This is a genomic window from Lacimicrobium alkaliphilum (genome assembly GCF_002591895.1).
GTDB classification, from domain to species: Bacteria; Pseudomonadota; Gammaproteobacteria; order Enterobacterales; family Alteromonadaceae; genus Lacimicrobium; species Lacimicrobium alkaliphilum.
Genome location: NZ_NISX01000011.1, coordinates 57,672 through 115,342, shown reverse-complemented (window position 1 = coordinate 115,342; position 57,671 = coordinate 57,672). Strand labels below are relative to the sequence as shown.

Below are 57,671 nucleotides of genomic sequence, written 5' to 3'. Positions count from 1 at the left end.
TCGCCATTGCGTAAACAATAAATGATGCGATACGCCATAATGAAATCCATACCGCCATGACCTGCGCCTTTTGCACTGTCTCCGAGGCGTTTCCAGAGGGGATGATCAAATTTGTTATACCATTTATCCAGGTCTGAATCCCAGGAGTGAAAACTTGCCGGAGAAGGTTTGCGGCCCTGTTTACCTGACGCTTTCCAGTCGGCCAGGTCTTGTTGATAAGTTCTATCGTATATGGCCTGTATTTCAGCAGGTGCCTTTTCAACGGCGATACGATTCGGGAACCCTGCAAAAATGCCATTCGTTCCCTGAATGAGGTTGTGACGGGAATAGGGTCGTGGGGACGTTGTATCATGTTGAACAACAATGGTGCGCCCTTTTATGGTCTTGATCACGCTGGTATTCATATCACCCGCAATAAAATTCAGCTGATTGCGTTCATGGTCTGCCGGGAAATGCTCTTTTGCGTACCGGGCCCGGCCCAGTGCTGGCGAGCTGGTTGAGGTCACAAAGTCGAATCGGTCGCCTTTGTTAATGTTCATATACTGTGCGACGGGGCCAAGGCCGTGGGTGGGATATAAGTTGCCATTGTGCCTGGTATGCCAATAGGTGCGCCAGGAGCCGGTTTTTCGCTCAATTTCTTTCATCTGCCAACGCAACTCATGAATATAGGCCGCTTCACCGTGCAACAGCTCACCAAACAGTCCCTGGCGGACCATGTTGAGCACCATCAGTTCGTCGCGTCCATAGTTGACGTTTTCCATCATCATACAATGACGTTGGTTTCTCTCAGAAGCGTCAACCATTTTCCAGCATTCTTCGATGCTGGTGGCCATTGGCACTTCCACAAAGGCGTGCTTGCCGCTCTCCATTGCATCAACAGCCATCGGGCAATGCCACTTCCAGGGGGTTGAAATGATGACGATGTCAACGTCGTCGCGTTCCAGCATGCCTCTGTAAGCAAAATCGGAACCGCTAAAGGTTGCAGGCTTGGGTAAACCCAAAGAGGTCACGTAGTTGACCGAGTTTTGCAGCGATTTCTGGTCTGTGTCACACAATGCTGTGACCCGGACTCCATCCATCTTCAGGAAGTTCTTTAAATGATAATTGTAGCCACGCACTCCTAAGCCAATAAATCCGATACGCACCGTATCAAGCTTTTCGGGGGTTAAGCCCATGACCGTTTTGCCCTGTGCCAGAGGATTAGCGGACTGTTGGGACATTGTCGTAGAGCATCCGGCCGTAATGCCGACAGCTGCTGCGGCTACCGCTGATTTAAGAAATTTTCGTCTGTTTAGTTCGCTCATAGCCCTTCCTTCACTCCGACCCAAATAAGAGCGGATTTGCTTACAAAATGTTTCGTATTTATAAATCTTTTAAAGTTTGAAATCAACAGCAAGTCATGATTATTGCTTCTGTTCGTGGCGTTTTATCTGGCTTTTAACCCTTTTTCGTTGTTTGTTGGGCGATTTTTATATATAAAAAGACATTCTCATGGTGGCTTTCAAAGTGTTTCTTAATATATTTGAGAAAGAAAATGAAACCATGTATTGTGTGGGCGTATAACGAAAAGTTAAGGTTTTCGATATGAGTCGAGGCTGGGAGACTAAATGAGCTATTTATTTGATATGGCATCTGCGAACCGGCAGGGACAAAGGCGAGGCGTTTACTCAGTATGTTGCGCTCAGCCGATGGTAATAGAAGCGGCCATGCTGCAAGCGCAGGAAAATGGCTCCGTTGTGTTAATTGAGGCGACGGCTAACCAGGTGAATCAATACGGTGGTTACACCGGAATGAAGCCCTCGGATTTTGTGCGTTTTGTTGAAGGGTTAGCGCAAAAAGTGGGATTACCAATGAGCGAGGTACTTTTAGGGGGAGATCACCTCGGGCCTGTTTGTTGGACGGATGAGCCCTATGAGCAGGCGAAAAAACGTTCTGAGGAACTTATTGACGCTTATGTCAGAGCGGGTTTCAAAAAAATTCATCTGGATACAAGTATGCCTTGCGCTGATGATCCTCAAGTGCTCACTGACGATGTTGTTGCCGAACGCGCAGCCCATTTATGTGACATCGCGGAAAAAGCGGCGCAGGACAGCTTTGGTCAGTCTGATATTTGCTATGTGGTTGGTACTGAAGTGCCGCCGCCCGGAGGGGCTAAGGAAGAAATCAGTAGCATTGATGTCACGCCAACTCATCGCGTGCAAAAAACCTATGACAGTCATCAGCAGGCGTTTCAGAGCCGGGGCTTGCAGCAAGCCTGGGACAGAGTCATTGCTCTGGTCGTTCAGCCAGGGGTTGAGTTTGACCATCTGAAAGTCTTTGATTTTGATAAGTCCGCCGCGACAGCGTTATCAGACTTTGTGAAAACTGTTCCTAAGATTGTGTTTGAAGCTCATTCTACTGATTATCAGAAGGCATCAGCCTATGCAGAGCTGGTTAAGGCGCATTTCGCTATTTTGAAAGTCGGCCCTCAGCTGACCTTCGCTATGCGTGAAGCAATATTCAGTTTGAGTCACATAGAAGACCAGCTTAGCGATGAGGCGACGCGTTCCAATATACGGGATGTTCTGGAGACAGAGATGTGTGCCAATCCAAAATACTGGGAAAAATTCTATGACGATAAGCAGGGCGCTGCTGCACTGCTGAGAAAGTACAGCTTCAGTGATCGCATCCGCTATTATTGGAATACCAAACCCGTGCAGGATGCGTTAAAAACACTATTGTCTAATATAGACGCAGTTGAGATTCCGTTACCCTTAATCAGTCAGTACTTTCCGCAGCAGTATCAGGAAATAAGACAAGGCCGGGGGGCACCTCGTGCGCAAAGCTTAATCATTGAAAATGTTCGAACCGTGTTGCGTGATTATGCAAACGCGTGCGGTTAGTTGTAAACAAAACGAGGGAGCAGTAAGTGACCGTGCATTTGTCAAAGTATCATGTAACGTCGTCTGAAAAGAGCGCACTGTGGAATGGAAAAAGTGGTCACAGGCAGCAGAGCGCTTCGCGTAGGGAGAGTAATGAAATGACAGATTATTTATCCATTTCACAAGACATGTTGAAACAAAAAAAAGCTTTCTGGACGGCCAGGGAGATCCAACAGCAGCCGCAAGTATGGGCTGAAACAGTGGCGTCTGTCGATGCACAAAGACAAGCGCTGGCGGAATTTCTGAACCCGATTCTGGCGCTGGATGACTTGCGAATAATATTCTCCGGAGCAGGGACTTCGGCATATGTCGGAGACGCTGTGGTTCCGTACATCAGAAAGACTACTGGCCTAAGAGCCATATCGATAAGCACCACCGATATTGTTGCCACTCCACAAAGCACCCTCAACAGTGATGTGCCTACTCTGCTGGTGTCATTTGGTCGCTCAGGAAGCAGTCCCGAGAGTGTCGCTGCGGTTGAGATAACGGAAAAAGTGGTCAAGCGTTGCTTTCATTTAATAGTGACATGTAATCCACAGGGGCAGTTGGCGATCGCCTCAAAAGAGAAGTCTAACGCCTACACCTTGCTGATGCCGAAACAGGCCCTCGATCAGTCTTTTGCTATGACAAGTAGTTTTACGTCAATGCTGCTGGCGTCACTGGCTGTATTTTCACCGGTGAGTTCTGATGTTGTAGACAGTGTGATTCGCTGTGCCGACAACATTCTCAAAAAAGGCGTACCCGAGATACAGGCGCTGGCCAATAAACAGGCCGACAGAATAGTCTTTTTAGGTGCAGGGTCATTGACTGCCATTGCCAAGGAAGCCGCGCTTAAATGTCTGGAATTAACAGCAGGGAAAAAAACGAGCTACTTTGAGACCCCATTAGGGTTCCGCCATGGCCCGAAATCACTGGTGAACCCATTGACGTCGGTGTTGATTTTTCCGTCATTGAATACCTATACGCGTGCTTATGATGACGACCTGCTGGCGGAACTACAGGCCGATGGCATTGCGCAAACTGTTGTTTCCGTTGATTTACTGAAGTTTGGTATAGATGAATCCACCCCGGATGTTCTGGCTGGCTTACCCTATATTGTGTTTGCCCAGATTCTCTCTTTCTTTCAATCACTGAAGCTGGGGTTATCTCCCGATAACCCGTGCCCAACAGGTGAGGTTAACAGAGTTGTGCAGGGGGTGAAGATTCACTCCATCAGTGAGTGTGCTTAGGTAACCGATAGTCATGAAGCATATAGGTATTGATATCGGTGGAACCAAAATTGAGACCGCGATCTTTGATCGCGATTTCAATGCGATTCAGAGCTGGCGGATCCCGACACCGAAGCGCGATTATGCGTCGTTTCTGATGGCTGTCAGAGACCAGGTTGTACGAGCCGATGAGTTGATCGGAGAGCACAGCCACGTCGGTATCGGTATGCCCGGGTTAATCAATAGCCAGGGAAGGGTGCTTTCAGCCAATGTTCCCTGCGCAACGGGACAGTGTATTGCGGCCGATCTTAAACGAAAGCTCAACAGAAAGGTCGCATTAATGAATGACACGCGTTGTTTTGCGCTTTCGGAAGCGAACCGGGGAGCAGGCGATGGCTTTCACCGTGTATTCGGGGCGATTATTGGTACCGGCGCAGCGGGTGGTTTGTGTGTTGGCAAAGAGATTCAGCAAACGCAGCTGGGCATAGCAGGTGAGTACGGTCACTTGCCTCTGAGTGCTCAGCTGCAACAGAAATACGCACTCCCGGTGCTCACCTGTGGTTGCGGCTTAGTGGGATGCACAGAGTCGTATATTGCAGGACCAGGCATTGAATTTTTGTACCAGCATTTTACTGGCCAGCGACACTCGTCGAGCCATTGGGCCTCACAACTAGACGCCAATGACCCACAAGCACAGACTATTTTGCAATGTTATCTGGATATATTGGGAGAAACCTTCGCCAGCCTGTGTAAGCTGGTTGAGCCAGATATTATTGTACTCGGTGGGGGAGTGTCTCAGGTGGCGCAGATAGCTGAGCACTTATCGGCCAATATCGAAAAGTACTTATTCAAGGGGTTCAGTGCGCCGCCGGTTGTTAATGCGCGCTTCGGGGATGCCAGTGGCGTGCGCGGTGCGGCCATGTTGGGAGGCGACTAGATGCACAGACAACGGCCCTTTTATATTCGTGCGGGCAGTGTTTTAACTGAAACTGAAGTGTTACAGAACCACTGTGTACTCATTGATGACGGTTCTGTCGTCGATATTAGCAGCCAGCCCAGGCCAGGTATTGAGGTGGCAGATTATTCTGAGCTTAATCTGCTGCCGGGATTGATTGACTTGCATATTCATGGTCGGGAGGGATGCGACGTAATGGATGGCAGTTTATCTTCCATTCGCACCATTTCCCGCTCACTGGCAAAATACGGGGTTACCGGCTTTCTGGCAACCACCGTTACTGCCGACTGGGAAAAAACCTTGCGAGCCTATGAGATAATTGGTCAGGCATCTGAGCTATGTATGCCTGGCGCAGAAGTCCTTGGTGCATACAACGAGGGACTGTTCTTTGCCGAAGCTCACAAAGGGGCTCACAATGAAGCGTTTTTTCTCGATTTGACCCGTGAGCGCATCGATAAGATTTACGCAGCGTCTAAAGGTACTTTAAAAGTGATGGCGCTGGCACCAGAACTGGGAGATTCGATGGAGCAAATCCGCTATCTAGCCAGCCTGGGTGTTCAGGTCATGCTCGGACATACTAACGCCAACTTTGATTGCGCCAGCCGGGCGTTAGAAGAGGGCGCGGCGGGTGGCGTGCATATTTTCAATGGTATGAGTGGCATACATCACCGTGATCCGGGATGTGCGGGTGCGGTATTACTAAATCAGCGAGCCCTGGCTGAGGTCATTGCCGATGGCATTCATGTACACCCCTCGATTCTACAATTGATCTATCGTTTAAAGGGCGCTTCCGGGATAGCGCTTATTAGCGATTGTATCTCTGCTGGTGGCTTTCCCGATGGCGTTTATCAGCTCGGTGAATTGAGCGTAGAGGTTAAAAATGGTGTGGCCAGAACCCAATCCGGCTCGCTCGCCGGTAGCACCCTGACCCTTAACCAGGGGGTGCTGAATATGAACAGGTTGGGACAAGTGCCCTTATTGGATGCTGTTAATATGGCCAGTATTGTACCCGCAAGGCATATCGGAATAGATGATAAAACAGGCAGTGTCGCCTGCGGTAAAAAAGCCAATTTAACGCTGGTAAATGATCAGCTCGGAGTCAAAGCTACACTGGTGAATGGCCGGTTTGTTTATAACGCCGATGAGAGTGAAAAGGCAAGTCACTACTAGAGCGTGTTGACCTTTGCTGTATATTTTTGCAACGAGTTGTGCGGTATTTATACAATGAAGTGCGAATGTGGTGTAGTCGTTCTACATGAATGAGTGCTGAAGCAGTAGAAATGCCGCACAAACGTTGCCCAAAGGGTTCGTCCTAAACGCTTTTTACTCATTGTTGCTTATTTTTGACTTAATCCATTAGGCCTACAAATAAGTGCCGCGATTAAAAAGCGTTTAGTTAGAACAAAATTCATACAGCAAAGGTCAACATGCTCTAAAGGTATGCAAACATTTGATGCGATTGTCATCGGCAGTGGAATAACCGGAGGCTGGGCCGCTAAAGAGCTCACAGAAGCCGGCCTGAGTGTGGTTGTGCTGGAAAGAGGGCGCTATGTTGAGCATGGCGCTGACTATCACACCGCCTATAAACACGATTGGCAGTTGCCGAACCATGGTCTGGTTTCCAACGACGTCAAAAAAAGGTTATACAAGCAAGCCCGAACCGGGTATGCCACTAATCCGGATATTGCACACTGGTTTGTTGATGACAGGCAACACCCTTATCAGGAACAACAACGATTTGACTGGATTCGCGGTTATCATTTGGGTGGACGATCACTGACTTGGGGACGTCAGTGCTTAAGACTCAGTGACATAGATTTCAGCGCAAATCGTGTCGATGGCAACGGTAATGACTGGCCAGTTCGATATAAAGACATCGCTCCGTGGTACGACAAAGTGGAGGCGTTTATCGGTGTGTCTGGCGAGATGATGGGTCTTGAACAATTGCCCGATGGCATCTATTTGCCGCCCATGCCATTGAATCGGGTCGAGCGTCATATGCGTGAAGTCCTGAATCGTCAATTCAATGGCAGAGCACTAACAATTGGTCGTGTCGCCCACCTGATCGGCTCGGGGGATTTCGGCGCGCGTCAACCCTGCCTTTACCGGGGACGATGTATGAGAGGGTGCCCCACAGGAGGGTATTTCAGCAGCTTGTCCTCTACCCTGCCCGCGGCCCGGGCTACCGGCAGGCTAACCATCAGAAGCAATACCATTGCATCAGAAATTATCTATGACGAACAGAAGCAGCGAGCCATCGGGGTTCGAACCATAGATACCAACAACCATAAGAAAAGCGCGGTCTACGCCTCTGTCATTTTTTGCTGTGCGTCGGCTATTGCCAGCACGGCGTTGTTGTTGCAGTCGAAATCGCGACGTTTTCCCAACGGTCTTGGAAATGACAGTGGTGTTTTAGGCCATTATCTTATGGATCATCACTTCAAAGTTGGCGCCACTGCCACAACGACTAAATTCGGCGATAGTTATTATCAGGGGTTTCGTCCTGTGGGCTTTCACATCCCGAGGTTTGTAAACCTCAAACCGCGAGAGCCAGATAGCTCTTTAGACTTTATCAGGGGATACGGTTATCAGGGCTATGCAACGAGGGGCGACTGGCGAAGGGGATTTAAGGAGTTGTCTTTTGGCAAAGCATTTCGGGATGACATGCTCAAGCCCGGGCCCTGGCAGGTTGCGCTGATTGGTTTTGGTGAAACCTTACCGGGAAAAGGTAACCGCATTTACCTTGATGAAACGCGCAAAGATGAGTGGGGCCTGCCCACTGTTGTTTTTGATGCGCGGTTTCGCGAAAACGAACAGCGGATGCGTAGCCATATGCAATCTCAGGCCGTTGAGATGTTGTCGGCATGCGGATTTGATAATGTGCAGGCTTATGATGAGGGCAGCTATCCGGGCCAGGCCATTCACGAGATGGGGACGGCACGAATGGGATACGATCCGAAAACATCGATTGTGAATCAATACAATCAGGTTCACACAGTGAAAAATGTCTACATCACTGATGGTGCTTTTATGTGTTCCGGGGGGTATCAGAACCCTTCTCTGACATACATGGCCTTTACCGCCAGAGCTGCTGCGCACGCGGTTGGCCAATTTAAAACGGGCTTTTAGATGTTATGCAGCGCAGAGAATTTATAACAGGCGCCCTTGCTGCGCTGGGTGCAGGTCTGGCACCGGCTCAGGTTGAACATGTGTGGGCCCGGGTTTGTCAAACGTCACACAGGGAGGGTTATTGCTATCAGTTTGTTCCGGTAAAGACAGTGACATTCTTTACACACCTGGTAGAGCATCTCATCCCAACCCGGGACTTAACGAATGCTGACCTTGCTCTGGCGAGGTTTGTTGATGGCGCTATCGAGCAAACGAGAAGCCAGCGTGAGAAAGTGCAGATAACGAGGTGCCTTGAGCATTTGTACCAAAGATATAATCGTATGGCAGGCGCGCCCGATACAACAATGACGCAGTTAATTGGTGATGGGTTAATGGCTGATGACGAAGAGATTGCCGGGCCGCTCAATACTATCCGTCAACTCGCCATGGTCGGGTTTTATACCTCGGAGTATGTCGCAAGACAGTTACTGAATTTTGACCCCGTACCGGGGCACTACGACCCGGAGATAAAAATTTCAGAGTTGGATAAGCGCACGACATGGTCCCGGTGATGTGCGTGCAAGTGTGTGGCTTTCTTGCTTACAGCATTGCTTAGCCCACATCGACCAAATGCAAGTCGATGCCCAGTCGATGAATTTCATCCTGGCTTTCTTTATCCAGGTTAGTGTCTGTAACAAGAATATCAATCGACGTGATCGGAATAATCGAATGTAGCGAGCGGCGACCAAACTTTGATGAATCCGTCACGACAATGATTTGCTCAGCGCTCTGACACATGACCCGGTTAAATACGGCTTCCGGTTCATAGTGGGTGCTCAGACCACGAGAAAGGTCAATGCCATCAACCCCCAGAATGACCTTATTGAAATTATAGTATTCGAGTTTCTTTTCTGTGTCCGGCCCGTAAAAAGACATCGACTTTTTACGCAGTTGCCCGCCAATCATGAACACCTCACAACCCTCAATGGGAGCGAGCTGATAGGCGATATTGAGGCCATTCGTCATCACGATTAAGTTTTCTTTATCATTGAGGTGATTGGCGACTTCTTCTGCAGTCGTTCCTGAATCCAGAATGATGGCGTCATCATTCTGGATCAGAGACGCAGTATATCTACCTAGTGCGACCTTAACTTTGTGATTTTTCTTGTGTTTTTCGTTGATGGTGAGTTCTTTGGCCAGGCGGCCACTGGCAATGGCGCCCCCCCGGGCCCTGACGAGTAATCCTGTGCGACTCAGATCATTGAGGTCATTTCGTATGGTAACAGTGGAGATATTGAACTTCTCAGCCAGTTCTTTAACTTTAACGTTTCCTGTACTTTCGATGAGTTTGACAATTTCACTGCGCCTTTCCACTGTATTGAGCATTTGACCCTCATTAGCTTTCAGTTTGCTATTTTTATATAAAGTATCGCTAGAAAATACACCAATATGTTGGTTATCGAAAGTTAAAGTTATTGTGGTGAAGCACTTGGCAGACCCTGCTGGTTCGATAGGGAGTATTTCCAAAGCTTGAGAGCACAGCGCATTGGGACTGGCAGGTGTAGTGGTCAACGGCACGCTGCTGTATTGTGCGCTATCCCCCGGATTGGTAAAGGGCTGTTCCAACAGCCTGTGTACATAGAGCGACGGGAATTTATCCTCCTTTCCCTGCAGCAGTATTGAAGCTGACAGCGGACTATGAACTCGTGATTAGACTCGCCAAGGGTTATCTATCTGAGTTACATTGCCCATACTTCAACAATGCATAGCCATAAGATGAATAGCGACTTTCACTATACCACTACTTACTTGCTGGATAAGAGCCACTTCAGTGAAACCTTTGACGAGTCAGCGCGTCTCGAAAGCGGCATAAAAGCCTATGGTAAGGCCCTGAGCCTGGCCATTGCCGGTTTGGTGGTATTATTGTTTACCCCGTTCACGGCTTATCTGGCCTGGTTCCTGGTAGGGCTTGGCGTGGTCGAAGGGTTAAATGTGCGGTTTAAAAAGTCCTGGTGGCTGGCCCGCCAGATGCTTAGTCGGGCCGCAGGTAATAAGGTAGATCTGACCATCGATGAACAAGGGGTTCACACCCAATCCGCCTATGTTGACAGCATGCTGAACTGGGAGAATGTGACCCGGATTGAGTCAACCGAACGAGGCTGGTTATTGTATCAGGGGCAGGCGCGCTTTTATTTGTCCAATCGTTGTTTGTCCGATGAGGCCGTTGCCTTTATCCGCAGTAAGTCAGCGATGAAAAGCGCGTAGTTGTTCAGATAGGAAACCTGTTGCTGTCCAAATGCAGGCCCTTTGTAAACCACGTCTCAGCAACCAAAGGCTCGGCTGTGAAATAATGATTGCCGAGTAAAAAGTAGGGAAGCCAATATTCTGGCCACTGCCTGGTGGCGGTTTTAAGTGCGGCTATCCCGGTGTCAGTCTGGTTGGTGTTGAGTAAATCCTGGCAGGCTTTGGTATAAACAAAGGGATCCAGGTGTTTACTGGCTTTGTCGCCGGGTAACATCGCTAACATCCAGTAATTGCCCCGCTGCCAGGTACGCTCAAAGGTCGCAAAATTCAATCGATGCCTTTGTGTTACGCCGGTATTGAGAATAACTTCGGCAGTTTCAAGGTCATAACCCGTCACTACGGCATAGTGCCATTGCGGAAACATCGCAATGCCGTTGTTTTGCAGCACGATCACCGGAATATTTTCGGCAACCAGACTTAACAACTGCTTCATATTGGCGCGCTGTGCGTACGCCAGCAGACCCAGTTGCCGGGTAGCGGCTGTCATTTCAACCTGCAGGCTGCCTTCCAGGCCGGGAACAAAGGTGTTGGGGGCAATATCAGTCGGGCTGTGTTCAAGCCCGTAAAAACCAGCTACCTCAGATAGTGTAGTTGGGCCGCAAAAATATTGTTGCTGAGGATAAAAAGGTATATCCGGAATAAGGTGCTGGCGTGCTATCTCAGGCGGGGATGACAGTAACCGCTGAGTCTGTGGGGGCGTCTGACAGCCACTGAGTAATATCAGCAGGCCAGCCATAAGGCAGGCCTGCCAAAGTGAGATTGCCAAAAGCTTTTAACTGATAGGTCGAATAAAAGGATAAACGTCAGTAATACCCATCAGATCCAGCACAGCCACAACCACCAGTACCGTTACAATGGTTCCGACAATGCCGCCTGCCGGCATCTCATTCATCTGGCTGTTTAAGGCATCCAGTTCTTCATTGGTCATATTGGCAATGCGCTGCTCTGCCTGTTCAGGGCTGACTCCCAGAGCAACCAGTTTATTCTGTACTTCAGCATTGTCTAAGAATGACAATACCTGCTGCTTATTATATTGGTGTTGCTGACTGGCAATAACCTGGTCCGAACTATAGGGCGCAGCGGACACCTGCCCGAGACTGAAAATTAAAACTGATCCAGTGATAACGGCTTTTAAAAATTTACTCATCATTCAGATATCCTTGAACTCGTTTTTTAAGATCTGATTTGGTTGCCAAACCAGCGTCACATTGCAGAGTGTTTAATTTTCGCAATAACCAGAGCCTAAGCTAATTAGCGGGTTTAAGCAAAAAAGACGAGGCCAGTTGCGGACTGACTACAGGTAAACAGGATATGAGTTTTTAGCCGTGCGCAGGCCAGTAAAAAAGGCGAAGCAGTTAATCTGCTTCGCCTTTGTTTTACGTGGCGGTGGCTTATTTTACCGGGAAGCCTCGGTCACGCATCAGCGCTTCCACCTCGGCGTCACGGCCTCTGAAGGCACGATAGGCCTCGGCCGGATCCATGGCATTGCGTATAGAGAACAGATGCTCAACCAGTTTTTTCGCCATGGTTTCATCATAGAAACCGCCAGGCGCACTGGCAAAGGCTTCGGCGGCATCGGAGGTGAGCACCTCGGCCCACATATAGCCGTAATACCCGGCAGAATAGCCTTCACCGGAGAAAATATGACCAAAATGTGGCGTACGATGACGCATCACAATCTCTTCCGGCATGCCCAGTTCTTTGAGGGTTTCACGCTCAAACGCATCTGGATCAATGCCCTGTGGGTCGGTGGTGTGCAATTTCATATCCACCAGTGCCGAGGCCAGGTATTCAGTGGTCTTGAAACCTTCGTTAAAGGTGGCGGCCTTTTTGATCTTTTCTACCAGTTCAGCCGGAATCGGCTCGCCGGTCTGATAATGCACCAGATAATTATCAATCACGTCATCGGTGAGCAACCAGCGCTCCAGCAACTGTGACTGAAACTCGGTGTAATCACGTACACCGCTGTTGAGTGTGGGGTAAACCACATTTGAGGCCAGCGCATGCAGGGCATGACCAAACTCATGGAAGTAGGTTTCGGCGTCATCCCAGCTGATCAGTACTGGCTCACCGGGTTTACCCTTAACAAAGTTAGAGTTGTTCGACGACAGTACGGTTTGCTTGCCATCAAAGGTGGTGTGATTGCGGTAACTGTAGGCCCAGGCGCCGGAGCGTTTACCCTGACGCGCGAAGGGGTCGAGATACCACAGGCCAATATGCTCGCCGCTGGTTTTGTCGGTCACTTCCCAGACGTTTACGTCTTCATGGAAGACCGGCACTGAGCCTGCTTCGACCGGTTTAAAGTCAAAGTTAAACAAACGCCCGGCTACATAGAACATGGCTTCGCGCAGCTTATCTAATTGCAGGTATTGTTTTACTTCGTCGGAGTCCAGATCGTAGCGGGCTTTGCGTACTTTCTCGGCATAGTAGCGATAATCCCAGGGCTTGATGGTGATATCGGCACCCTCTTCATCGGCAATGGCCTGCATGTCTGCTACTTCCTGTTCAACACGGGCCAGTGCCGCGGGCCACACCGACATCATCAGATCCATGGCATTTTCTGGTGTTTTGGCCATACGGTTTTCCAATCGCCACTGAGCATAGTTTTCATAACCCAGCAGCTCCACACGTTCATCCCGCAGTTTGAGGATTTCGGCAATAATGGCGTTGTTGTCGTGCGCACCGTCATTGTCACCGCGGCTGTAATAATCGTTCCATACCTGTTCACGTAGCTCACGTTCTGTGGAGTAGGTGAGGAACGGATCCATGGATGAACGGGTATTGGTGATGGCATACATACCTTCTTTACCGCGATCTGCTGCAGCCTGGGCGGCGGCATCAATCACAGATTGTGGCAAGCCGCCGAGTTGATCTTCACTCAGGTACAGCACATACCCTTCTTCATCGGCCAGTACGTTATTGCTGAATTCGGTGTGCAGTTTCGAAAGTTGTTTATTGATTTCAGCATAACGGACTTTGGCTTCACCGCTTAAGGTGGCTCCATTGCTGGCGAAGCTGTCATAAATCAGACTCACCAGGCGCTGTTGATCAGGGCGCATTTGTTTAACTGCATCACTTTCATAAACGGCTTTGATACGCTGGAACAGTGCATCATTCTGATTGATTGCGGACCTGTACTCTGCCAGCCTGGGCGCCAGTTCCTGCTGTACTTCGCGAAACTCGGGGGATGATAAATTTGAACGCCAGATTCCATAGTAAGGATATACCCGGTTGATATCTGCGCCGGCTTTTTCATAAGGCACAATGGTGTTGTCAAAAGTGGGCTCAGCTTCCTGAGAGGCAATGGCGTCCAGCTCGGCCAGATGTAACTCGATGCCTTTTTCCATTGCAGGTTTAAGTAGCGCCAGTTCCATTTTATTAAACGCGGGCACGCCACCAAAAGGGCCTGACCACTCTGCCAGCAACGGATTCTCTGTTTTCTGTGGTTGCTCAATGGTGCTCTTGGCAGTGCCTTCGGGTGACGGGGTTTTTGGCCCACAACCCACAAGGGGGCCGGCCAGCGCCGCGGCGATTGCGACGGATATCCATTGTTGTTTAATTTTCATCGTTATCCTCTTTTTATGTTTTTATGGGGGATGTTTGTCGCCAACCCGGACCGGCTGGAATGAGGCTGGCCGATCACAGGCGAGACATTGTTCTGTATGAATAATACTGCGACTGCTGAAACTATCGCTATTGACCAGACATTGCAATCCACCTGGGGCTGAGCTGGTGTTGTCAATGCCAGCCGGCGGCAACAGTGCTTTACTGTGATGGCGTCACTGACTAAAGGTTATACCCCGGAGCGATAGCAAGATTATCCACATTATTCAGGGTAAAGCGGTTTTGTAACCATAACTGATATTCGGCACCTTTTAGGGTGGCCCGTTCGGTACAATCCACATTCCAGCGTCTGAGCAGATAACCGGCCATGGCAGCACGTACGTTAATCAGCAACTGACTATTTTCCATACCATAGTCCATTTCAATGGCGGTGGGGTGTTGCACGTTCTTAGGGTGAGGCACCAGTTGCAGGGGAATCAGCCGTTGCCATTCCTGGTCGGCTTCAACTTCTTCGTGAGGTTGCGGTGGTGCTTTGATGGTGACTTTGCTGATTCGGGTCAGGACAAAATCTCTGAAACTCTGGGTCTTGCGGTCAAAGGCCCGTACATGCCAGCGCAGGCCGTTATCTACAATGGAATGGGGTACTAAATCACGATCTCCGGAACCGCTGGAAAGAGAGGTGTAAACTACATTGACCGACTTGCCACTGAGAATCGCCTGTACCAGGCGCGCAACAATATAGATATCCGGTATATTCAGACTGGACGGGGACTCTACCGGGAAGTGAATGTCGCCAATAGCATCAAAGCCATCAGAAATATCATTGGCCAGTTTTACCAGAGTGCGCTGGGCATCGTGTTCAAACAATGGTTTGAACTGTTCGGTCTGAAAATACCGTTTCTCCCGCGAATCATAGTTCAGGTTAGCCGGAGCCAGTTCCTTATAGATACTGAAATCCCGGGAGCCCGCTGAGAGACCAACTTCAAATCGGTTGATCAGATCCTGGCGATAAATAGCCCCTTTGAATAATAAGCAGAAGTCGATGTATGCGAGGCGCTGCTTTTGAGCAAAACTGAGTTGTCGGAGCATTATTCGTCGGGCAATGGTGAGCTTTGCCGCTAGTGTGGTTTATTTTGACAGGGTTGTAAAGCAATGCCATTTAGTCGCTAAGTTATAAGTCGCTGAGAAATTTCTTCTTCACTTATATGTATGAAATTTATAGAAAGTTGCATTAGGCTGAGACTACGGTGGCGGGTTTGCGGTAATTTTTCGCCTTAGGAAAGGGTAATAATATCAACAATAATAGGAATAATGATGAGTCTAAAACACTTTTGTTACGTCTGTACCTTGCTGGCACTTTCATTTACAGCCGGTGCAACACAGTTGCTCAGGCAACCAACGCTTCATGATGACACGCTTGTCTTCACTTATGCCAATGATTTATGGAAGACCACTCTGAAGGGGGGGCCGGTACATCGTCTCACCAGTTATCAGGGCAGTGAGGATTCTCCCGTTATTTCTCCGGATGGTAAGTATGTTGCTTTTAGCGGCGAATACAATGGTAATAAAGATGTCTATCTGGTCAGTATTAACGGCGGCGATGTTCGCCGCCTGACATTTCACCCCGGTAATGATGAGGCGGTGGGATGGACACCTGATGGTAAACAGGTGCTGTTTCGCTCACCCAGATACTCGGCACCACGCAACTGGCCAAGGCTTTTCACTGTCAGTATTGATGGTGGCAACCCGCAGATGTTGCCAATGCAAAGGGCCTTTGACGGGGACTACAATGCCAGTGGTGAACAAGTTGTTTTTCGTCGAGCCGGATTCTGGGACCGAGGGTGGCGCAATTACCGCGGCGGGCAAAACCAGGCCCTGCGTATCATTAATCTGGATGACCTGAAAGAATACGATTTGCCTTTTAATAATGACTTCGAGGTGGATCCGCTGTGGTCGTCAAACGGTGATATTTACTTTTTATCTAATCGTTCGAAAGTGACCAATGTTTTTAAGTTCTCCCCGCAGAATAAGCAGGTTCAGCAGGTTACCCGCCACGATGACTACGATGTAATGGGCTTCACCGTTGACGGTGATAATCTGGTGTACGAGTACCTTGGCGATCTGTACATTCAGCGCGATGGCGGTGCGCCGGTGAAACTTAATATTGACGTCAGCGGAGATTTTTTCTGGGCCAGGGAGGGATATGTAAATGCCCATGAGCATATTACAGCCTTTAATTTCTCCCCTCGTGGTAAACGGGCGGTATTCAGTGCCAGAGGTGATATCTTTACTGTTCCGGTAGAGCATGGTTCGCCGCGGGCGTTAAGCAACAGCTCCGGCAGCAGAGAGCATGCACCTGCCTGGTCTGATGATGGCCAGTTTATCGCGTGGTTTACTGATGAATCCGGCGAGTATGAGCTTCAAATCAGTGATCAGTTCGGCAAGCATCAGACAACGATTTCTCTGGCCGGTAAAGGGTTCTACCAGGATTTACACTGGTCGCCGGATTCGAAACGCTTGTTGTTTACTGATTCCTCACAACAACTCTGGGTGGCTAACCGGGAAAACCAGACCACCAAAATTATTGATACCAATCCCAGAGTGCATCCGGAACCCGACATGATGCCAAGCTGGTCACCGGACAGTCGTTATATTTTGTATACAAAACAGAATGTTAATATGTTCCGCGAGTTACATCTTTACTCAGTAGAGAAACGCAAGAGCATGCAGCTTACCCATGGGATGGCAGAAACGCGCTGGCCGGTATGGGATGCCTCCGGCGAGTACATATATTTCTTTGCCAGTGTTGATTACGGTCCTAAGGCTTCCTGGCTGGATATGTCGAGTATCAGCTTTACGCCTGACTATCATCTGTATGCAGCAGCGGTTAACGATGATAGCAAGCCGCTTTTGCCCCTTCGCTCTGATGAAGAAGAGGTTGCTACAGACAACTCCAGCGAAGAGGAAGAAAAAGAACCAGCGGATGACAGTGCTCAGCAGGAAATTGCCAATATTGAGTTTGACCTGGCCGGATTTAACCGTCGTATCCAGCCTGTTACGGCCGAAGCAGGGCATTTCAGTCACCTTGCCAGCGGTAAAGATGGCAAGCTGTTTTTTATCAGTAACTACAAGGACGCCAAAGGAGAAAAAGCTTCTGATCTGATGAGTTTCGACCCCAAGTCACGGAAGGTGAAAAAACTGGCAGATAAGATCGATGACTTTCGGGTGTCTGTCGATGGTAAGTCGCTACTGGTGAAAAGCAAGTCCAGTTATCGCGTGATTGACGCTGCCAAAGGTTCTTCAAAAAAGGATAAGACGCTCAAGGTGGAACTTAAAAAAAGGGTTAACTTTCAGCAGGAGTGGCAGCAAATCTTTCGCGAAGCCTGGCGTTATCAGAGAGATTACCTGTATGTAGATAATTTTCATGGAGCGGACTGGGATGCAGTATACGATACTTATAAACCGCTGGTGGAATCGGTCAGACATCCGGTGGATATGACGTATTTGCTGGATACTCTGGGCGGTGAAGTATCAATCGGCCATTCTTACACTTCTGTTGGCGACAAACCGGACGTGGCAAAAACTCAGGTAGGTTTGCTGGGTGTTGATATGGTGATGGACGAGGAAGGAGTAAGACTTGCCCATATTTATACCGGGGAATCATTCTTTGCCAATGACAATGTCAAAGCGCCGCTGGGTAAAGTCGCTCATCTTATCGATGACAATAGTTATCTGCTTGCCGTGAATGGAGAACCTGTTGATCCGGACCGCAATATATACTCTTATTTTGAAGGTACATTGTCCCAGGTAACCACAGTCACGATAGGTCATCCCGATTCATCTGATACCCGGACAGACTATGAGGTTAAGCCGATTAAGGACGATAATGCTTTGCGTAAGAATCACTGGGTAGAGCAAAATCGTCAATATGTGGAGCAACAGTCGAAGGGCAAGCTTGCTTATGTCTGGGTGCCGAACACCGGCGAAGAAGGTTATAACTCATTTAATCGCTACTTTTATGCGCAGGCGGATAAGCCTGGTGTGATCATTGACGAGCGTTTTAATCATGGTGGTTTTATTGCTGATCACATTATTGATGCTCTGCGCCGTGAGCTGAATGGCTTCTTTAATAATCCGTTTTCACCGGATGAACCATTGAGTAGTCCCGGTCTCGGAATCTGGGGGAGCAAGGTCATGCTGATTAATGAAGTATCCGGCTCCGGTGGCGATATGTTGCCTTACATGTTTCGTTATTACGGCCTGGGCAAGCTGGTGGGTAAACGCACCTGGGGTGGTCTGGTTGGTATCTGGGGGGTGCCTGCCTTTGTGGATGGAGGAAGAATGACTGCACCGCGTTCAGGTTTCTACGACATGGAAGGCAACTGGCAGGTTGAGAACGAGGGCGTTGCGCCTGATATTAATGTTGAGCAATGGACCCGTAGTACAGCTCAGGGCCGTGATCCTCAGCTGGACAAAGCAATCGAGGTTGGTCTGGAAGAGCTTGAAACATACCAATCACCGATTAAGTCTCAGCCTGAAGCTCCAGTTCGGGTTCCAGTGCCTGTACAGTAGAACAGGATAGTATGTTTTGTATACCCTCTGCCCGCTTTCCCGGGTGGAGGGTATCAACTTTTTTGCCAAATCAGTCTAATCCTCAGATTCGTTTTTATCCTTTACTCTTTTGCCCTGGTATAGCTTTTCACGATTAGGGCAATCGCTTTTATTTAACTCCCAATTAACAACTTTGTGTCTATGCTTCTGTTTGATTAAAAACAGCGGGTTTGTGCTGTTTTCATCAAACCACAGGCAAAGGGGCAGTTCTTGCCCTGACAGTAACTGCCCAGGTGGCCGGTGAATAACGATGGTAGATTCGCTGAATCATCAGAGTCAATCGTGAATGAAGGAAGCAGAAAATGAATAAACACCCCATGCTACTGCGCTCTGCGCTGGCCACGCTGGTGAGCCTGACTTTTTTGTCCGGACCGGTACTGGCAGAAACGGCGGAGATGACCAAGCCAAAAGGTGCTTCAGGTACCGGCAGTGTTAAGCCCGGTCAGGCCAGATCGAATCAGTTTTGGTGGCCGGAACAACTGGATTTATCGCCACTGAGGGATCATGACGGTCGCTCTAATCCTCTTGGTGCCGACTTTGACTATGCACAGGCGTTCAGCAAACTCGATCTTGAGGCCGCCAAAAAAGACATCGATGCCTTGCTGACTACCTCTCAGGATTGGTGGCCTGCTGATTTTGGTAACTATGGTCCGTTTTTTATCCGTATGACCTGGCACAGCGCCGGTACTTACCGGACTCTGGATGGCCGTGGCGGCGCTGGTGGCGGGCAGCAGCGCTTCGACCCGCTCAACAGCTGGCCCGATAACGCCAGTCTGGATAAAGCCAGACGCTTACTCTGGCCGGTTAAGCAAAAGTATGGTGAAGCATTGTCCTGGGCGGACCTGATAGTACTGGCCGGTAATGTGGCACTGGAAAACATGGGCTTTGATACTTATGGTTTCGCCGGTGGCCGAGCCGATGACTGGGAACCGGATATTGTCTACTGGGGCCCGGAAGTGGAAATGCTGGCCAGTGACCGTGAAGACCGTGAAGGCAAGCTACAGCGCCCGTTAGGTGCTACGCATATGGGGCTGATTTATGTGAATCCCGAAGGTCCCAAAGGTAAGCCTGATCCAATGGGTTCTGCTAAGAACATCAGAGTGGCCTTTTCACGTATGGCCATGAACGATGAAGAAACGGTGGCATTGATTGCTGGTGGTCACACCTTTGGTAAAATGCACGGTGCCCACAAGCCTTCTGATTGTCTGGGAAAAGAGCCCGGTGGGGCAGGCATTGAAGAGCAGGGCCTGGGCTGGAAGAATAAATGTGGCAAGGGACATTCTGAAGATACCATCACCAGTGGGCTTGAGGGGGCCTGGACGCAGCAGCCCACCCGTTGGACCTCCTTGTATTTAAGTAACCTGCTCGGCTTTGAATGGAAGCAAACTCGCAGCCCGGCCGGGGCCATTCAGTGGATCCCTACTGATGAGTCACTGCATAAAGCGGTACCGGATGCGCATATTGAAGGCAAGTTTAATCCACCGGTAATGACCACCGCCGATCTGGCACTTAAGGCCGACCCCGCGTATCGCAAGATTGCCGAGCGCTTTCTGGCCGATCCAAAGGTGTATCAACAGGCATTCGCTAAAGCCTGGTATAAGCTGACGCACCGGGATATGGGCCCGCCACGTAATTTCCTGGGCAGTGAAGTGCCTGATGAAATTCATATCTGGCAGGATCCGATTGCCGCTGACAGTCAGTCGACGATTAATCAGGCGGATGTGGCAAGGCTGAAGCAGCGTATCCTCGATACCGATCTGAGTGTGCCTGAGCTGGTGCGGGTGGCCTGGGCTTCAGCGGCCAGTTACCGTGATTCAGATATGCGCGGTGGTGCTAATGGTGGCCGCCTGGCATTGTCGCCACAAAAAGACTGGGAAGTGAACAATCCCGATGAAGTGGCCAAAGTGGTTGAGGAGCTTAAAGCGATTCAGCAGGATGCTAACAACGGCTTCCTGAAGCCCAGAAAGGTCTCGCTGGCGGATATGATTGTACTCGGTGGTGCCGTTGCCATTGAACAAGCCGCTAAAAACGCTGGTTTTGAGGTGGATGTACCCTTCAAGCCTGGTCGCGGGGATGCCACACAGGCGCAAACCGATACCAATTCCTTTGGTTTTCTGGAACTGACTGCCGATGGTTTCCGTAACTATTATGATGCCGGCAGAAGCTATGAGTCGCCTACCGTGACACTGGTAGACAAAGCTGATCAGCTGAACCTTTCCGTACCTGAGATGACAGTACTGGTCGGCGGTATGCGCGTGCTGGATGCCAATTACAAGGGCATGGATCATGGTGTATTCACAGACCGGCCCGGTGCGCTCAGCAATGACTTTTTTGTGAACCTGCTGGATATGGGCACATTATGGAAGAAAACTGACACGGATGGCATATATCAGGGCATGGATCGTCAGTCAGGTGAACCTAAGTGGACCGCAACACCGGTGGATCTTATCTTTGGCTCTAACTCAGAGCTGCGGGCGGTAGCCGAAGTCTATGCATACGACACCTCGAAAGAGAAGTTTGTACAGGACTTTGTCAAAGCCTGGAGCAAGGTGATGAATCTGGATCGCTAGGTAGCATCCGGCTAAAAAGGGCGGCAGCACTGGTTCAGGCTGCCGCTTTTTTTATGTCTTGTGCAAAGTACTCGGTTATTAAAAGCGGTGAAAAGCCTGCTTGATCTTGCTAGAGTGTGGTCAGACCTCTTTTCGCCGGGCACAACATGAACAGCACCAATAACACTGTATTACTGGAAAAGCAGGGCGATATTGCCACCGTGACCTTAAACCGCCCTGATAAGCACAATGGTCTGAATGAAGCCATGTTCTATGGCTTGCTGGATGCCGCTAAAGCCATCAAAAAAGACCGCAGTATTCGCTGTGTGATCTTAAAAGGGGCTGGCGAGTCATTTTGTGCCGGGCTGGACTTTGCCTCGGTGGCGAAGAACCCCTCTATGGCGGTGAAGTTCTTCCTTAAACTGCCCTGGTCAAAAGATAACCGCTTTCAGCGCATTGCCCATATCTGGCGGGATTTACCCATGCCGGTAATCGCGGCGGTACACGGCAACTGTTTTGGCGGCGGTATGCAGATTATCCTGGGGTGTGATTATCGAATCGCCACACCGGATGCCCGGCTGGCCATTATGGAAGGCAAATGGGGCCTGATCCCCGATATGAGTGGTACCGTCACGCTGTCGCGCCTGACCCGGGTGGATATTGCCCAGGAGCTGACCATGACCGGGCGGATATTTAGCGCAGAGCAGGGAGCGGAATATGGCCTTATCAGTAGAATCAGCGACGAACCGCTTCAATCTGCACAAGAGCTGGCGCAAACCTTATGTGAAAAAAGTCCCGATGCGGTGGCCGCTGCCAAGGCCCTGTTTAAAAAGACCTGGAAGAGAGACACCCGTAGCGCACTGCTGTGGGAGCGGCTTATCCAGCTGCGCATTCTGGGGCGCAAAAATCAGCGTATTGCCATGCAAAACGGTCTGGCAAAAGATCAGGCGCCAAAGCCGTTTAAGGACAGAACGACCTTTTAGTTTTACCGGGTTCGTTGCCGTTGGGTAATGAAGGTTCTGGCCAGCTCGGTAGAGACACTGCCAAAGTCCCAGAACGTATCCGTATTGGTATTAATATTTACCGCCACAGCCATATTGTACTCTGGAATCACCATCAGCCAGCTTTGTGAACCACGAGAAACGCCGCCGTGATTGGCGGTTAACAGTTCAGCAATACCCTCGCCATAGTCGTGCCGGGGCACGCGCCAGCCAATGGCATAATGTTGTTCGTTAGGCTTGTCATTATTTAGTGTTTGTACAGTCCAGAACTGCTGGCGAACAGGTGGCCGGATAAATTCATTATTGATAAACCCCAGTCCCAGCTTAACCAAATCAGAAGGTGTTGAGATAAAACCTCCACCGGCCAGCCGATGGCTCAGATCCACGTCCCGCCAGGGCCGGACAACGGGGTGCGACTCATCCTCGCGCCAGTAAAAACGGGCCATACTTTCTGAGGCCGTACCCATAGGAGGCTCCGGATGTGTGTGCTGCATATCCAGGGGTGCAAGAACCTCCGTTTGCATCAGCTGTTGGTAGGGGACCTGAGCGGCTTGCTGCATCACGGCGCTCAGTAAAACCGTTCCCAGGCTGGAATAGCTGAAGTCTTCACCGGGCGCAAAGAGCATGTCGCTGTCATCAAACAGCCGCACTGCATCCAGCACATCCTCATACCGGGTGTTAATGGTCATAAACCGGTACAGGCCAGTCCATTCAGTATTGTCGCCATAATGGGGAATACCCGCCATATGGGAAGCCAGCTGCCTGGGCGTGATAACATCCCATGCCGGATTTAACGCCGACACGTCGAAACGGGATAAGGGTGTGTCTAAATTCAGGGTATTTTTCTGCACCAGGCGAGCCAGTAAAGTCGAGGTAAGTGCTTTTGACGTACTGCCTATCCGAAACTGAGTTTGTGCATTGACGGGCTTGTTGGCCTTAATATCAGCCCAGCCTGAACCTCCGCGCCAGACCAGTTTACCGTCGATGGCCACTGCCGCTGAAATGCCGGGGCTGTTAATTTTCTGGCGATGTGACTCGAGTATTTCAATCATTGTCTTCCCGGCTTGTGTATAGCGGTCATCCTTTACCTCAGAAAAACCGGGGCTGTCAGTGGGGATGGTCAGATAGCCCCAGGGGAGCATAGGGACTTTGCCGCGGTGGGCATAAAACTGATAAACCGGGGCCAGCATAATATAGCCGGCGATGAGAATAAAAATAACGGTGAATAAGGTAAGTTTGCGCATCTTGTGCTCCTGAACCTAATATGGGCGATGGTTCAGAAGGCTAGAGCAGCAGGCGGCTAACGTCTTATTGATACTGAAAATTGCTGATCACTTTTGAAATCGATCACGATATTCGCTCGGCGTCATGCCCATTTGTTGTCTGAACGCCCGGTTAAAAGGGGCGATGGAATTAAAACCGGCTTCCAGCGCAATGGTGAGGATCGGATCTCTGGCACGATTCGGATCTGACAGCGCTTCACATACGTCGGGTATGCGATAGCTATTGATAAATTGAGTAAAGTTATCAAAACCCATCTGCGTATTGATCATCTGGCGCAATTGATGGGCCGGAACCTTCAGCTCACGAGCCAGTTGATTAACGGTTAACCCATTTTGTTGATAAAAGCCCTCCTTCATGAGTTTGGTAAGCACTGCAATCAGGGGATGCGGTTCAGGCTCTGTGTTTTCTCTGGGAAGTGGGGATGACGATTCGGCTGATGGGCGTCCAGCCATAAGGTTATATTCCCTGCTAAAATAAAGGCTTACCAGTAATGCCGCGGTCGCATTGCTGAGGCTGAATAGCCAATGATCCTTGAGACTGGTCTGAGCAAGCTCAACCAGCGTTAATAAGGCCATGTAAAAGCTGATGGTGGTGATCATTATCCGTCGCAACCGCCGGCGTTTTTCGACCAGGTCATCCTCAAAACTTTTTATTGCATCGATCAGGATATACACCAATATCGATAAACACAGAGTGTGATGAATATCGTGGTAGAGGCCACGTCCCGCCTTAAACAGAAAGAAATAGCTTATCCAAAATAACCAGATGCCGCCTGTTACCAGTACCCAACGGGGCAGGGCAGACAGCATGATTTTGTCTTTGGTATGCAGCCAGTAAAGATTCAGTAATGCCAGGGAAGTGAGATCAGTGAGCAATAACAGTGGCGGGCGCAGCCAGCCATAGTGGTGATTGGCAATTGGCGCGGTGAGCAGCAGATAGGCGACGCAGCAGACCGCCAGCGCGGCATAACTCCAGGTGATCTTTGACACTGCACGATAAAAGCTATTCAGCAGCAAACTGAACAAAACACCGACTGCGGCGAAGCGGCAGAATAAGTCCACAATCTGCATAGGGGCCAGCAGTATAGGGTTTTCCATAGGGGGTAAAGTCAGGTCATTCTGAAGGAAATCGATACTACAAGCAGCATGAAATTTAGTAAACCTTTGCTCAGCCGTTACGCCATGTGAGAAAAGGCCAGAACTACGTGCATTGATCCCACAGATAATAAAAATTGAACCGTCCTATACTGTACAGACTGGCTTTTCAGGGATTTAAGTGTTTTGGACAGGATCTATATAACGGCGGATGACAGGGAGCAGCCCAGTGGTATTCCAGCGTTTCTGGCATCAATACCTGATGTCGCAGTGGAGATCAGGCATCTTCACTGTGGTGACTACCTGCTGGATAACTGGTTGCTGGTGGAGCGAAAGCGGCTTGATGACTTATTGGTTTCGATTATCGATGGACGCTTGTTTAGTCAGGCAAGCCGACTCTGCCAGTCTCCGTATAAGCCCTTATTGATCATTGAAGGTACAGCAAAAAGTATCAGCAAAACGGCTTTTGACAGACGTGCCGTCCTCGGAGCCATGGTGAGTTTGACGCTGATCTTCGAGCTTGCTGTCTTGCGCTCCTATTGCACTCAGGAAACTGCAAAGCTGATGCTCTATGCAGTACAGCAAAAACGCACTATTGATAGAGATGAGATCAATCGAGGTGGGTATCGTCCGCGCTCTTGTTACCGGCGTCAGTTATATATATTGCAGGGCTTCCCGGGTATTGGCGTCAAGTTGGCCAGGGCACTGTTAACCAAATTTGGCTCGCTGGCCGCCATTTTTGCCGCCAGCGAAGCTCAGTTAATTGAGGTTGAAGGGATTGGTGCCGCCAAAGCTCTGGCCATCAGGCTTTTGTTGGACAAGCACTACCCTGCACTGAAAAGCAAAGCGGCTAATTCCGGATACCATAACTAACAGCGGAAATATCACTGTGGTCGGTGTTAATATTCACCTTTTCGTTTAATACAATCCTGCAATAATAGGATTATATTGTCTTATGTTTAGATTTTGTATATATTCCTACTTAGTTAGGATTATATGAGCGGGGAATCCCTTCTCTTTTAAAATCCTCTTATTGTAGGATTTATTATGGCCAAAAAAGTCACTATAGCAAAAAAGCCGGACTTATCTCAGCCCGCAGATATGCGGATTTTGGGGCAGTTTATTCGTCACAGAAGAACATCCCTGAATATGACGCTTGAGGATGCGGCCAGTCTGTGTGGGTTATCCAAGCAGGCATATAGCAATGTGGAAAGAGGTGTCAATAATATTCGTGTTGAAACCTTATTCAAGGCGCTGGATGCTTTAGGCGTATTTCTTACCATCCAGGAAACTGAGCAGGGTGAAGATGACTGGATCTAAGTCTCGTCCTCAAATCAGTGTTTATGCCGGGAAAAGGCAGGTGGGCAGCCTGATTTTTGAGCAACCCAAGATTTGTCTGTTTGAATACACCGCTTCCTGGATAGCAGAGGGTTACCCGGTATCCCCACACATGCCGTTTGAAGGTGAGATACCAGCCAATACAGTGGTGAACTTTATCCGCAACCTGTTTCCCGAAGGCAGTGCCTTTGAACTGTTACTGGAAAGCGAGCACCTTTCTAAAAACAACCTCTATGCCATTTTAACCGCCATAGGCCGGGATACTGCCGGTGCGCTCACTTTTGGAACTGGTCAACGGCCACAAACCGCATTGCGGGAAGTGACTGACAGCGAGTTAACCAAACGACTCGATGGGAATACTGATGTTGCATTATGGGATGGCAAGTTCAGGCTCTCTGTGGCCGGTGTGCAGAATAAACTCAATGTTTACGTGGATGCTCATGGAGCATTGTTTTTAGCGGATGGTAAGTATGCAAGTACTCACCTTCTGAAATTTGCCTCACCAGACTACCCTTCGGTTGTGATTAATGAGCTTTATTGTATGACGTTGGCGGGAGCTGTTGGTTTAACTGTACCAAAGGTGTCTGTCAGAAATTTTGGTACTCATAGTGCCTTGCTGGTGCAACGATTTGACAGAAGAGTTACCGGGCAGGGAGTCGATAAGCGCCATATGATCGACGGCTGCCAGGCTCTCGATTTTCCCCCGGAATATAAATATGAACAGAATTTTGGCAGTGGCAGAGATGTTGCGCATATCCGTGACGGGGTTAGTCTGGCCAGATTATTTGCGTTTGCGAAAATCACCTCTGTTCCCGCTGTAACTACCCAGAGTATTATCGACTGGGTGCTGTTTAACCTGATCATTGGTAACAGTGATGCCCATGGTAAAAATATCAGCTTCTTTGTAACAGCCAGTGGGGGACTGAGCATCACCCCATTTTATGATCTGGTGTCTGTAGTGTTTGAGGCCTCTCAACAGCCAAAGCTTGACACCGGGCTGGCCATGGCTATTGGCGATAATTTTGATATCAATAAGACAACAGCTTACGACTTATTGAGCATGGCAGAGGATGCGCAGATCAAATTCAGTCTGCTGAAGCGACGGCTTGATAGCCTTGCCCTCAGATGCCGTAATCAGGCACGCCGATTAGATATGTCCGGGCATCAATTAAGCAAGGAGCAAAACGCTCAGGTAGAAGCACTGAGCCAGCTGGTAGTGCAGCGTTGTGATTACCTGCTGGAGCAAAGTCGGCAATTTGCGCTGGTGCGCAGAGCGGCTTTTGATTAAGTTCTTCGTCACTACAACGAATTAGCATGCTCATACAACCGGTCAATTAAGTGGCTGAACTGGTCTTGCTCTGTTTCGCTGAAACATTCCAGCAGTGCCCGCTCGTACTGATAGGACAGCGGCACAATTTCTTCATACACGGCATTACCCGTATCTGACAGCCGGATCATTGAGCGGCGGCGGTCATCTTCTGCCATATCCCTGTCAATCAGCTTGCGTTTTAACAGTTTGCTGACCGAGCGACTGATAAGGGATTTCTCGATCTGGGTTCTGGCGGAGATTTCATCGGCAGAGATATCCGGGAACTCTCCCAATACCGCCATAATCCGCCACTCGGTAATAGAAATGGCAAACTTATCTTTATAAGTATCGGCGATAATACTGCTGATTTTGTTTGACAGAATTGACAAACGGTAAGGAAAAAAGCGCTCCAGTCTTAACACCAGTTTGTCTTGTTTATTTGCCATATGTTGTCCTCTTATGTTTCCACCTCATCATCGCCGCTATGGGCCGGTTTGACAATAGTTGTATGTGCAACTAAATTGGCTGCCATCAGAACGAATAGTAGCATGCGCGTCAGATCACAGAGATCAACGCCACTGCACATAAAATAATACCCAGTAGCAGGAGAAAGAACATGGCTGATTTATTTGAAAATCCAATGGGTTTGGACGGGTTTGAATTTGTAGAATTTACTGCCCCGGAAAAAGGTCTGCTGGAGACGGTGTTTTCATCCATGGGCTTCACCAGGGTCGCTGTACATAAATCTAAAGATGTTGAACTGTGGCGTCAGGGTGATATTAATTTTATTACCAATTATGAACCCAAAAGCTATGCCTCTTATTATGCTGAGGAGCATGGCCCTTCAGCTTGTGGTATGGCTTTCAGGGTTAAGAACTCTCAGTTTGCATACAGTGAAGCCATCAAAAATGGTGCCCAGCCCGTTGAAATCCCTACCGGGCCAATGGAGCTGCGCCTGCCTGCCATTAAAGGCATTGGCGGTGCAAACCTTTATCTGATTGACCGCTATAAAGAAGGCGAAACCATATACGACATCGACTTTGACTGGATAGAAGGTGTGGATCGTCATCCCGAAGGGTGTGGTTTCCATACCCTGGATCACCTGACTCACAATGTGTATCGGGGCCGTATGGACTATTGGGCCAATTATTACACCAAGCTGTTTAACTTCCGCGAAATTCGCTATTTCGATATCAAAGGCGAGTATACCGGCCTGCTGTCTAAAGCCATGACCGCACCGGATGGCAAAATCCGTATTCCTCTGAATGAAGAGGCTGCCGGTGGCGGTGGTCAGATTGAAGAGTTTCTGATGCAATATAACGGCGAAGGGATCCAGCACATTGCCTTTGCCTGCGATGACTTACTGGCCTGTTGGGATCGTCTCAAGGCCCAGGGCACTAAGTTTATGACAGCGCCGCCGGAAACCTATTACGAAATGCTGGAAGAGCGTTTACCCGGGCACGGTGAGCCTGTTGACGAGATCAAGTCCCGGGGCATTCTGCTCGACGGCACCACCGAGGGTGGACAGCCGCGTCTGCTGTTGCAAATTTTCTCCGAGACGATGCTTGGGCCGGTATTCTTTGAGTTTATTCAGCGCAAGGAAGACGAGGGCTTTGGCGAGGGTAACTTTAAGGCTCTGTTTGAGTCTATTGAACGTGACCAGGTGAATCGTGGCGTGGTTAAGAAAAAAGGGGAGGTGGCATAATGGCGATTAAACGCATTCATCATGTGGCTTATCGCTGCAAGGATGCTAAGGAGACGGTAGCCTTTTACCGGGATCTGTTGGGGATGGATTTCCAACTGGCCATTGCTGAAAACGAAGTGCCTTCTACCAAAGAGCCTGATCCTTACATGCATGTTTTCCTGGATGCAGGTATGGGCAATGTGCTGGCGTTTTTCGAGATCCCCAATTCACCGGAAATGGGGCGGGATGAGAATACGCCGGCATGGGTGCAGCATATTGCTTTTGAAGTAGAAAGCATGGATGAGTTGTTAGCCTCCAAAGAAAAGCTTGAAGCCAACGGGGTTAAAGTATTGGGTCCCACAGACCATACTATTTTTAAGTCTATCTATTTCTTCGACCCTAACGGCCATCGTATCGAACTTGCGGCGAATACCGCTAAGCCGGGAATGTTGGGTGAGCTGAAAAGGGTAGCGCCGGATATGCTGGATGAATGGGCGCGCACCAAAAAAGCGCCTAAGCATGCTGACTGGCTACATAGCGGCGGTGATTTTAAAGGTGCCGGAGAGTAATAAACGGGGCAGTAAAGATCAGTAAGATGTATTTAAGCCGGCTGTAAATCAGCCGGCTTTTTATTTTCTCTTGCCTGGATTACACTGGCCATGAAAAACATGGGGTTTGGCATGAGGGAAATCTTTGTTAAGGTGCCAGATAAATCTGAGCCATTGATGTCTTTTTTTACCGACCGCTATATTCGCAAGAGTGTGTGGATAGTTTTGGCTGGCCTGATATTCGCTGCGACGGTGCTGAACTATGTAGTTCTGGAGTTATACGCGTTCAATCGCGAGAAACATGCGGTACCTGAACCACCGATATTAAATCTTCTCGATACTTCTTTTCATACTCGTGCCAATGTGCAGCAGGCCGATGAGATCGTTGATTACTATTTTACCAGATGGCTCATGAAAAAAGAGCTATTGGAAAGATATCAACAACATGACTGGCACTACTCTGAGGCAACCTTTTTCCCTGGTGATTCTTTTTATTCATTTTCCACAGATATTACACCTGCCTTTAAATACCTTGATATGACCATTTCACAATGGCATCAGAATGTTGAGCTGGGCAACTTTGACTTAATGCGGCCTTTGGCATTTCTGTACGCGGAAATGAACTGGTGGCCAGAGCATGTTGAGTTACACCAGGATTTTTATGCGGTAACCGGTTATACAAATGGTGCATACAGAGTAATGGCGCAATCACCGGCGGTTGGACATGCAGAAAGATTGATGTTCGGAACCTTAATGAACCCTGGGGATGCAGAGGAGCCTATTGATCACTCTAATCCTGCAATTGATATGCTTGATAAAGAAGCTATTGCTATGCATCTTAACAAAATCACACCAGATGGACGTTTAGCGCAGCTTTACCTTGCGTTTATTGAAGAGCAAAAACGGCGTCGGCAAGAATACAGAGGTAGGTTGCATTTCAATGATATGAGTAATCAAACGTATCAGCGTATGCAGCGCTGGCAAGGTTACCTTAGTCAGTTTGAATGATTTTCATACTGCTGAGTTTTGTATCACACACAGAGCGCAGGAGATAGATACTCTGTCAGCATCTGTTTTAATTTGGCAACGTAACGTATTATATTTGTAAGCGCTTTCAAGTTGTTAGGGTTTTATCGATGCCGTTTTTACGTTCCAGCCAGTTAATGCTTTCTTTTCTGTTTGTTGTGTCTCTTGGTGCATGTACCATTGCACCCGGGAACGAATCTAAGCGCAATTCCTCAGCGATACCGGTGAAACTGGTTGAGCGGGAAGGCCACTGGTTTATCGAGCGTCAGGGACAACCTTACTTTATAAAAGGTGCCGGAGGCCGGGAACATCTGACAGAACTGGCACAAAGCGGTGGTAATTCATTACGTACCTGGAGTGCTGATAATGCCAGTGCCATTCTCGACCAGGCGTATCAGGCCGGTCTGACTGTCATGCTGGGCCTGAGTATGGGTAAAGAACGCCACGGCTTTGATTATAATGATACGGCCGCTGTAGCTGAGCAAAAGAAACGCATTCGTGAAACGGTGCTTAAGTTTAAAGATCATCCGGCGCTACTGGCCTGGGGAATAGGCAATGAACTGGATCTGTTCTATACCAACACGGGTGTCTGGTTTGCAGTTGAGGATATTGCCGCAATGATCAAACGCCTCGATCCCCATCATCTGGTTACCACAGTTGTAGCGGGTGTCGATAAGGAAAAGGCCGATCTCATTGCCAGTCGGGTACCCAGTATCGATTACCTGAGTATTAATATCTACGGTGGGCTGGAAAACCTGCCAGCGACACTGGATGAAATTGGCTATAACGGTGCTTATGTAGTCACCGAATGGGGCCCGACAGGCCATTGGGAAATCGATAAAACAGACTGGGGTGTGCCCATTGAGCAGACCAGTACCGAGAAAGCTGCGATTTACCGCCATCGATATCAACAGGGTATTGCCGCCGCGCCAGATAAAGCATTGGGCTCTTACGCGTTTCTATGGGGGCAGAAGCAGGAAACGACGCCCACCTGGTACGGTGTATTTAACGAGAGTGGTCAACCCACCGAAGTCGTAGACAGCCTTGAATACCTGTGGACAGGGGAGTGGCCTGCTACGCGTGCGCCCTCAATCGTCTCTTTTACCCTTGAAGGCCAAAAGGCAACAGACAGTGTGCATCTGAAACCGGGCGGCATAGTTGATGTATCTGTTAATTTTAAACCGGGCAGTGACAGTCCGGTCAGCCTGTATTGGGAAGTGTTACCTGAGAGCACGGATATTAAATCCGGGGGAGATCCTGAAGAGCGTCCTCAACCTGCCTCGCTTGATGTTGTTACTGACAATCAGCACGGCAGTATGCAGTTCCTGGCACCACAAATAGCGGGCCCTTACCGCCTGTTTGTGACCATAGAAAATGGCAGCGGCAAGGTCGCCAATGCTAATGTTCCTTTTATGGTGGCAAAAAACTAAATCAGAGCGTTTGAAAGCAGCACTCAGGGTTGGTTCTAACGGAGAAAGACGTTAAAAAGCTTATTTCTCCAGGCTTTCCAGCAACAGCGATGCCTCCTTATATACCGGGTGGTTGCTGTTTTTGGTAGCTGCACGGAGTTGGTTTCTGGCTTCTTCCACGCGATCCAGTTTGGCGAGTACGTAACCGAGATGGTATCGGATTTCGGGGTCGGATGAATTTAACACATAAGCTTCGCGCAGTGGCGAAAGTGCGCTTTCATAACTACCTTTCTGTGCGTGGATCCAGCCCAGGGTATCGAGCAGGGCGTGATTGCTCTTTCCTGCAATAGAAAGTGCCTTTTCTGCTGTTTGCAATGCTTTGTCCAGATCGGAGGCTGCATAAAGGTTCGCAAGATTATTCAATACCGCCGGGTTGTCATTGAATTGTGCTGTGCTTAGCAGTGCTTCATAGTGCTTACGGGCGTTGGCATTATCATTGCTGATAAGATAGCTGTCGGCCAATAGCTTACGGATCCAGGCTGGTGTTTCGGTTTTCTCCACAATAGGTTCAAGTATTGAGTGAAATTGTGTTGCCTGATGTCCCTGCAAGGTCATCTGATAGAAACCCACTATCGCTGCCAGGTTACTGTTGTCTTCGTTAATGGCTTGTTCGAAAGCTTTTGCGGCATTGGCCCAGTTCTTATTAGCACTGGCTAATTCACCCTGAATCAACGAAAGCTGTGATGGCTGAATATCTGTTTTGGCCAGCCTGTTAACAAGAGCTTTGGCTGCGGATAGATTATCGCTGCCTATTTCCAGGCGGGTCAGGGCTACCAATACTGCACTATTGCGGGGTTGAAGTTGTTCGGCTTTTTGCAGACTTTTTCTGGCGCCGACAACGTCTTCAGCCTGTTTTTGTAATGTCGCCAGCTCCAGTAACTTGCCGGCATTGTCGCTCCACAGACTGAATAAAACATCCAGATTAGCTTTTGCCGCCTCCAGATTATTCGTTTCAATATATAATCTGGCCTGCAGGCCAATAAATTGCGGGTTAAACCGTTCTTTCTTGCGCAAGCCATCGACAATGCTCAGCGCTTCTTTCCACATACGCCGCTGCAACATGATATTCAGGATTTTCTCCTGTGCCTGTTTATTCTGCGGGGCGTAGGCCAGCACTTTTTGCAGCTGTTCAGTGGCGGCATCCTGGTTGCCTGTTTTAACTTCGATATCCGCCAGTTTCAGCAGAGCCGGAACATGGGCTGGCCGTTGTTTAAGCATTGCTTTAAGAGTTTCTCTGGCCTGAGAATAGTCTTGCCTGGCCTCTTGCAACAGTGCCAGGTTAAAGTTCGCGCTTTGGTTACTCTCGTTTCCGGCAAGCACCTTTTGGATCGTCTCATCGGCCTGCTCAAACTGACCTCTGGCGATCAATAACGTAGAGCTCAAATTCAGTGCTTCGGGATTTTCAGGGTATTTTTCAAGTAGTTCTGTGATGAGTGAATCAGCCTGTTCTTCGTTACCCGTTCGCAACAAAAGTTTAGCTTTAAGTAACTGGAATCTGAGTTGCTCTGTATTGGTTTCGATTTGTCTGATGATATCCAGCGCTGCTGCAAATTTTCCTTGTCTGGCCAGCAGATCTGCCTCTGTATATTTTACAGAGAGGGAGTTGGCGAAGCGGCCCCGCAACGCCTCAAGTACTTTTTCAGCACGGAACAGATTTTCCTGACTAAAGTGCAGATTGACCAACAACAATCCCAGATCAAGGTCATTGTTCACCTGGCTTTGGTGTTTTTCGAGCACCACTATCGCTCTGTCGGTGTTGCCATCCTTTATATATGTCTCAGTCAGCAATCGCAGGGCTTTTGTATCGTCAGCCCGAGTTTGTACATGCTTGAGCAGGATGCGCTGGGCGGAATCCATATTACCCTGCATATACTCAGACAGGCCGTGCACGTAACTGTTACTGCCTTTGTAGAGAATTCCTTCGGGATCAAGTTCTGCAAGGTTCTGACTCAGGTTCATTAACAGGTCTTTTGCCGCTGCAGGATTTCCCTGATAACCCAATATCCAGGATTTGAGGATATTGGCGGTAGGCTCCATTGGATTCAGTTCTAACAATTGCTGGTTAAATTTATGGGCTTGCTCATAATTTTCCAGACTAAAGTGGCTGTGGGTCAGGCCCTTTAAAATAAGCATATCCTCAGCGTCAATAGAATAGGCCTTCTGGAAAGCGCCGAGCGCCTGGTCAAACTGTCCTTGTTTGAGTGCAATATCACCTTTAAGTTGCCAGGTTTTCTCATTCTCAGGCTCTTGTTCAAGTGCCTGGCTGACTAATGCCTCAGCTTCTGTATATCGCCCATGCTGGAGGTAGAACGTGGCGGTTGCATTTATGGCCCGGATTTCATTCGGAAATAGTGCTTTGGCCTGATTCAACTGTGCGTCAGCTTGCTCAGGACGCTGTTGCAGAATATAGGCCTGCCCCCTGAGCAGGTGCCATTCAAATTTACCTCTGCGGTTAAGCGTGTCGTAACGATCCTCAAAAGCAATCAGGGCATCGACTTTATTCTGAAGGATCAGGCTGCTTCCAAGCAGGGGCAACACCAGATTCAGATCCGCGCCCAGCTCCAGAGCTTCGTTGAAGAGTTGTTCAGCAGCCTGCATATTGCCTGTGTCGAAATAGACATTACCCATCAACAATGTAGAGGGAAGGTGGTCAGGGTTGTCCTGCAGAGCATTTTTCAGGTGAATAAAGGCGTCTTCGTGTTTGCCGTCATCATAGGCCGTTCTTGCAGACTCATAGTGACGGGAAAAGTCTTGTGCCTGCAACGAACCCAGGTACAGCATCAAAGCCAGAGCAGTGAGAATCGACTTCATAAACAGCAACCAAAAACGAAAAAGGGGTAGATTACTCTACCCCATAATTGTCTGCATTAGAAAGAATCAGACGTTTCTTTTGCGCCCTGCCAGAGTCGCAATGCCTAATAAAAACAGAGCGATGACAGCCGGTTCCGGTACTTCTGTAGTCGTTGAGTAGCTGGTTTGCAGACCACTTAACTTCATGTAGTCGTTGCCTGTTGACCAGCCCATATTCTGGATAAAAGGATTATATGCACCAATCAGCCAGGATTTGGACGTGACTGTCGGAGAAATACTCTGATAAGTATTGTTCGCAAGGTCGGAAAAGCTGCCCTGTGATGTCCAGCCGCTGGTCAGAAATGAGTTCCAGCTCGTGCCAGATAAATCACTCACACTGCCGCCACCTGTGTAGGCTGCTACAGACACATCTGAATCATTGTAGTGCCAGCCAATGCTGAAACTGTCGAGGGATACTTCCTGATCAAAGGTGATCAGCATTGCATCATACTGGCCTGAATTGTCCATTGAATGATGCGTACCACTGTTATACTCGTCCCAGCTGTGAATGACGCCAGAACCGCTTGACCAGTGGCCAATCCAGGCCTGATTCATATTCTGATAGCCGGTTCCCGACCAGCCGGTGATATTGGCAGTGATACCATTTATATTCATGCTAAGAGAGTTGGAATAACCAGAAGAATTATTCAAATCCCAGACTTGTGTCGCTGCACTGGCCTGAAAACCAATCAGGGCTGCGATTAATAGCAAAGACGTTCTAAACATTGCTCTGTTTCCTGAAACTACGGTAGAATTAATACCTAAGCAGTTATTGTGCCAATTTATAATAAATTATAAAATTCAATGGCTTATTGATTTTTTTCGACACGCATCGGTAAGTAGTGTAAATAATACCGACAAGCAAATACTAAAAGTCATTATATGTAACTTGGGTGTCAGCCACCACTAAATTAGTAAGTTGATAAGGTATCTTTAATCATACGTCCCTGTACGTTACATTCGCAACCAAGTGTCCCCTACCTCTTATAAACCTTTTTCCCCGCTTGTACTACCATGGAAATATCACGTGTGTTTTCAATGGATTGGCTGGGATCGGAAGCAAACACCACAAAATCGGCAATCAGGCCAGGAGTCAGGCGCCCGAGTTGGTCTGCCTGACCCAGCACTTCGGCACCTTTGTGGGTTGCCATGGCCAGAATCTGCATGGGGGTCAGCCCGGCGTCGGCCATCAGCGCCATTTCCTGATGATAGCTCAGCCCGGGGATCACCCAGGGATTGCCAAGATCGGTGCCTATGCTAAGTGTCACGCCACGATCATGCAGAAACTTTACAAAGGCCAGTACTTTGGGCCAGACCTGTTGTGCCTGTTGATAGTCCTCAGTCTGCCAGCCAATATTGAAGTGGTAGAAGGTGCGCCAGTTATTGAGTAGGTCCGGATGAACCAGTTCAAGTTCCTGATGAGCCGTTACCTGCGACTGGTCAGCAAAAAAGGCGTTGTAAAAAACAATCAGGGTAGGGTCCACGGCTGTATTAGTGCTGGTCAGTGTCTGTGCCAGTTCATCTATCTTGATGCTGCTTAATGACATATGTTGGTACCATTCGAACCAGCTGAAACTGCCGGGCCGATGGCTTTGCAGATACCGTTGTCGTTCCTTTTGCCCGAGCAAGGCTGGCGAGACAGGCATGGCATGCACCAGATGATCGATGCCGAGCTCTGCTCCTGTTGTCCAGCTGATATCTTCAAGGTGAGCAATCACCGGCAACTGAAATGCTTTAGCACTGGCTACTGCCCTGGCGAGCTGTGCCTCGCTGAGCCCGGTGTAGAGCTTGATATAGTCAACGCCCTGTTCGGCCTGGTGACGGATGATGCGGTCAATGTCCTGGTCGCTTTGTGCCTGTGCCACCAGTCCGTCGAAGGGCTGGGTATTGATAATGGCACCGGCCACAAAGGCTTTTGGCCCCTTCAGTTCTCCGTTTCTTTGGGCCTGTTTGTAGGCAAGATTTGCACTGGTGTCACCACCGGGATTGCGAATGGCGGTAATGCCGTGTTGCAGCATCCTTTCGCCATTCCAGCGGCCGATCTCCAGGCTGTTTGCAGCCTGGAAGCTCACATTCTGGTCGTCTATCTCATAGCTGACCTCACCCAGGCTGATGTGTGCATGGGTATCAATAAACCCCGCGGTGACATACTGCCCTTTCAGATCCACAACTTGATGTGGTTCGCTTAGTGCGGGCCTGCTCTGGCCCACTGCAACAAAACGCCCGTCCCTGACCAGCAGATAGCCATTTTTCACTATTTCGCCTTTTTCAGGGTGAATCAGATTGGCATTGATATAGAGAGTTTGCGACGTATCAGCGAATGACAGGGTTGGCCAGACAAGCGCCAGGGTAAGCATAATTCGGTACATGGTGAGTTTCCTGATTAATAAAAATTCAGGGTAGTAGTCGTGGGCAGGGCAGAAAGCTTACAACTTTTTATAAACAAGGGGGCTGAGTGACAGCCCCGACACAGATAAACCCGGAGATAGCCCGAAGCTATTCGGTGAGCCTGTTAAGTATTTTTTCTGCACTGTGTTTTTTGTGGCGAAAAAACAATATAGCCAGTAGCAGGATCAACAGGGCCAACAGCAGACGTGGCACATCTGCAGCAATATAACCCATAGTCAGGTAATCGGCGGCGACAAAGAGCATCAATACCAGGGTGAAGATGACAGTAGCAATCCAGCTTAACTGCCAGCGCAGAATTTCCTGTTTAATCAGACTGATATGTTCAGGCATGGATTAAATCGCCTTCAGGGCTGATATTGTCGTCCACTATCTCATCCGCCAACTCATATTCCGTGGCCCGGCTGTGGCGACGAATATGATCCACTGCAACATTGTGGATCACGCGGTAAATATAAGTATTAAGCGTGCACTGGTTGCTGAAACCCGGCAGCGATCGCCATACCGCCAGCGCCATATCCTGTGCCAGCTCATCACGCAGAGCGCAGCGGCATTCATAGCCAGAGGCGGCCCTGATGATCCTTGACTAGTATTGCTGCACTGTCTGTTCACGCTGGTCGTCCCCGGTATTCCTGTTGTTATCTGCCAAGCGCCATTACTCCGAAACCCTCAGGCTAATTTCTCTGCAGCTCTTTAGTCGTCAGATACCGACAAAGCTTACAAAAATAATTTTTGTAAGCTTTGCGGGAATAAGCCGACTGCAGTCTGTGAATCCCCATTGTGGGGACATCAACAAATGGAGCACGCATTATGTTTAGGCTGAAATCATTTCGTCAACTGAATAAAAAACGCACCCTGACTGTTATCTGGTCTTTGGTGCTACTTTGCTGGCTGGGCATGGCTGCCGCCTTGTTGCTGTCAGCAGATAGGAATATAACCCTTACAGTGGTTGCTGTGGTGGCGGTGATCACCGAAGTGGCATTCTGGTTTACCGCGCTGATACTGGGTGTGGCCATGGTGGATGCCAGAAAAGCCGTGGTCAGTAAGGTTACCGGTTTTTTCCGTTCTACCAGATCAGCGTCCGACCTATAAAAAAAGGCGTTGCAGACAAAGCAACGCCGCGTATTGGTATCTTTAGTTTAAAGGCAATTGCATATCGGGTTGGCGGCCGCGGCCCTTTATCAGAATACTTTGAGGATGAAATTCGACGATGCTGTAAGCCGTATCCTCAGTGTCGAGCATGCCATGGAAGGTGACAAAATGAATGCCGTGCTTTTTGCCATAGTCCCCCTTGTGGTTATGTCCATTGAACCAGGCTTTGACAATGGCATAGTCGCCAACCAACGCAAGTACCTCCTGATGATTCCATAGCCGGTGAGGATCCTCAGGGTAGACGGGAAAGTGACTCAGTATGACGACTTTTTTGCTCTCGCCGGTGGCCTGCTCAAGTGTTGCCTTAAGCCAGCGCAGTTGCTCTTTACCCACGGCACCATTCCAGGTGGCCTTGTCGGCATACTTGTCACGGATAAGCTGCATATTCTGCTGATGTCTGTCACTGCTGCCCGGCCAGCCGTGATGGCTGACATCATTACCGTCCAGGGCGATAAAACGCCAGTCATCGATATCAAAACTATAGTGTCGCGCAGGCATATTCAGCGCGGTGGTGATGTCGTTTTTATACCGGTCCTCGACAGCAAAATCATGGTTGCCAAGCACATGATAGAACGGCACCCGGCTTTTTGCGGTAATACGGTTAAGGACTTCGAAGCTTTGGTAGTCCTGGTCGATAAAATCACCTAAGTGCAGCGTGCCCTTTACCTGCTGTTGGTTGATATCTTCAACGGCTTCGCGCAGTTTGGCCGGACAACGTCGATACAGGCGCGCACCGTTGTCGTTTTTGTCGGCATACTGGCAATCGGCAATCACTGCCAGGGAGAAGGATGGTGAGTCCTGCTTCTGCATGGCTGCCCAACCAGCAAAAGACAAACTACATAAGCTCAATAAACACACAAGCTGTCGCAGGCTGATCGATTCTTTCATTCTGGTATCCTCTGAAAAGTTAGTCTCATGATTGCAAATGGTGCGTCGCCCCGACTTAGAGCAAAGGGAGTGACCTTTACAGGACAAACAATTGCCACAGAGTTTTCAGCTACAGGGCGGATGTCATAAAAACTTCATCTGTGTCGGTTCTAATCCGCCACTGAATTCAACCGAAGTGTGATTTCAACTTTATGATTGATCTGATTTTTTTTATAAATCAAAAATAATCTGGAAAATCTGGCGGGGATAATTGTCTTGTATGAAATGGACATTGATAACAACTCAGCATGCTATCCAAAGTTGAAAGCGGCGGAATTTATCCGCTGACGTCGGCACCTCAGCAAAGAAGTAATACGTTGGCCGTAAAAAACAATCTGAACACCCTTTATCGGGAGCACGCTGAAAATATCGTCAGGTACCTTCAGCGCAACTACGGTGCCGGTCCGCCTGAGCCTGAAGATGTTGTTCAGGACGTGTTTGCCCGATTTGGTGAGAGCCGCGATCCCGAATGTATCGATAACCCCAAGGCCTATTTATACAAGATGGCGGTGAATCAGACACTTAATGGCATTGATCGGGTAAAACGCATTAATCGGTATATTTCCGAGCAAATGTCAGCCGGGCAGGAGCAAATGGATGAGATTGATCCTGAGCGCCTTATAACCAGACAAAAACAACTGGCCTCGATTGGTGAATCACTGCATCTGCTGTCCGAAAAACAACGGCAAATACTGATTCGCAGTCGCCTCAAGGGGCAAACCTATGCGCAGATATCTGCCGAACTTGGCTGGAGCCAGGCCGATATTTCCCGTCATTTATACGCTGCTTTGTCTATTTTGCAGCAGGCAAGTGGCTATACCAATGAAGCGGGGTGAAGCAAAGATGAAAACGACCCTCCATACCGGCGATGCAAAGCAAACCGCGGACGAACAGGCTCTTGAATGGCTGGTGCGTTTGCAGTCCGGTGAGTTCAAACCAGAGGATGAGCAGGCCCTGCGCGCCTGGCTGGACGCGTCAGTGACTCATCAGCGGGCATTTGATAACGCCGCCAGTCTGTGGAAAGACGTGGGCCTGACCGACGAATTGATCTTTGCCGCTGAGAACAGCGCCGAACCGGTACGGCATAAAGTACGCTCGCCGTCGTTTTTGCAATCCGGTATTGCGATGTGCAGTACCTGGTTGCGGGCAATGTGCAGGCCGCTGGCAAACCCGGTCGCTGCCATATCCATGATGCTGTTAATTGGTTTTGCCACGCTGATACCGGGAGTCTTCGAACCTACACCAGACAGGTATCGGTCAGGCTATGCTGAGAATCGTCAGATCCTGCTCGAAGATGGCTCTGTGGTGACTCTGAGCGGACGCTCTGAGATTTCAGTGCTGCTGACCCGTGCCCGCAGAAATATTGAGCTGTTGCAAGGTGCCGCCCATTTTGAGGTGGCCAGGGATCCTCATCGGCCTTTTGTTGTCTCCGCCCTGGACGTGGAGGTCAGGGCTGTCGGCACGGCGTTTGAGGTGCGCAGCAGCGACAAGGTGCGGGTCTCGGTCGATGAAGGCCTGGTCAATGTGGTGGCAACAGCCAGTAACACCCGGTTGGTAAAGTCTCTGGGCCAGGGGCAGCGTATAACATTTTCAGCGGATACATTGTTCAGCGCCGTGCAACCCTACGAGTATGAGCATGCCCTGCAATGGCGGACCGGGCGGCTGGATTACCGGGGCGAGGCGCTGGCGGAGGTGCTCAAAGATGTGAATCGTTACCGCAAAACGCCGATAGTTTTAGCTGAACAGAAGTTGGCCGGATTACAGATCACGGCGTCGTTCCGGATTGATGAGTCTGATGCACTGATAGAGGGTTTACTCGTCACCCATGATCTCAGGGTTGAGCACAGGGCAGGGCGGATTCTGTTATTTCAACAGTGACATCTTCGCCAAAAAAACAGGCCAGATAAGATGTTAGAATTTTTGTAACATTTCAGGGTTAAGATCTTTGGTTGACCTGTATGTCGACAAGGCCGAATCCTGTATGAAGTATGCCGTTTCCATCAGTCTGCTGGTATTGATGCTGATTTATGGAAACCCGGTTTTGGCCGGACCGGACACAACCTATCCAGTAAACATTGAAAGTTCTTCATTGTCAGAGGCATTGAATGAACTTGCCCGGCAAACGGGCAAGGTGTTAGTGGCGCCCACAGAGATTCTGCCTGATACATCTGTTGTCAGTCTGCAAGGGCATTTTACCCTGGCGGAGGCATTGTCCAGGCTGTTGCACCAATCTGATGTTGAGCCCCGCCTGCGGGACAATATGATTTTGCTGGTACGCTCCCCTGAGCCACAAACACCTCTGCCCATCGAGGCACCGACAGCCACCGCCGCGAACCAGTCTGAGCTGATGGATACTATTATTGTCAGGGGTTATCGGGATAGTCTGAGCGCCTCGCAAATGCGCAAACGCAGTAATGTCCTGGGTTCCGATACTATCTTCGCCGAAGATATTGCCGATTTTCCGGAGCTGAACCTTGGTGATGCGCTGCAACGGCTGCCGGGCATGATTGCTGAAAGGGATAATGGTGAAACCCGTCAGTTGGGATTAAGAGGATTGGGGCCGAATTTTGTCAGGGTGCAAATCAACCATGTTGAGTCTCTGGCTACCTTTAACTCGATCTTCGATCATCGCGGCTCTGCCAGCCGCAGCCGCAACTTCGACTTCAATATTTTTGCGGCTGAATTGTTCAGACAAATCGATGTGGAGAAAACCTACACCGCTAAACAGGATGAGGGCGGTATCGCCGGAACCATTAATCTAATCACGCCAAGGCCATTCGATTTCGACCAGTCACAGGCTGCGGTGAGCATTAAGCAGGCTTATAACGAGCAATCCAACGCCTTTACTCCGCGTTTTTCGGCGCTCTTTTCTGCCTCAGGAGAACAGGCAGGGGGGTTATTGTCGGTCGCCTACAGTGAAACCAATACTTTTGAAAGTGGTCATCGGGACTGGGGCTGGCGTACCTTCAGTCGCTCAGCCTCCGGGCCTGACCTTAGCCTGCCTCAGAAAGCGGCGCTTGCTGATGGTCGGCTGGTAGGCCCCACAGTGGCGTCTTACACCTTTGCCCGTCGTGAGCAGCGCCGTCTCGGTCTGACAACGTCTTTGCAATGGTCGGTATCTGAGGCGCTACAGCTGTCATTTGACAATCTCTATGCCAGCCTCGACAGTACTGACCATGAATATAACCTGGCCAATCAGAATATGCAGGGTGTCACTGCGCTGGACTATGATCGTCACAACACGGTGCAGTTTGCCCGGTTTGAACAGGCTGATATTCGCAGCGAAGCCAAGTATTCAGAGGTGCAAACCGAATTCTGGAGCAGTATTGTGGATCTGTCTTACAGGATCAACAAAGATGTGTCTTTGCATCTGTCGGGCAGTCAAACCCGCTCAGATTTTTTCAGTCCGGTTCACGACAAGATTTTCCTGCAGGCGCCGGGGCGGGCTTTTGGATTTGATTACCGCGAGCACCAACGGGCTCCTGCCAGACAGTACGATTTTGATCTTGCCGACAGGCAACATTGGCAATTGCATCGTGCCGATGTGCGCGAAGATCAAATCCGAAATCGCTTCTTGTCGCTGAATGCCGATCTCACATGGCATCTGGATGCCCAGTATAGTGTTGAGTTTGGTGGCCAGTACAAAGGCTTTATTTCTCAGGGGTTTGAACGGCGGGACGATGTCAGGGATCTGAACGAACTTGGCCTAGGATATGTGACTGCACCTGTCAACATGCCTTCACATCCGGATTTCGTGGTCGCTGATGTTAACAAGAGCTTTGCCGGAATACTGGAGCAGGGATTGCAGGGGCGCATTTCCCGACAACCCTTCGACCGCACGCTGGGTGCTGAGTCCAATCGCCTCGGCACCGCCTTTGAGTTGGAGGAAGAAACGTTTGGGCTGTACGCTCAGCTTAATATCGAAATTAATGACCTGCGCGGTAACCTTGGCCTGCGCTGGCTTGATACCCGGTTTAGCAGCTCAGGGGAGTCACTCATCACCAGTGAGAGCAGTAGTAGCGGTGATAATCTGACACTGACGCCGTTATCCTTTGCCAGTGGTTATCAGCAGTGGTTGCCGAGCCTGAATCTGGCCTGGGATGTCAGTGACAATCTCACACTCAGGTTCAGTGCCAGTCGTAATTTGTCCAGGCCGGGCATCAGTGATCTGCGTGCGACAGCGGATGTAAGCATTCCCGACAACAGAGTTGATCAGGGCAATCCGGAACTTCGTCCCTTTGTCGCCAGATCACTGGATTTTGGCGCTGAGATTTACTTTGGACAGGTCGACTTCGTTGGCCTGTCACTTTATTACAAGGATCTTGACTCGTACATTGTCAATCAGACCCGTCTGGTTGATTTTGATCAGTTAAATCTACCCGTAAGCTTGCTTACAGAAGACAGGAAAGGGCAACTATTCTCTTTATCCCAGCCTTTTAATGGTGATGGAGGCGTGATTCGTGGCGCTGAATTGTCGTCACGGTTTGAGTTTGTACCCGGCGTCGGTATGCTGGCAAATTATACTTTCGCTCAGGGTAAAACCCAATATGGCATCAATGGCAGACAGATAGACGGTCCGCTGCTGTACCTGTCAAAGCACACCTATAACCTGACGCTTTACCTTGAGTATGCCAGGGGGGGGGTGAGGATATCCACGACCTTCCGGGATCGTTATTTTACCGAAGTGGACAATATCAACGACTTCCATGGCGTAAATGCTCTGCAGTTTGTTGATGCCTCGCTTTTTTTCAAACTCTCTGAGAACGTCAAGCTGACGCTGGACGCCCTGAATCTGAGTGATGAAGATATTGACGTTTTTGCTGATCCTGAGGCCAATCGCCCCCTGGTCAATACAAGATCCGGACGCCGCTGGCAACTGGGCTTAAGCCTTGCGTTCTGAGGGCGCTCTGTCAGTCCTGAATATGAAACTTTTATGAAGATGCTGAACTAACTGAAAACTCCTCTTTGCTGCTTTGTCTTGTGGCTGATTCAACCACTGCGCCGCCGTGCGGCGCTACAGATAGCCAAGATGAGAGTAACCAGAGGATCAGCATTAATGAAAACCCGTAACAGCATTCATAAAGTCGCTTTCGCCGTGACGTCGGCTCTGACTATAACCGGCACCAGTGTGGCTCAACAGGATGTCAATCAGCGTAACGAGGCTACCATCGAGCAGATCGTGGTCAAAGGTTATCGTTCCAGCCTGAGAGAGAGTGCGGCCCTTAAACAGGATGCCGATAATGTTACCGAAACCATTCTCGCCGAAGATATTGCCAGTTTCCCGGATCTTAACCTGGCGGAATCCTTACAACGGATCTCCGGGGTGACCATTTCAAGGGATTCAGGTGAAGGTCGGCAGATTGCATTGCGTGGTCTTGGCCCCAACTTCACACGGACCAGAGTCAACGGGCTGGAGGCTCTTTTTACCACTGACTCGGGGGTTGACCAGCGTGGTAGTGCCTCGCGCACCCGGGATTTTGATTTCAGCGTGTTTGCATCTGAATTGTTTAATCGTATTGATGTACATAAATCCTACGATGCCAGTTTAGATGAAGGTGGGCTGGCCGGTACGGTAGACTTACACACTGCGCGCCCCTTTGACTATGACGGTTTCCGTGGTGCGTTGTCGGCCAAGGCCATCTATAACGATATGAATGACAGTACCGGACCTCGTCTGGCGGCGCTGCTGTCAAATACCTGGGGAGATGTCGGGGCACTGGTGTCAGTGGCCTATTCGCAGGTGGAAACCATTGAGAAGGGTTACCATGTCTGGTCCTGGCGCCGGGCCAGCTTTGGCGAGAATAATGTTGCCGATTCGGTGGATGCGGCGGTGGCCGACAGATTGGTCAATGCAACCGGTGCGAACCGGGTTTTTGTGCCACGGGCCAATAATATTGCCTCCTGGCACAACGATCGTGAACGCCTGGGGATTACGGCGTCATTGCAGTGGCAGCCCTCCACAACAGTCAACTGGTCACTGGACGGTCTGTTTGGTCAGTTGTCTAACGATCGGATAGAAAACCAGATTTCCACAGCAGGTACCAATGCCTTTACCGGTGATGTTACCGCCGGTCAGTTGTTGGTGGATGCAGCTATTGTTGGTGATAACCTGATGTATGCATCTTTTGAAAACCTCGATTTGCGTACCGAGTCAAAAGTCAGTTATGGAGAAACCAATTTCTACCAGTTATCCCTGTCCGGCGAGTTTTTTATTACCGATGCATTATCGGCTAACCTGTTGCTGGGTCGATCAGAATCAGACTTCGACCAGCCGGTTCATGACAAGGTGTTTGCCGAAGCGTCCGGGCATACTTTTTCTGTTGACTGGCGCGACGCCGCGTACGGACAAAACAGCTATGGCTTTGATATTGCGGATGCCGCTGAGTGGTCATTAATGCGTACCGACGTTCGTGAAGACAGTATCGATAATCAATATAATACGGTGCAGACTGACTGGAGTTATGAATTTGATAACGGTGACTCGTTAGACTTTGGTGCACAGCTAAAAAGCTATGAGTCAAATGGTTTCGAACGCCGAGATCGTGAAGACTGGGAGAACGATGCGGAGGCCCCCGAGGCGGTTTTCCAGTTGACCCAAATCCCCATATTACGTCCCTATATTATTGCCGATAACTTCGCCACCTTTGAGCGTGTCGAAGCCACCGGACGTATCTCACGGCAGCTGGATGCCTCCTTTAATCGCCCAGGCACAGTTTATGACCTCAAAGAAGAAACCACAGCCGCCTACGCCAAATACAATTTTTACAAAGACATCGGTGGCATGGCTTTACGTGGTAATCTCGGTGTGCGCTGGTATCAGACAGAACAGACGTCCAGCGGTGAAGTGAATACCGGAACCGGGCTGGAATATGTCACTTTCGAGAAAAATTACGATGATTTTCTGCCGAGTGTCAACCTTGCGCTGGATCTGAATGATCAGTGGGTACTGCGGGTCGGCGCTAACCGCAACATTTCCCGCCCTGCTCTGAATCAATTACGTGCCGCAGCTCAGGTGGGCGTTGCGGATACCCGTATCGGCGCCGGAAACCCGAATCTTGAACGCTTTGTGGCTGACTCATTCGATGGCGCGCTGGAGTATTACTCTGAAGATCTGCGTTTTGCTCTGGGCCTGTTTTACAAGGATATGGATTCCTTTATCGTCGAACAGTCGGTTACCAAACCTTATGCGCAAACTGGTTATCCTCTGGAGTTTCTGGAGTTTGATCCACGGGTCAATGCACAAACTGAATTTACCGTACAGCAACCCATAAACGGTGATGGAGCAACAGTCCAGGGGCTGGAGCTGGCACTACAGGCGGACCTCACCTTTTTGCCTGGTCTGTTAAGTAACCTGGGTGTTGCCACCAATGTGACGCTGGCCGATGGCGAGACGACCTTATTTAACGAAGGACAGGCGTTTGAAGTAACTCCTCCGGGGTTGTCCGAACTGGCGTACAACATCACAGTCTATTATGAAACCGATAGCTGGGGGCTGCGTCTGTCTCAGGCTTACCGGGATGATTACGTAGCTGGTGAAGGTGAAAGTCAGAATGTGGTTCAGGGTTATGACGATACCCGCTTCATCGACTTTAAGGCGTTTTATAATGTTTCAGAGCAACTGCAGGTTACCTTCGAAGGCAATAACCTGACTGATGAACGTATCCGCCAGTTCCAGGACAACCGCACACAGTCCTACACAACCAGTGGCCGCAATCTGATTTTAGGTATGGTTTACACGTTCTGATCCAAGGCTAATCCGCGACATTTCATGCCCCCGTGACCACGGGGGCATTTTTCACATCTATTGAATCCTGTAAAACCTCTCCCTTGTGTAAAAATAATATTGCCAATCAAACAGCCTGATGGGAAAAGACCCGGATATTGTTGGTATACTGGCAAACAAATGTGGATGGGAGAAGTTATGAAAGTCTGTGGTGTTGATTTAAAGGGTAATGAAGCGAATATTTGTTTGTTGTCGCTGGTGGACGGGCTGTTCCATGTGCCTGATTGTCGCAGCCGGAAGCTGACGCTGGCCGATACCAGTGCCAAGGGGCTTAAGCATTTTCAGAGTACCTTTGCCAAGCTGGTGGCAGACTATAAGATTGAAAAGGTGATCATTCGCCAGCGCCCGGCTAAGGGCAAATTTGCCGGGGGCGCCGTTGGTTTTAAACTGGAAGCGGCTATCGAGCTGATTGAGGATCTGGAGGTGGTGGTGTTCAGCCCGACGGATATCAAAGAGTCTCTGCGTCGCAATCCCCTGACGGTACCTTTTGCCGAAACCGGCCTTAAACAGTTTCAGGAAACCGCCTTTAATACTGCTTATGCCTGGCTGATGAAGGCTATCCATACTTCATAGTCAGCCAAAACTGATATAGAACATTGTTTTTATTGACCGATAATCCGGATAACAAAGGAGAGTATGATGCAGTTAAAGCTACAAACAGTGATATGCAGCACCCGGCCCGGGCGGATTGGCCCACCGGTGGGGAAGTGGTTTAACGAGTTTGCAGGCCAACACAGCAGTTTTGTCTCTGAGCTGGTGGATATTGCTGATTACAACCTGCCGGTCTATGACGAACCTAATCATCCCCGTCAGCAGGATTATCAGAAAGAGCATACCAAAGCCTGGTCGGCCAAAATCGAACAGGCAGATGCCTATGTGTTTGTGCTCCCCGAGTATAACTTCTGCCCGCCACCGGCGTTTTTTAATGCCCTGAACTTTATTTATAACGAGTGGAATTATAAACCCTGTGGTTTTGTCAGTTACGGTGGTGTTTCTGGCGGATTGCGTTCTGCGCAACTGGCTAAACAGCTGGTTACTGCGCTCAAAATGATGCCAATCCCGGAGGGCGTGCTGGTACAGATGCCCTGGAATAAAGTGGATGACGAGCGCCAGTTTACGCCCGAGGAACCACATAAAAATTCGGCCACCGATATGCTCAAAGAGCTGCATCGCTGGGCCGCGGCCCTTAAAGCCATGCGCGAATAACCACAGGCAAATCAGTACAGGTCGCGATGGTAACGGCCTTGCTCTGTCAGTTGTTCCAGCAGTTGTTCACCCAACAATTTTTGCAGGCACTGATGGACGCCGTCACCCATGCCGCTTTTATTGCCGCACAGGTAAATCTCGCCATCCTGTGCCATAAAATCCTTCAGTGCCCCGGCCTGGCTGTTCAGTACATACTGCACATATCCAGGCTGCGGGCCTTGTGAGTAGGTTTTGTCGAGGCGACTGATCAGGCCCTGATCGCGCCAGTAGTCCAGTTCATGGGCAAGGGGATTATCATGGCTCTCGCTGCGCTCCCCGAATATCAGCCATACCGGCCCGGCATCAGCCTGAGCTGCCCGTTGCATCAGTTGTGCACGCATCCCGGCCAGACCGCTGCCAGCGCCAATCAATAACAGCGGGGCGCGATGGTTGTGAATATGGCAATGCACATTCGCTTGTATAGTGGCAGCGAAATGCTCTCCGGTCATACAATAGCGGGTCAGCCATCCGGAACCTGTTCCCGGTCCGCCATCGGTGCGGTATTGCAGCCGCACAATCAGCTTAAGCACGCCTTCAGCGGGTACCGATGCAACAGAATACTGACGCTGTGGCAAATGGGGTAATTGATCCAGCCAGTCCGTTACAGGCGAGCCTTGAGGGCAACCCTGTTCAGGCAAATGCCGCTCTGCCAGCCAGTCAGACAGCGATTGGGCCCGCTGGTTGATGACTACTATCTTCTCAGCCTCCATTTGCGTGCGTTCAAGCCAGCGTTGTATTTTTTGCGGATCATGTTTGGGCTGTATTGTCAGTACGTCACCGGCCCGCCATACGGGCATCGGGCCAGGCATACTCAGGCTGAGTAAATACAGTGGCGCGTTAGTGCTGCCGGGATTAAGTTGTTGCCGTTGGCACAACTGCCAATGTAAGAGTGGCTGGACCGGCTGACTGGTGTGAGGTGTAGCCGCAGCAGGCAGTTGCCAGTGCATCAGATCATTTGCCGCATCAATCTCGGTCAGCGGCTGCTCCGCCTGGGCCCCCAGCGCCGCGAGCCCCTGATAAAGCTGATGGCCAAAGGCGCAAAAGCCTGCGTAATTGCGATCGCCAAGGGCAATCACCGAGTAGCGTAAATGAGACAGATCAACAGCAGATTTAGCCTGAGGCTTTAAAAAGCGCTGGCTGAAGCGCCGGCCATTATCCGGCGGTTCACCTTCGCCATAGGTGCTGACCACAAACAGTGCCTTCGGGGTGTTTTTCAACAGGGTGGGGGATACCTGATTAAGGGGCAGAATATTAACTCTGCCACGCTCAGCAAGTTGTTGTGCCTGTTGTCTGGCCAGAGCTGCCGCATTGCCGCTTTGGCTGGCATAGGCCACCAGCAGATCTGCCCGGGCGTCTGCCAACGGGCGAGTCCCGCGATGACGGCAAAGCAGCCATACGCAGCCAAGCAGCCAGATAGTGGTTATCACACCGGCGAGGATCAGGCGTTGCGCTTCTGTCATGGGTGCTGTCTTTTTCTGTGAGGTTGCTGTGCGCTATTAAAGCGGCAGTACCTCAAACGTTGCCGAATAACTGCCACGACGCTGAGTAGCAGGGGCTTTGGCCTTATCATCCTGATATCCCGCTTCAAGGAAATACTGTCCGGCTACGGGCCAGGTGATACTGATATATCCCTGCTCGCTGGCTTTCACCTTGATCGCTTGCTGGCTGTCGCGATAGCGCATACCACCGGGGATCACTTCAACTTCAGCGCCGTTAGCCGGTTCACCATTAAACAATAAACGGAACCGGGCGGTTTCTGTGGCGTACAGATCATTCGGGTGAGTCTGAGGGATTAGCTCCAGCCCCTGATTGGTGGGTGTGAAAACCTTATCCGTGGGGGCACCCAGTGTGACAAAGGTCTCGATACGCCGGTAACTGCGGCTGACCCGCAGGTTTTTAGCGTCTTTGGGTACCGCGGTGTCGAATTCGCTGTCTTTAGCGGTTTGACCGCGGCCGGGCCACATTTTGCGATTGCCGTCGTCATCTTCCCAGAATGCGCGCAAACCGCCAGCGGCATAGGCAATTTTGTAGGTGCCCTGTTCAGCAAGCTGAATATCAAAGGTGGAGCGATATTTACCCTTGGCGGCATGTTCGGGTTTTACCGGGTTGCCAAGTGGTGACAGGATTTCCACACCGTCAATGCCCATTGCCACATGATCAGGGTGAAACAGGGTATTGGAAATGGCAGCATCAAAGGTGACATAAGGGGCGTCGCCGGATAATACCGTCGAACTGGGCAGGATCCAGGCCCGGTGCGCGTGAGCCTGTGATAAGGTCAGCGCGGCCAGAGCAAGGCATATCGCCGGTTTGGTAAAAGCAGTTAAGCGCATAAATATTCTCCTGTTAGTGAAGCGGTTCTAATGAGTTGCATTCAGGGTTAAAACAATCCGGCCAAGTTCACTCTCTCCCCGGGCCGATAAAGGGAAGCGATTTTCTGACAGTGGCAGGTTCAGAGGCAGTTCTATCAGTTCTCTGCCACCCACCTCACGGGATGCTTCGATGCGAAGACGATATGCGCCGGAGCTGAGATCAACCAGTTCGCCGTGGTTCAGTGGGATTGTGATGCTGTGTTGTCCCGGACCACGGGTGGCGGAGGTCACTCCGTCGTAGGGGAGCTGTAGTTGCCGTCCGCCACGGCGCCACCACTGGCGCAGATCTTTAAGCCATTGCTGGCCTTCGTTGTCGCGCATATTGAGGTCATACCAAAGGGCAATCTGCCGTGCCTTGCGACTTTCATCTTCAAGCCACACGGCAACATAGGGTTTGTGGTATTCGGCTACCTCCAACCTGGGAATTTCAATTTCCAGTTTAAGGTTATCGGCACGGGTCGCCGGGCTCAGCAACAGCAAAGCGATGCTGCAGGTACAGATAAAATGGTTCAATTGCATAGGGTTACTCATATTCAATGGATAAAAATCAGCATGATCATCAGCGGAATCAGCATGCCAAGAGTGGTTAAAGGCCAGGTTGTCAGACGGTTTGACGACTGACGCCAGAGCAGAATCAGGCCTGTCACACAAAACACCACGCAGGCCGCGGCGAAGATATCGATAAACCATCGCCACACGGCTCCGCTGTCGCGGCCTTTATGCAGATCATTGAAATAGGCCACCCAGCCGCGGTCGGTTTTCTCATACAGAAACTCGCCGCTTTGGGTATCCAGCGCCAGCCATGCATCCTGACCAGGGCCGGCCATACTCAGGTACAGCTCAGGGTCATCCCATTCACCTTCAAGGTCTTTACCCATACTGATGTCATGCCGGTTGGCCAGCCACGCTCGCAGCGGTGGGGATAACCTCTGTGGCTGTGGGTTTTGTGCCAGCCATTGTTTAAGCATGGGTTGCGGGACCCTGGCTTCTACAGTGATCACCTCAAGGCTGGCAGGAATATCCGCCGCATGGTTGAGGGTAATGCCCGTGATGGCAAACAGCAGCATACCGGCCAGACATAACGCGGCACTGATCCAGTGCCACTGTCTGACAGAGCCAAGCGATGCACTCATTGGCATGCCGCCGCTGCGGCTTTAACACAGGGCGTCATATCAGAACGACGCCGTCACGCCGATCCAGAAATTACGCGCCTTGTCTTTGACGTTGTAATCGTCACTGAAGACGACTTCGCTGACTGCGCCGCGACCGGTAATATACTCGTACTCCCCATCGCCATTGAGATCGGTATAGCTGGTGCTGTAAGAGGTAAAGTCACGATCGAGCAAATTATTAACCCGGGCATTAATACTGATGTGGTCGTTAATGTTATAGCGGGCACCGAGGTTGAGCAGACCGTAGTTTTTGTAGTACAGCGCCTTGTCCAGGGTGTTGTCCCAGCCGCGGTAACGGTCGGAGCGGTGCTCACCCTGAAGGTACAGATTCAGATCTGCACTGAGCTGCCAGCCCAGCACCAGATTGGCCATATGCTCGGCGGTGTTGGTCAGTGGCTGGCCCTGTTGCGGGCCGCTTTTCTGTTCGCTGTCGGTCCAGGTATAGTTGCCCTGAACAAACCATTGGCGGCTTATCTGGTAACGCCCGGCCAGTTCCACACCCTGCAGATCCACCTTGTCGATATTGATTTTCTGACTGTAGGTGGTGTAACCAAGCTGGTCATAGGCACCGAGGTTTACACAGGGACGCTCACCGCCGGTGACTTCGCAGCTGTATATGGTATCTCCACGGGCAATTTTGTCGTCGAAGCGGGTGCTGAAATAGGTGATATCGAAGTGATGCGACTCTGTGTCTGAATTCCAGTACAGCGCAACTTCAGAATTAACACTGGTTTCCGGTTGTAACTCAGGGTTACCGGCAAAGGGGCTGGTGCCCTGACCACCGAAACCGGTGATACCATCGTACAGATCTGTGGTTTTGGGCGTTTTATAGCCGGTGGAGACGCCGCCTTTCACTGTCCACGCGCTGTTCAGGGAATACACGGCATATAGACGCGGTGATACCTGGCTGCCAAACACATCATGGTTGTCATAGCGTACCCCACCGGTGATGGTCAGATAGTCGCCAGGCATCCAGTTGTCTTCCACGAACAGGGAGTACATCTTCTGCTCCTGCACGGCGCCGGCCTGGTTGTCTTCCATACCGAACACACCATCTTTAAGTTCGCCGTCGATGATTTGTCCGCCCAGCACCAGTTTATGATCACCGGCAAGATTAGTCAGTGGAATGTCCAGGCGGGCATCAAAGGTGTACTGGCTGGAGTTCAGTGGCCGGTCGGGTCTTGGCAAAAAGGTTTGTTCAGCCAGTGCTTTACGCTGAGCTTCAGTCATTCCGGCATACTCACCCCCGCCATCATACATTTGTTGCAGGTGCAGTCGCTCAGCAACGCTCAGTGGTAAGGTGCGGCCAAGGTTGTCGGTGTCTACATGGGCTAACGCCAGACTGCCGGTTCCAAAACCCCAGTCGCCCTCATAGCCAAGCGACCACCACTGACGGGCAAACTCCTGTTCTGCGGCATAACCTGCCCGGGGCATAACCTGACCGCCGCGATCCTGCCAGATGGACTCAATACTGTCTTTTGTGCCAAGCGGGTAGGTGATACTGCCGCTGTCCACGTCAAACGAGGGGGTATTATCATAGCTCTGATGAGAATCATCAAAATCGAATCGCAGTTCGTGGCCTCTTGCCGGGGTGTAGTTTAGGGTAAAGCCAAACTGTTCGCTGGTGCTGTCGACGGTTTTACCGCCACTACCAAAACCCAGTGCCCGTACATGCTCTTTGCCGTTGGGATCCACGGCGGGTTCAAATTCGGGTGAAGAGGCTAGTTGTTCATACACACTGCCACGCAAACCGAGTGTCAGTACATTCTCGATCAGCGGCCCCATCACGCTGAAGTCTGTGGTCAGGTCGTCACCAAACTGGTCGTTACTTTGCAGACTGCGACCGAAGGTAATTGCGCCGGTCCAGTCTTCGGTATGGCGTTTGGTGATCACATTAATAACGCCGCCTAATGCATCGGCACCATACAGGGTGGAGGCAGGCCCACGGATAACCTCAATGCGCTCGATGGCTTCCAGTGGCGGAACATGATTAAAGGCATTACCACCAAAGTTGTTGGGATAAATATCGCCGTGGTTGTTCTGGCGGCGACCGTCGATAAGGATTAGAGTGTATTCACCTGTCAGACCACGCATGCTGATGCTGCCCTGACCGGTTTTATCTCTGGTCGTGCCGATATCAATACCTTCCTGGTACTTCACTGCGTCGAGCAATGAGGTAAAAGGACGGGTTTTAATGTCTTCATTGGTGATGACCGAGATACTGGCGGGAGCTTCAGTAAGTTTTTGTTCAAATCCTGTGGCTGTGACCACAATATGTTCCAGTCCCGGCGTCGCCTGTTCGTTAGCAATAACTCCTGAGTGACAAGAGATGGCAATACATAGTGCTAATGACTGGCGTTTAAAGCCCTGTTTCATTTGAGTGTCCTTGTGTTATCGGCCCTAATCGAAGAATTACGAATGATACTGGTTTGCATTTGCATTTCAATGCAAATGATAATAATTCTCAAATATGATTATGTTATAGAATAGCGGGTCATACAGTGATGCAGTCCTGGCCGTAGTATGAAGAACAGCAAAAGGCTCCACGCAAGTAACATTATTTCGGGCCTGTTTTTACGGTTCTTTGTACGAACACAATAAGTTAGGGTGTCTGTCACCGTTGTTTGGGGTAAGACTTTATGAAGCGTTGCGTATTTTTATCCATGGACGATATTGGCGATTATTACGTTTATGACAACTTGCTGATATCACCGATGGCAGAGCAGGGCTGGCAGGTGACAACTATGTCATGGAAAGAAGAAAATACAGACTGGAGTCAGTTTGATGCGGTTATTCTGCGCAGCTGCTGGGACTATCAACAGTTTCCTGAGGATTTTCTTCACCGTCTGGCACAGATTAGCGAAAGTACGACCTTGTTTAACGATCTGGAAACGGTGCGCTGGAATATCAGTAAACGCTATCTCAAAGAGCTGGAAAAGGCCGGAATACCGATTGTTCCTACCGTGTGGCAGGAACAATTCGATCCACAACAGATCCAATCGGCTTTCGCTCACTTCGATACCGATGAGCTGATTATTAAACCGCTGATTAGCGCCAGCGCTGAGCATACCTATCGACTTGGCGTGAGTGATGATCCCGCACAACTGAGGATGTTGGAATCAGTGTTCTCTGAACGGGCGCATATGCTGCAACCTTTTATAAGTAATGTAATTGATGATGGAGAAGTGTCGTTATTTTTCTTTGGCAGTCGATTTAGCCATGCTATTCGTAAGGTACCAAAGTCAGGTGATTTCAGGGTTCAGGAGGAGCATGGCGGACAGCTCCATGTTTTTGCGCCTGATGCAGAATTGTTGGCGCTGGCTGGCAGAACCTTAAAGGTTATTCCTGGCCAGACGCTTTATGCGCGCCTGGATTTTATCTGCTGCCAATATGGCTATGTGGTAATGGAGCTGGAGCTGATCGAGCCCTCACTCTACTTTAATATGGATCCTGGCTCTGCACAGCGTTTTGTACAGGCACTGACAGACAAAACGGGTAATACTAATGAACAGAAATCATAAGAAAACCGAAGCCAGCCTGGTTAAGGCGTTGACACTAGCCTGTGAGGAAATAAAAAGTTGGGAAGTGGGGTTTAGCTGGTTAACTCACACCGTAGATTATCCACATTTTCCCCAGAGTCTGGTCATTACCTGTGTGTTTGAGACGGATGAGAATGTTCAGACCATGATCAATACCAGCCAGGACATCAGATTGCGAGCGGAAATTACCTCTCAACTGAAACGGGCACAGTTGCTATTGCAAAATCCACAGCAGCATATTGCTCTGGATTCGGAGCAATCATGTCATCGTGAACACCAGGGCAACTGGCGCAAAAGACTGGAGGGCGGGTAAGTTACAATAATGCCGGATTGTCGAGCCACAGCGCCCAGTTTAATACTGCGGCAAAGCTGACCCACAACCAATAAGGTAGCAGTAACGTACCGGCAATTTTATTGCAGCGCCAGAAGTTGATCATAGTGAGCAAAATCAAACCCCACAGTAAGAGGATTTCTGCAAAGGCAATGGCACCCAGAGCCCAGGTGAAGAACAGCCAGCTCCATAACCCATTCAATACCAGTTGCAGGGCATATAAGCCCAGTGCCGCTTGCTTTTGTGAACAGCGGCTTCGCCATACCAACCAGGCCGCGATGGCCATCAGTGTGTAGAGTAGTGTCCATACCGGACCAAATAACCAGGCAGGGGGAGCCCAGACAGGTTGGGTGAGCTGAAGGTAGAAATCAGGCGCATCGATTGAGGCGATACTGCCTATGGCGGCCACGATATAAGTAACAAGCAGAAAAAATATCAGCATCAGACTCTGTCGTAGCAGGCTGGGTTGAGGCATGTCTTATTCCCCTTTTTGTTGTTGTTCCTGAAGCTGCTGCCACAGTTTCTCTGCTTCATCGGTCAGCATGGCAAAGCTTTTTATATCCCCCCGCCGCTGTGCCTGCATGGCTTGTTCCAGCCGCGTATCATATTGCTTGCGCAGTTTTTTATTGGGGTCTCGCCTGAAGATATTAAACATTTTTGCTCATCATCATAAAGTACGTAAATGTGGAATACGTCAGTGTCTGTAAAAAAGACCAGAAAAACCTAGCGGTAGGTGCAAGGTGGGGCATACACTGGGAAGGTGGGGCTTTTATATGAAAATCGTCTTACAAATCATAGGTCTATATTTGCTCTAAGGGCCTGCATGTTCTACACCTTTAAGAGACTATAAACAGGGGAATCGCTAAGGCAGCTTTTTGTCTGATGTCCGGAACCAATGTTAGTCGCGGCATTTGGACCCCTTGTTTTTCCGGTCTGACACGTGCAGTGTGTAAACAGGCTTTGTTCTGCGACATAAAAATAAAAAGGAGTTCTTAGCATGCCAGAGAATACCCCGGCCAAGATCAATCCAAATGTGTTTTATCCCGCCACCGGGCTGATTGTTCTTATACTGCTGTTTTCTGTTATTGCCCCTGATACTGCCAATACAACCTTTCAGGCCGTGCAGGCCGCGATTATAGAAAATGGCAGCTGGTTCTATGTAGTGGCGGTGGCCGTTATACTGGTTTCAGTGCTGTATCTGGGTTTTTCGCGCTTTGGCAGTATCAAACTTGGTCCCGATCATTCTGTGCCTGATTATGGCATGGGGACCTGGTTTTCTATGTTGTTCTCCGCTGGTATGGGCATTGGTCTGATGTTTTTCGGGGTTGCCGAGCCGGTGATGCATTTTCTGGCACCGCCAACCGGTGATCCGGCTACCGTGGAAGCGGCCAGAGAAGCAATGAAAATTACTTTCTTTCACTGGGGACTGCATGCCTGGGCAATTTACGCCATCGTGGCACTGATACTGGCATTTTTCGCCTATCGCCATGGCTTGCCTCTGACCTTACGGTCGGCTCTGTATCCGCTCATCGGTGAACGTATTTATGGACCTATCGGTCATGCAGTGGATGTGTTTGCTGTCATTGGCACCCTGTTTGGCGTGGCGACATCGCTGGGCTATGGGGTAGCGCAGGTGAATGCCGGGTTTAATTATTTGTTTGGCATGCCGGTAAGTACCACCATGCAAATTTTATTGGTGGTGGGGATTACCTCACTGGCCGTCATATCAGTCACCACCGGGCTGGATAAAGGCATACGTCGCTTGTCAGAACTGAATATGATTCTGGCAGTGGCATTGTTGTTGTTTGTGCTGGTGCTTGGCCCCACCGTATTTTTACTACAGGCCTTTGTCCAGAATACCGGCTCTTACCTGTCCGATATTGTCGATAAGACGTTTAACCTGTTTGCCTATGAAAAAACTGAC

Annotated in this window: 49 protein-coding genes (2 of these 49 cut by a window edge); 27 read left to right on the top strand and 22 right to left on the bottom strand. The window is 49.8% G+C overall.

The window, feature by feature from the left end:
* Positions 1-1,304, bottom strand: partial view of a Gfo/Idh/MocA family oxidoreductase gene (locus CDA54_RS11980; protein ID WP_099035253.1) — the 5' portion only. 154 nt of this gene lie to the left of the window's left edge; 1,304 of the gene's 1,458 nt are visible here — the first part of the coding sequence; the start codon lies at positions 1,302-1,304; its stop codon lies beyond the left edge, outside the window.
* Positions 1,305-1,607: 303 nt separating this feature from the next.
* Here CDA54_RS11980 and CDA54_RS11975 point away from each other — a divergent pair, with 303 nt between their 5' ends.
* The 6 genes from CDA54_RS11975 (at position 1,608) to CDA54_RS11950 (ending at position 8,764) form a co-directional block, all read left to right on the top strand.
* Positions 1,608-2,882 (top strand): D-tagatose-bisphosphate aldolase, class II, non-catalytic subunit, encoded by a 1,275-nt coding sequence (locus CDA54_RS11975; protein WP_099035252.1) that lies wholly within the window; start codon positions 1,608-1,610, stop codon positions 2,880-2,882.
* Between the two features lie 137 nt (positions 2,883-3,019).
* Positions 3,020-4,150, top strand: a complete 1,131-nt coding sequence (locus CDA54_RS11970) for an SIS domain-containing protein (RefSeq protein WP_099035251.1) — start codon at positions 3,020-3,022, stop codon at positions 4,148-4,150.
* Between the two features lie 13 nt (positions 4,151-4,163).
* Positions 4,164-5,066: an ROK family protein gene (locus CDA54_RS11965; protein WP_099035250.1), complete on the top strand. Its 903-nt coding sequence runs from the start codon at positions 4,164-4,166 to the stop codon at positions 5,064-5,066.
* On the top strand, positions 5,067-6,254 hold the full coding sequence (nagA, locus tag CDA54_RS11960) for an N-acetylglucosamine-6-phosphate deacetylase (protein WP_099035249.1): 1,188 nt from the start codon (positions 5,067-5,069) through the stop codon (positions 6,252-6,254).
* Positions 6,255-6,524: 270 nt separating this feature from the next.
* Complete coding sequence (locus CDA54_RS11955) at positions 6,525-8,213, top strand: FAD-dependent oxidoreductase (protein ID WP_099035248.1); 1,689 nt, start codon at positions 6,525-6,527, stop codon at positions 8,211-8,213.
* Between the two features lie 5 nt (positions 8,214-8,218).
* The gene (locus tag CDA54_RS11950; protein WP_099035247.1) at positions 8,219-8,764 is read left to right on the top strand and encodes a gluconate 2-dehydrogenase subunit 3 family protein; all 546 of its coding nucleotides are present in this window, start codon (positions 8,219-8,221) and stop codon (positions 8,762-8,764) included.
* A gap of 40 nt (positions 8,765-8,804) precedes the next feature.
* Here CDA54_RS11950 and agaR read toward each other — a convergent pair whose 3' ends face one another.
* A complete protein-coding gene (gene agaR, locus CDA54_RS11945; RefSeq protein WP_229748145.1) occupies positions 8,805-9,818 on the bottom strand; it encodes a transcriptional repressor AgaR in 1,014 nt (337 codons plus the stop codon).
* A 150-nt stretch (positions 9,819-9,968) separates the two neighbouring features.
* Here agaR and CDA54_RS11940 point away from each other — a divergent pair, with 150 nt between their 5' ends.
* On the top strand, positions 9,969-10,457 hold the full coding sequence (locus tag CDA54_RS11940; protein WP_099035295.1) for a YcxB family protein: 489 nt from the start codon (positions 9,969-9,971) through the stop codon (positions 10,455-10,457).
* 4 nt (positions 10,458-10,461) lie between these two features.
* On the opposite strand, the gene CDA54_RS11935 is transcribed toward CDA54_RS11940, so the two are convergent.
* The 4 genes from CDA54_RS11935 to CDA54_RS11920 form a co-directional block, all read right to left on the bottom strand.
* The gene (locus CDA54_RS11935; RefSeq protein ID WP_229748144.1) at positions 10,462-11,232 is read right to left on the bottom strand and encodes a PA2778 family cysteine peptidase; all 771 of its coding nucleotides are present in this window, start codon (positions 11,230-11,232) and stop codon (positions 10,462-10,464) included.
* A gap of 36 nt (positions 11,233-11,268) precedes the next feature.
* Positions 11,269-11,643 carry a PA2779 family protein gene (locus CDA54_RS11930; RefSeq protein WP_099035294.1) on the bottom strand — a complete coding sequence of 125 codons (375 nt, stop codon included), beginning with the start codon at positions 11,641-11,643 and terminating at the stop codon, positions 11,269-11,271.
* Between the two features lie 244 nt (positions 11,644-11,887).
* Complete coding sequence (locus tag CDA54_RS11925; RefSeq protein ID WP_099035246.1) at positions 11,888-14,062, bottom strand: M3 family metallopeptidase; 2,175 nt, start codon at positions 14,060-14,062, stop codon at positions 11,888-11,890.
* Between the two features lie 220 nt (positions 14,063-14,282).
* On the bottom strand, positions 14,283-15,149 hold the full coding sequence (locus CDA54_RS11920; RefSeq protein WP_099035245.1) for a WYL domain-containing protein: 867 nt from the start codon (positions 15,147-15,149) through the stop codon (positions 14,283-14,285).
* A gap of 225 nt (positions 15,150-15,374) precedes the next feature.
* Here CDA54_RS11920 and CDA54_RS11915 point away from each other — a divergent pair, with 225 nt between their 5' ends.
* From CDA54_RS11915 to CDA54_RS11905, 3 genes are all read left to right on the top strand, one after another.
* Positions 15,375-18,632, top strand: coding sequence for a S41 family peptidase (locus CDA54_RS11915; RefSeq protein ID WP_180237202.1), 3,258 nt, complete (start codon positions 15,375-15,377; stop codon positions 18,630-18,632).
* Between the two features lie 341 nt (positions 18,633-18,973).
* Positions 18,974-21,241 (top strand): catalase/peroxidase HPI, encoded by a 2,268-nt coding sequence (katG, locus tag CDA54_RS11910; protein WP_099035243.1) that lies wholly within the window; start codon positions 18,974-18,976, stop codon positions 21,239-21,241.
* A gap of 146 nt (positions 21,242-21,387) precedes the next feature.
* Positions 21,388-22,203, top strand: a complete 816-nt coding sequence (locus CDA54_RS11905) for a crotonase/enoyl-CoA hydratase family protein (RefSeq protein WP_099035242.1) — start codon at positions 21,388-21,390, stop codon at positions 22,201-22,203.
* Positions 22,204-22,205: 2 nt separating this feature from the next.
* Here CDA54_RS11905 and CDA54_RS11900 read toward each other — a convergent pair whose 3' ends face one another.
* Positions 22,206-23,465, bottom strand: a complete 1,260-nt coding sequence (locus tag CDA54_RS11900; protein WP_099035241.1) for a serine hydrolase domain-containing protein — start codon at positions 23,463-23,465, stop codon at positions 22,206-22,208.
* An 87-nt stretch (positions 23,466-23,552) separates the two neighbouring features.
* Entirely contained in the window at positions 23,553-24,602 is a 1,050-nt protein-coding gene (locus CDA54_RS11895; protein ID WP_099035240.1) for a helix-turn-helix domain-containing protein, read from the bottom strand.
* Between the two features lie 183 nt (positions 24,603-24,785).
* Between CDA54_RS11895 and CDA54_RS11890 the strand changes: the two genes are divergently transcribed.
* The 3 genes from CDA54_RS11890 to CDA54_RS11880 all read left to right on the top strand — a co-directional run bounded on the left by CDA54_RS11890 (position 24,786) and on the right by CDA54_RS11880 (position 27,225).
* A complete protein-coding gene (locus tag CDA54_RS11890; RefSeq protein WP_099035239.1) occupies positions 24,786-25,472 on the top strand; it encodes an ERCC4 domain-containing protein in 687 nt (228 codons plus the stop codon).
* Positions 25,473-25,646: 174 nt separating this feature from the next.
* Positions 25,647-25,919, top strand: a complete 273-nt coding sequence (locus CDA54_RS11885; protein ID WP_099035238.1) for a helix-turn-helix domain-containing protein — start codon at positions 25,647-25,649, stop codon at positions 25,917-25,919.
* Positions 25,906-27,225: a HipA domain-containing protein gene (locus CDA54_RS11880; protein WP_099035237.1), complete on the top strand. Its 1,320-nt coding sequence runs from the start codon at positions 25,906-25,908 to the stop codon at positions 27,223-27,225. Before CDA54_RS11885 ends, CDA54_RS11880 begins: the two co-directional genes overlap by 14 nt.
* An 11-nt stretch (positions 27,226-27,236) precedes the next feature.
* Here the strand turns inward: CDA54_RS11880 and CDA54_RS11875 are convergent, their stop codons facing one another.
* On the bottom strand, positions 27,237-27,692 hold the full coding sequence (locus CDA54_RS11875; protein WP_099035236.1) for a MarR family winged helix-turn-helix transcriptional regulator: 456 nt from the start codon (positions 27,690-27,692) through the stop codon (positions 27,237-27,239).
* Between the two features lie 170 nt (positions 27,693-27,862).
* On the opposite strand from CDA54_RS11875, the gene hppD reads away from it, so the two are divergent.
* The 4 genes from hppD (at position 27,863) to CDA54_RS11855 (ending at position 31,934) form a co-directional block, all read left to right on the top strand.
* Positions 27,863-28,951 carry a 4-hydroxyphenylpyruvate dioxygenase gene (hppD, locus tag CDA54_RS11870; protein WP_099035235.1) on the top strand — a complete coding sequence of 363 codons (1,089 nt, stop codon included), beginning with the start codon at positions 27,863-27,865 and terminating at the stop codon, positions 28,949-28,951.
* The gene (locus tag CDA54_RS11865; protein ID WP_099035234.1) at positions 28,951-29,499 is read left to right on the top strand and encodes a VOC family protein; all 549 of its coding nucleotides are present in this window, start codon (positions 28,951-28,953) and stop codon (positions 29,497-29,499) included. Before hppD ends, CDA54_RS11865 begins: the two co-directional genes overlap by 1 nt.
* Before the next feature lie 90 nt (positions 29,500-29,589).
* Positions 29,590-30,486, top strand: coding sequence for a hypothetical protein (locus CDA54_RS11860; RefSeq protein WP_099035233.1), 897 nt, complete (start codon positions 29,590-29,592; stop codon positions 30,484-30,486).
* 128 nt (positions 30,487-30,614) lie between these two features.
* A complete protein-coding gene (locus CDA54_RS11855; protein WP_099035232.1) occupies positions 30,615-31,934 on the top strand; it encodes a glycoside hydrolase family 2 TIM barrel-domain containing protein in 1,320 nt (439 codons plus the stop codon).
* Between the two features lie 60 nt (positions 31,935-31,994).
* On the opposite strand, the gene prsT is transcribed toward CDA54_RS11855, so the two are convergent.
* The 5 genes from prsT to CDA54_RS11830 form a co-directional block, all read right to left on the bottom strand.
* Entirely contained in the window at positions 31,995-34,784 is a 2,790-nt protein-coding gene (gene prsT, locus CDA54_RS11850; protein WP_143452287.1) for an XrtA/PEP-CTERM system TPR-repeat protein PrsT, read from the bottom strand.
* Between the two features lie 66 nt (positions 34,785-34,850).
* Complete coding sequence (gene xdp1 / locus CDA54_RS11845) at positions 34,851-35,549, bottom strand: exosortase-dependent surface protein XDP1 (RefSeq protein ID WP_099035230.1); 699 nt, start codon at positions 35,547-35,549, stop codon at positions 34,851-34,853.
* Positions 35,550-35,800: 251 nt separating this feature from the next.
* Positions 35,801-37,192: an amidohydrolase family protein gene (locus CDA54_RS11840; protein WP_099035229.1), complete on the bottom strand. Its 1,392-nt coding sequence runs from the start codon at positions 37,190-37,192 to the stop codon at positions 35,801-35,803.
* 127 nt (positions 37,193-37,319) lie between these two features.
* Positions 37,320-37,562 carry a hypothetical protein gene (locus CDA54_RS11835; protein WP_099035228.1) on the bottom strand — a complete coding sequence of 81 codons (243 nt, stop codon included), beginning with the start codon at positions 37,560-37,562 and terminating at the stop codon, positions 37,320-37,322.
* Positions 37,555-37,806 carry an RNA polymerase sigma factor gene (locus CDA54_RS11830; RefSeq protein WP_268235330.1) on the bottom strand — a complete coding sequence of 84 codons (252 nt, stop codon included), beginning with the start codon at positions 37,804-37,806 and terminating at the stop codon, positions 37,555-37,557. Before CDA54_RS11830 ends, CDA54_RS11835 begins: the two co-directional genes overlap by 8 nt.
* Before the next feature lie 233 nt (positions 37,807-38,039).
* On the opposite strand from CDA54_RS11830, the gene CDA54_RS11825 reads away from it, so the two are divergent.
* Positions 38,040-38,321 (top strand): hypothetical protein, encoded by a 282-nt coding sequence (locus tag CDA54_RS11825; protein ID WP_099035226.1) that lies wholly within the window; start codon positions 38,040-38,042, stop codon positions 38,319-38,321.
* Positions 38,322-38,363: 42 nt separating this feature from the next.
* On the opposite strand, the gene CDA54_RS11820 is transcribed toward CDA54_RS11825, so the two are convergent.
* Positions 38,364-39,269, bottom strand: coding sequence for a metallophosphoesterase (locus CDA54_RS11820; protein ID WP_099035225.1), 906 nt, complete (start codon positions 39,267-39,269; stop codon positions 38,364-38,366).
* A gap of 287 nt (positions 39,270-39,556) precedes the next feature.
* Between CDA54_RS11820 and CDA54_RS11815 the strand changes: the two genes are divergently transcribed.
* The 6 genes from CDA54_RS11815 (at position 39,557) to CDA54_RS11790 (ending at position 48,297) form a co-directional block, all read left to right on the top strand.
* Entirely contained in the window at positions 39,557-40,144 is a 588-nt protein-coding gene (locus CDA54_RS11815; protein WP_099035224.1) for an RNA polymerase sigma factor, read from the top strand.
* Between the two features lie 7 nt (positions 40,145-40,151).
* Positions 40,152-41,186, top strand: a complete 1,035-nt coding sequence (locus CDA54_RS11810; protein ID WP_180237201.1) for a FecR family protein — start codon at positions 40,152-40,154, stop codon at positions 41,184-41,186.
* 67 nt (positions 41,187-41,253) lie between these two features.
* Positions 41,254-44,208: a TonB-dependent receptor gene (locus CDA54_RS11805; protein WP_099035222.1), complete on the top strand. Its 2,955-nt coding sequence runs from the start codon at positions 41,254-41,256 to the stop codon at positions 44,206-44,208.
* 156 nt (positions 44,209-44,364) lie between these two features.
* Positions 44,365-47,052, top strand: a complete 2,688-nt coding sequence (locus CDA54_RS11800) for a TonB-dependent receptor (protein WP_099035221.1) — start codon at positions 44,365-44,367, stop codon at positions 47,050-47,052.
* Positions 47,053-47,229: 177 nt separating this feature from the next.
* Complete coding sequence (locus CDA54_RS11795) at positions 47,230-47,664, top strand: DUF3010 family protein (RefSeq protein WP_099035293.1); 435 nt, start codon at positions 47,230-47,232, stop codon at positions 47,662-47,664.
* A gap of 63 nt (positions 47,665-47,727) precedes the next feature.
* Positions 47,728-48,297 carry an NADPH-dependent FMN reductase gene (locus CDA54_RS11790; protein ID WP_244903106.1) on the top strand — a complete coding sequence of 190 codons (570 nt, stop codon included), beginning with the start codon at positions 47,728-47,730 and terminating at the stop codon, positions 48,295-48,297.
* An 11-nt stretch (positions 48,298-48,308) separates the two neighbouring features.
* Here CDA54_RS11790 and CDA54_RS11785 read toward each other — a convergent pair whose 3' ends face one another.
* Genes CDA54_RS11785 through CDA54_RS11765 form a run of 5 tightly spaced genes read right to left on the bottom strand, consistent with a single transcriptional unit; the run spans position 48,309 to position 54,253 of the window.
* Positions 48,309-49,796, bottom strand: coding sequence for a flavodoxin domain-containing protein (locus tag CDA54_RS11785; protein ID WP_099035219.1), 1,488 nt, complete (start codon positions 49,794-49,796; stop codon positions 48,309-48,311).
* Between the two features lie 36 nt (positions 49,797-49,832).
* Positions 49,833-50,666 (bottom strand): DUF4198 domain-containing protein, encoded by an 834-nt coding sequence (locus CDA54_RS11780; RefSeq protein ID WP_099035218.1) that lies wholly within the window; start codon positions 50,664-50,666, stop codon positions 49,833-49,835.
* A 27-nt stretch (positions 50,667-50,693) separates the two neighbouring features.
* Positions 50,694-51,224, bottom strand: a complete 531-nt coding sequence (locus CDA54_RS11775) for a DUF2271 domain-containing protein (RefSeq protein WP_099035292.1) — start codon at positions 51,222-51,224, stop codon at positions 50,694-50,696.
* A 14-nt stretch (positions 51,225-51,238) separates the two neighbouring features.
* On the bottom strand, positions 51,239-51,838 hold the full coding sequence (locus CDA54_RS11770) for a PepSY-associated TM helix domain-containing protein (protein ID WP_180237200.1): 600 nt from the start codon (positions 51,836-51,838) through the stop codon (positions 51,239-51,241).
* Between the two features lie 39 nt (positions 51,839-51,877).
* Positions 51,878-54,253 (bottom strand): TonB-dependent receptor domain-containing protein, encoded by a 2,376-nt coding sequence (locus CDA54_RS11765; protein ID WP_099035216.1) that lies wholly within the window; start codon positions 54,251-54,253, stop codon positions 51,878-51,880.
* A gap of 263 nt (positions 54,254-54,516) precedes the next feature.
* On the opposite strand from CDA54_RS11765, the gene CDA54_RS11760 reads away from it, so the two are divergent.
* Together CDA54_RS11760 and CDA54_RS11755 are read left to right on the top strand one after the other, a co-directional pair.
* Positions 54,517-55,398, top strand: a complete 882-nt coding sequence (locus CDA54_RS11760) for an ATP-grasp domain-containing protein (RefSeq protein ID WP_099035215.1) — start codon at positions 54,517-54,519, stop codon at positions 55,396-55,398.
* Entirely contained in the window at positions 55,382-55,729 is a 348-nt protein-coding gene (locus CDA54_RS11755; protein WP_099035214.1) for a Fis family transcriptional regulator, read from the top strand. The genes CDA54_RS11760 and CDA54_RS11755 overlap by 17 nt, the downstream gene beginning before the upstream one ends.
* A 1-nt stretch (position 55,730) precedes the next feature.
* Here CDA54_RS11755 and CDA54_RS11750 read toward each other — a convergent pair whose 3' ends face one another.
* Positions 55,731-56,222: a TspO/MBR family protein gene (locus tag CDA54_RS11750; protein WP_099035213.1), complete on the bottom strand. Its 492-nt coding sequence runs from the start codon at positions 56,220-56,222 to the stop codon at positions 55,731-55,733.
* 3 nt (positions 56,223-56,225) lie between these two features.
* Positions 56,226-56,402 (bottom strand): DUF6435 family protein, encoded by a 177-nt coding sequence (locus CDA54_RS19470; RefSeq protein ID WP_143452286.1) that lies wholly within the window; start codon positions 56,400-56,402, stop codon positions 56,226-56,228.
* A 342-nt stretch (positions 56,403-56,744) separates the two neighbouring features.
* Between CDA54_RS19470 and CDA54_RS11745 the strand changes: the two genes are divergently transcribed.
* Positions 56,745-57,671, top strand: the beginning of a protein-coding gene (locus CDA54_RS11745; RefSeq protein WP_099035212.1) for a BCCT family transporter. It continues 1,047 nt past the right edge of the window; 927 of the gene's 1,974 nt are visible here — the first part of the coding sequence; its start codon is at positions 56,745-56,747; its stop codon lies beyond the right edge, outside the window.

Coding starts and splice junctions, on each gene's coding strand:
- CDA54_RS11975 (WP_099035252.1), top strand. CDS start 1,608: ATGAGCTATTTATTTGATATGGCATCTGCGAACCGGCAGGGACAAAGG.
- CDA54_RS11970 (WP_099035251.1), top strand. CDS start 3,020: ATGACAGATTATTTATCCATTTCACAAGACATGTTGAAACAAAAAAAA.
- CDA54_RS11965 (WP_099035250.1), top strand. CDS start 4,164: ATGAAGCATATAGGTATTGATATCGGTGGAACCAAAATTGAGACCGCG.
- nagA (WP_099035249.1), top strand. CDS start 5,067: ATGCACAGACAACGGCCCTTTTATATTCGTGCGGGCAGTGTTTTAACT.
- CDA54_RS11955 (WP_099035248.1), top strand. CDS start 6,525: ATGCAAACATTTGATGCGATTGTCATCGGCAGTGGAATAACCGGAGGC.
- CDA54_RS11950 (WP_099035247.1), top strand. CDS start 8,219: ATGCAGCGCAGAGAATTTATAACAGGCGCCCTTGCTGCGCTGGGTGCA.
- CDA54_RS11940 (WP_099035295.1), top strand. CDS start 9,969: ATGAATAGCGACTTTCACTATACCACTACTTACTTGCTGGATAAGAGC.
- CDA54_RS11935 (WP_229748144.1), bottom strand. CDS start 11,232: ATGGCTGGCCTGCTGATATTACTCAGTGGCTGTCAGACGCCCCCACAG.
- CDA54_RS11930 (WP_099035294.1), bottom strand. CDS start 11,643: ATGAGTAAATTTTTAAAAGCCGTTATCACTGGATCAGTTTTAATTTTC.
- CDA54_RS11925 (WP_099035246.1), bottom strand. CDS start 14,062: ATGAAAATTAAACAACAATGGATATCCGTCGCAATCGCCGCGGCGCTG.
- CDA54_RS11920 (WP_099035245.1), bottom strand. CDS start 15,149: ATGCTCCGACAACTCAGTTTTGCTCAAAAGCAGCGCCTCGCATACATC.
- CDA54_RS11915 (WP_180237202.1), top strand. CDS start 15,375: ATGAGTCTAAAACACTTTTGTTACGTCTGTACCTTGCTGGCACTTTCA.
- katG (WP_099035243.1), top strand. CDS start 18,974: ATGAATAAACACCCCATGCTACTGCGCTCTGCGCTGGCCACGCTGGTG.
- CDA54_RS11905 (WP_099035242.1), top strand. CDS start 21,388: ATGAACAGCACCAATAACACTGTATTACTGGAAAAGCAGGGCGATATT.
- CDA54_RS11900 (WP_099035241.1), bottom strand. CDS start 23,465: ATGCGCAAACTTACCTTATTCACCGTTATTTTTATTCTCATCGCCGGC.
- CDA54_RS11895 (WP_099035240.1), bottom strand. CDS start 24,602: ATGGAAAACCCTATACTGCTGGCCCCTATGCAGATTGTGGACTTATTC.
- CDA54_RS11885 (WP_099035238.1), top strand. CDS start 25,647: ATGGCCAAAAAAGTCACTATAGCAAAAAAGCCGGACTTATCTCAGCCC.
- CDA54_RS11880 (WP_099035237.1), top strand. CDS start 25,906: ATGACTGGATCTAAGTCTCGTCCTCAAATCAGTGTTTATGCCGGGAAA.
- CDA54_RS11875 (WP_099035236.1), bottom strand. CDS start 27,692: ATGGCAAATAAACAAGACAAACTGGTGTTAAGACTGGAGCGCTTTTTT.
- hppD (WP_099035235.1), top strand. CDS start 27,863: ATGGCTGATTTATTTGAAAATCCAATGGGTTTGGACGGGTTTGAATTT.
- CDA54_RS11865 (WP_099035234.1), top strand. CDS start 28,951: ATGGCGATTAAACGCATTCATCATGTGGCTTATCGCTGCAAGGATGCT.
- CDA54_RS11860 (WP_099035233.1), top strand. CDS start 29,590: ATGAAAAACATGGGGTTTGGCATGAGGGAAATCTTTGTTAAGGTGCCA.
- CDA54_RS11855 (WP_099035232.1), top strand. CDS start 30,615: ATGCCGTTTTTACGTTCCAGCCAGTTAATGCTTTCTTTTCTGTTTGTT.
- prsT (WP_143452287.1), bottom strand. CDS start 34,784: ATGAAGTCGATTCTCACTGCTCTGGCTTTGATGCTGTACCTGGGTTCG.
- xdp1 (WP_099035230.1), bottom strand. CDS start 35,549: ATGTTTAGAACGTCTTTGCTATTAATCGCAGCCCTGATTGGTTTTCAG.
- CDA54_RS11840 (WP_099035229.1), bottom strand. CDS start 37,192: ATGTACCGAATTATGCTTACCCTGGCGCTTGTCTGGCCAACCCTGTCA.
- CDA54_RS11835 (WP_099035228.1), bottom strand. CDS start 37,562: ATGCCTGAACATATCAGTCTGATTAAACAGGAAATTCTGCGCTGGCAG.
- CDA54_RS11825 (WP_099035226.1), top strand. CDS start 38,040: ATGTTTAGGCTGAAATCATTTCGTCAACTGAATAAAAAACGCACCCTG.
- CDA54_RS11820 (WP_099035225.1), bottom strand. CDS start 39,269: ATGAAAGAATCGATCAGCCTGCGACAGCTTGTGTGTTTATTGAGCTTA.
- CDA54_RS11815 (WP_099035224.1), top strand. CDS start 39,557: ATGCTATCCAAAGTTGAAAGCGGCGGAATTTATCCGCTGACGTCGGCA.
- CDA54_RS11810 (WP_180237201.1), top strand. CDS start 40,152: ATGAAAACGACCCTCCATACCGGCGATGCAAAGCAAACCGCGGACGAA.
- CDA54_RS11800 (WP_099035221.1), top strand. CDS start 44,365: ATGAAAACCCGTAACAGCATTCATAAAGTCGCTTTCGCCGTGACGTCG.
- CDA54_RS11795 (WP_099035293.1), top strand. CDS start 47,230: ATGAAAGTCTGTGGTGTTGATTTAAAGGGTAATGAAGCGAATATTTGT.
- CDA54_RS11790 (WP_244903106.1), top strand. CDS start 47,728: ATGATGCAGTTAAAGCTACAAACAGTGATATGCAGCACCCGGCCCGGG.
- CDA54_RS11785 (WP_099035219.1), bottom strand. CDS start 49,796: ATGACAGAAGCGCAACGCCTGATCCTCGCCGGTGTGATAACCACTATC.
- CDA54_RS11780 (WP_099035218.1), bottom strand. CDS start 50,666: ATGCGCTTAACTGCTTTTACCAAACCGGCGATATGCCTTGCTCTGGCC.
- CDA54_RS11775 (WP_099035292.1), bottom strand. CDS start 51,224: ATGCAATTGAACCATTTTATCTGTACCTGCAGCATCGCTTTGCTGTTG.
- CDA54_RS11770 (WP_180237200.1), bottom strand. CDS start 51,838: ATGAGTGCATCGCTTGGCTCTGTCAGACAGTGGCACTGGATCAGTGCC.
- CDA54_RS11765 (WP_099035216.1), bottom strand. CDS start 54,253: ATGAAACAGGGCTTTAAACGCCAGTCATTAGCACTATGTATTGCCATC.
- CDA54_RS11760 (WP_099035215.1), top strand. CDS start 54,517: ATGAAGCGTTGCGTATTTTTATCCATGGACGATATTGGCGATTATTAC.
- CDA54_RS11755 (WP_099035214.1), top strand. CDS start 55,382: ATGAACAGAAATCATAAGAAAACCGAAGCCAGCCTGGTTAAGGCGTTG.
- CDA54_RS11750 (WP_099035213.1), bottom strand. CDS start 56,222: ATGCCTCAACCCAGCCTGCTACGACAGAGTCTGATGCTGATATTTTTT.
- CDA54_RS19470 (WP_143452286.1), bottom strand. CDS start 56,402: ATGTTTAATATCTTCAGGCGAGACCCCAATAAAAAACTGCGCAAGCAA.